Source organism: Alkalihalobacillus bogoriensis ATCC BAA-922, assembly GCF_000621445.1.
Lineage (GTDB): Bacteria > Bacillota > Bacilli > Bacillales > Bacillaceae_F > Bacillus_AO > Bacillus_AO bogoriense.
This window is the reverse complement of the sequence record NZ_JHYI01000032.1, coordinates 1-54,979: the sequence shown is the minus strand read 5'-3', so window position 1 is coordinate 54,979 and position 54,979 is coordinate 1. Positions and strand designations below refer to the sequence as shown.

Here is a 54,979-nt window from a genome sequence, read left to right as displayed (position 1 = left end):
GACCTAACTCCTTATCTCTACTATGTGACCCACTAATTCTCTCTTCCGAAAAATAATAAACATTTCCGATTTTCGTTAAAAAGGAAGAGGGAAGTTTTCGTAAAAAATCAGGGCAATCCCTTGTGGGACTTGCCTTTTTACGTTTTCCCTTTCGGAAAACTTTATTTTAACTTGAGAAAAAGAGTGAAAAAATGAGTGAAAAGTGCGGAAAAAAACGCTTGTTTTTGAGTGAGAAATGAGTGGAAATCGGTGATTTTCGGAAAACTTTATTATGACAGCGAACGGTGGAATGCGGGTTTTGGGAAGGATTTTCGGAAGAGTTTATTTTAAATGCACAGAAATAGCTTGGTATCAATAGGTTTAGTGGTTTTTAAATGAAAATGTAAGTTTGTTTTATGTTCCCTCGGACTAATTGGTTTGGGGGTTTTTTAGACCCAGGGGGCTAACTTTTACGCGGAATAAAGGGGTATTGGGAAATGTTCATCCTGCGGAAAGATTGAAGGTGCAGATTTAAATGCAGCAGGGTGGAAAGCAGTATTGATATCGAGGGTAAAAAAATAAGTGGAAGAAATACTCATAAATAAGGGTTTCCAAACAAGAGGTTTTTATCTTGGCCGATTTGCCTGAGGTACCACTGTTCGGAAACCCTAATTTATAATGTTCAAATATTAACTGCCTTAAAGGTGATAGGGGCAAATCTACATCTTAGATAACGGCAATTCTTATAGTCTTGGAGAGACATAACAGATGTATAAACTAGTCTTCTCTAACGGCATCTGTATCAAAAATTCTATCAAGTTCCTCGTTTGATGTTATTCCACGAACTTTATTCATAACTGTTGTTTTTTCCATATCCAGTCGATAGAAATGCTCACGACCATCTACACCTTTTTTCAGTCGGATAAGCTGAATCCGTCCGAATTTATCCCAGTGTTTTTCTGCAAACTTTGCTAGACCCACTGCTTTTGGATAATTGTCCTTGCGACTAGGATCATGTGGTTCCAGAATATCAAAGATATAACCTTGCGCATCAGATCTCACAACCACCAAATCCGGAAACATCGAAGTGGCAACACCACTGACTTCATATGGGATTTCAAGTGACCACTTTTTACGATCGAGATTACGTAACCAGCAGACTGCACCATTTTTAAGTTCTTCAGCAATAACTCCTCTTTCCCATGGATTTAGTGATGTTTGGAATGTCCCATCTTCATAACAGTAGAGATGCTGTTCAAACTTAATACTATCATCTGGTACAGAAAAATCGATTGAATCTGGTAATACCCATGGTACAGAAATTGGTTGGGCTGAAGCATTGGTTAATCTCTCATAAACATTTTTTCGCGCTTCGGTCAGTTTAGCAATGGCTCGCTTGTTGTTCCCATAGAGTTCAATAAATTCTTCCTCTGCATAGGCGTTTATCCGCTCCATTGCATCCGTATCACTTGTGAGAACGATGATTTCTTTTTTTATATCGATATGGTCCCGGGTACTGTGCCGAATCCAATATTCCTTATGCAAGCCCTCTCCTAACAGTTTTCCAGCCTGTTCAAAATGCCTGGAGATATCAAATTCGGATACCGTCATTGTCTGTGTTGTCTCGTCAAAGGAATAAGCATTGTCTCCGTATTCAAATATCAGTGTACCAAGAGTAAATCCGGTAATTTTAGCCGCAAGGGAGTCAAAGTATCCACTTTCTTTTATTTGTGCAATTTCCTTATCAATTTTTAATAAAACTGCATTTTTTGTCGCCTTCTGTGCCCCTAGGTCGATGCCGTCCATCGTCAGCGCGCGGGAAAGCTGTATTAACAACTTGAGCGGTGCCTGTTTTCGCGATGAATCTATTCGATACGTGATAAGTTTACTCATAGCATCAAACACATCAGAATACTCTAAGTTTCGCCCAAGTGTAACAAGCTCTTTGTTAGTTCCTGTTTCTGTAGGTATAATAGCTTCACTATCACGTAGGGCATTAACGACATTCTTTACTGTTTCTTCATCAAAGTATGGAAGGAATAGACTTACATTGTTAAGTTCAGCATTGGAAGAAATCCTTCTAGCCAAAGGTGTACGAATAACGCGCCCCAAAAGCTGAGCAATATAAGTGTAATCCTGAGCACTACGAAATGACATCATTGTTTCAGCACGTGGGCAATCCCAGCCTGTGGAAAGATTCATTTTGAAGAATACGACCATTACATTTTCTTCTTCATTAATCCGCGAAGCTTCAATTTGTTGAATTTCAACGTCACGAACTTTCAGTGTGCTGCGGTCATTGAATGTGTGTACTGCTTCACCGGGTTGTAATTTGCGGCCTAGTGTTTCTTCAAGTAAATCAATGCAAGCCCCTAAATCAGTATGGGTTGCCTCCCGTTCATTACCATCCTCAACTTGAACAACAAGAATAGGATTTACCATTTTTTCATCTTCACGATCACAGTAGGATTTCCATTGAAAGGATTTTTTGAGCCAATTATCTACCGCGCCTTTGAACATGGTCATATCGGCGCCCAGATGAATATCTGGATAATGAATGATAATTCTATCTTTCAGAAGACCGGACTCACGTACCTGCTCGGGTGGAACGATGACTTTTTGAACTGTTGAAGTGGTTCCAGCAATCAAGTTATCAAATCTCTGAGGAGTCGCGGTCACACCTATAATCAAAGGCATGACACATAGCCCATCTTCTTTACTGCCCTTGATGAACTTTTGCATTATAGACTGTGCTTTGTTTTCTGCTTGAACGGATGTATATGTTCCTCTATGTGCCTCATCAATAACTACATAAAACTGCTTTGGGTTTCGTTTGGCAGTGTTAGTGAGTGTTTCCCAGATGGAATACTGACGCGTATCAGACGTTCCTGTAAGTAGTTTATCAGAGCCAAGTTTTTGTGTGTTTAAAAAGTAAATGCAACCATCTTCAAAGTACTCAGAATTGAAGGTGGAATCTATTGTCACTAGTTCACGGACACGGATTTTATCAGACTTACTTTCGATTTTGAGCCTTGTTTGTTCGTTAAGCTCTGGTGAATCGGATAGCCATATGAAAACAGAGTCTGGTTCCCCAATGTTGACCGGACTGCCATAAAGTATTTCCTCAAAAAGTGTTGTCATAATAATGGTTTTACCCGAACCTGTAGGTGCGGAAAACGAAATTATCTGTGGATCGCGTTCACTCCACATCAAGTGAGCTTTATTAATTTTCTCATGAAGTTCGGCAAGAGCCGTTTCCTGAAAAGGAAATAGTATATCTCTCATTTATGAATCCCTCCTGCTTCCCAACACAAAGTTATCAATATAATCGCGATATAGTTGATATGTGTTATTTACTTTTACCCCAGAAGTCATTTCACGGAAAGCTTCCTCGGAGTTGGTTACGAAGTAGACAACCTGGATATTATCATCTTCGGAAATAGCTACGGAAAATTCAGCGAATCTCGTTTCATCAATTAGAATAGCAAATCCATTTTGTGGGAGAATTAACATCCCAGGTTCTTCATTAATAATTACTTCAGGTCGCTCTCCAATGGCACCGGATTTGAGCCAAAGCAATGGCAGTGTTTCCCGGAATTGTTTCCCTAATGACACACTATTTTTATCTAAAAATTCTAGTTTAAAATACTCTGCATTTGCAGGAAATCCCATGCTCATGGAACGCTTAACTTGTGATGATAAATTGATTGGTCCAAGCAGTTCTGTTATCTTTGCTTTGATTGATTTAAATATAGCAGATGATTTTGTGACTATATAAAAGTCCGTAACATGTTCGTTATTTTCCAGTGTAGCAAGCCATTCATTAGTGGCATCTATATCAAAAATAATCGACGCTGAATGTTCATCCGAAACAATAAATTTGCTGTCCGCTTTTACCAACGTTTGCGTTAGTTGTGGTTTACCTTCCTTATCACGAAGCAATGAAACAAGTTGTTTTTTTGAACTGCTTGTTAAACCCGTTGGGTTTTCCACAAAGCCCAACTGATAGAAAGAGCGTTCTACTTCTTTTGTGGTAGTTTGGTTGGTAAAGTATTCCCCATTTAGTGGAGTACCATCTTTGCGTTTCCCCGTTATGCTATATTTTGTCCTCGGCCAAGTTACAGCGCGGCAAATCCCACGTTCTTCCCATTCAGGGTCACCAGGCTGATGACCAACCCTCTGTAGATCCCGTGCCTCTTCAAGTGATACCTCATTGTTAGTAACCAGTATGCACCTTCTGTGGCCTCCATCCTCGACATTTAATAGATTTACAGCGTGGAGAGTTGTACCACTGCCAGCGAAGAAATCAACAATAAGGGCATCTTTATTATTTCGTACTACCGACGCAATTGCATCCTTAGTAGAGTAAAGGGATTTTGGAAAAGAAAATGCTCTGGACTGACCAATAATACCCGATACCAAATTGGATCCATAGGCTCCAGCGTCATGAAGACTCCTGTGCCATATAGTTTTTATTGCTCTATTGTTACTGTCAGCATATTCAATAGATACAACCCCGGTTTTGGGATCTCGATCAACTATTTTTATACGTCCATCATCTATCATTTCCTGATTTGGCAGGCTTATATAAGAAATTCCCCATGTTTTACGTTTTGAATCATACTTTCCAAGGGAAACATATCCCTTATCAATTAATGTACGAAGAGTTTCATATCCTACGCCCCAATTTCCTAACGAGCCATCTGTTCTGACTGGCCATGCAACGTCAAAGCCATCAATTTTTAAATCGAAATTCGGATATTCTTCAAAAGGTAAAGCTTCACCAGTGCCAACAACTTTTCCTAGTTTGGTATCAATTAATACTGGGTAAAACATCTTTTTTCTATCTTCACGCCTTGCGTTTGTTCCAGAACGTAAAAGTCCTTTCCAACGCGGTTTTCTATTTGAAACAGGTGGGTTAAGTAGATTATCGTCACTTGCACCAACAAATGCGTTGGGAGCGAAGCAAAATATTATATATTCCTCTACCCGTGAAAAACGACCTTGGGTCACTCCTTTTGGGTTTATTACAGCAGTTACCATTTGGATGTAAAACTCAGGAAATAACTCTTTCAATAACACTCTCAGATGATGAACCTCGTGTTCATCTATAGTAACTATTAATACACCTGTATCTGGATTCAAAATCCGCTTAGCTATCCGCAATCTTTTTTGTATCATCGACAGCCATTTGCTGTGCCGCCAGCTATCGGATAAATCCACATAGTCGTTGTTGTATTTCCAATCTTTTGCACCTGTATTGTAGGGTGGGTCAATATAGATACAATCCACTTGCTTAGGATAGAGATATTCTAGCAACTGGAGAGCGTGGTAGTTGTCTGCTTCAATGAGAGTGTGCCATAGGCTACTATCGGGATCATTCTTAACAAAATCAACCGGCTGAAGTGTGGGAAATATCGGTTCGCCAAATTGTGCAACCGAAACTAACTCCTCTAGTGGGATATTTATGGTATCCCCAGTCGATCTGTTAAGGCAAAGGGCAGAGTCGCCATCTAATTTCAACACACTATAAACATCATTAACGTTACTAGTTTTAAGTGCGACAGTCGAGCCGCGTTTGACAGCAACCTCGTAAAGTGGAGTACATTCCGGAATGTGCTCCTCAAACATAAGTCCAAATTTTTTGTTTTTTGATATACGGGCAAACTCCTGTTCCAAGCGACTACGCAAAGATGTATCAGGGATTTGACGTAATAAATCATTAATTGCAGCCATATTTTAATCCTCCATTGTTTATTCATTCGACTCAAATTTACTCCATGAATGACCAAATAGTTCATTTCCGTCCGATAAGCGTAAAACCGCTGTGTCTTCTAAAGCCTTTTGTGCATTCTGTGTCGTAGAATCAGCCTTATCAAATGCAATAAATACTTGTCGTTTACTTGATTGATATCGTTCTAATATATGTTCTAGATGTACATCCCCAATACGTTTAAGTATATTGGAATCATGAATGAGCGCAGGAATTGGACATAATTCAAGTAAACTCAAATCGTAAACGACAAGGCTCTTGAACGCAGTACCTTCACTAGTGTTGCCTGGAGTTTCAAAGATGATCTCCTTTTCTGGTGTGATTTGTAGAAAAGGAGCAGTTTCCTGTTGTTCGGTTACTACGCCATTGATTATTTTCATTCGTAGATTGATGTCCTCTTGTATTTTTTCCAGCTTTTCAGTTTGTTGTTGTAACAATTTTTCTATTGTTTGCTCAGCAACGAAGCGGGAATCCTGTAGTTCTTTTTGATGAATCAGTTCATCTGTTTCTTCTTGAAGTTTATCAATACTTTTGGATACGTTGACACATTGGGAGAGCACTCTCTCTGACATTTCTTTTGCCAACCCTGTTTCTTGGATCTTTTGACTAAGTCGATTAATTTCTTTATCGTACTGATCAATAATTTGTTGTAAGCGTTCGACCTCCTGATTCATTTCTTCACCAAGGATTTCCCTAATTCTATTATGAAAATGTTCAATCTCTTCAAATGCTTTTATGTTAGTATTTGGAAAGAAGTGTACTAATGAATTAAATTCACTAGTAGTTTCAAAGTCAGTCACAGCAATATTGCTTTTAACAGCATTAACCTGAGACTGTAAACGATTACGCTTGCGAATGAAACTGTTCAGCTCTTTTTGTACAGTAGCTATACGCTCAAATGTCTGTGTATCAAACCCAAATATCGCCAATTGGGCTTCTTCACTGTTTTTCATCAGGTTTTGAAGTCTTTTCTTCAATGACTTTATAGTCTTTTGGTTCATTTCAATTTTCTCGGTGTCCACCTTTTGCCGCTGGCGTGATTTAAACTGCGAGGATTTGATACCAAATTCTTCTTCCATTCTTTTGATAGCAGCGAGGATTTTATATTGACCGAATAGTTTCATGAGAAAATCGACAGCCCTTTCATCGTGTTCACGAGGTCTAACTAGCTGCGGATATTTTTCAAGTGTGTTTTCACGACCATAAATGCGAAAGAAACGCTCAGTAATTTCATGAAATTTAAGTGATGGAAGATCAACTATATATTCCTGAAAAAGGAAACTTCGATATTCGTCCACCGTCAATTTCGTAATGAAATGATGATCTTTATCACATCGATATACAATTTTGGGATTATCGGTACTTCTATAGAAATAATGTGGTTGTCCTTTGAACACGAAAGTGAAATAAATTGTATGCGGTCCTATTTCTTTTTTTATATCATCCGTTAGGGAGTAGTAGCTTTCGCCGCCGTACGCATAATCTATAATCCAAAGAAATGTTGATTTTCCGATAGCGTTGCTACCACCTGTACTTCCCAAAACTGTATTTAGGCCAGGGTTAAACTGGATAGTTCGATGTTTTAAAGCAAATTTATCACATTGAATTTCTGCCAACATAGCGTAGCATCCTCCCTTCCTCAGTAAGTTCGATTTTACCAAGTGCAAACAGGCAATCTAAAGCACTTAGAAAATCACCCATATCCTTTTTTCCAGACGTGGTTAATTCAAACAGCTCTTTTGGGGATATATCCCGTCGCTTCAATGTTCCTAAAATATCTGGGAAAAGGGCAATGATGCTGTTTGTATAGGGTGTAACTTTATTTGGTAATCTCATCGAACACCTCACACCTTTGCACAAAGTAGGAAATTATTATCTCACAGGCTTCTCTATGTTTGCGGCCAGTTTTATTAAATAGTGTTTCAACCAGCAAATTATAAATATCACTTTGGGATGTAATTGCTTCGCTTGCGTCTTCATACATACGCTTAACACTTTTAGCGAACTTATCTACGTTTAGTTTATTTTCCCCTGCTAGTTGATCTAATGCATTATTGACGCCATCATACAATTGCATAACATCAAAGAGTATTCGTTCCTTTAAACGTCTTTCAGTAATTTTGTTCTCAACTTTGATGGGTTCAATTTTTAGTTGTGTATCGACACTAACATCCATCAAATCAACTTCTTGAAGTACTTGTTCAATTTGCTTTTCTATCGTATATCGCGAGGTTGCATCCCTTGCAACCATAAGATTTTCCAAGTAATACTTGTCCGAAAGTAAATTCATATTATCTTCCTCTGAAGCATTTGGTATTTCGCGTTCACAGTCAACACATAGTATAACGTCATCAGTATCTGAAAGGTGAACGACTTTAGCGTAGTTAACGTCGTTGCCTTCTTTTTTTATGCCTAGAGGTCTACCGCACTTTTGACATTTACCACCCGTTTCTGCTAGTAGTACCAGATAGCGAGTGTCAATTGCAATATCATTAGTGGTCTCCATTGTGAACTTACTGTATTCCGTAAGGAAGTTAATGTTCATTTTTTGACTGTGAAAGGAATTTATGTAATCCTCAGATATTTGTTTTACACTGTCTTTGCAATTTCGGTTTTCAACATTAAGCACTGTGTAAAGAAAGATTCCGGCGAGAAAGTCTTCCAAAACAAATGAATCACGCCTTATTATAGTTTCCTTTGTCATACCATTTACTTTTTCGACGAGTGTGTCAGGCTCAATTGAGGCATCAGAAGCAATAATGTCCTTTAATGCAAGAACGATGAGGCTCCTTTTGTTGCTATCCAGCATGGGAAGGATATTTTGCTTAAAGTAATCTGAGGTTGCACGAGCGTCTGCTGTTGGAGCAACATCAGTTACTATAGGCGATAGATTTTTTTTACAGAGTATCAAATCTGAAACTGCGCCGTCATCGCTGCGAATATCATAAGTAGGCGCAATAGAAAGCAATATGGTACCACACAATCGCTTTTGTGTAACTCTTTTTGTCATACAAACCTTTAATACTGTTGTAAAAGTACCAAAACAAAGCTTTTTCATGCATTACGCCCCCTTTCGAGGAGTTTAGTTAGTTGGAGTATCGTCGTCAACATAGTCAACAATATCGCCTATGTTGACATCAAGAGCCTTACAAATTCTAGCTAAAACATCCATGCTTACCGGTAGATCTTTACTCATCTTAGCCATCGTTGTTGATGTCAAGTTCGTCATTGCCATTAAGTCTTTTTTCATCATCTTGTTATCAATTAAAAGTTTCCATAGTTTGTTATAACTAAATGCCATTTCTTATCGCCTCCAAGTACTACTGGATGGTGACCAAAGACGTGTCATTAATATTATAGAGATTAACTAAGTGAGTTACAATCAAAAATTTAAATATGCTGATTTTAACTTTGCGAACGCTTAGTTTGATTTTATAAGAAGAAAGGCTGGAAACTGGCTGAGTCTTAGCGGAGTGACGGCGGATTTCTGGCTGAGGATTTAATGTGATTAAATTAATAAAATTTAGGTAGGCAGTGACACAACTGTTTGGCCCTACTAAGTCTAGAAGAGAAAGGAGAAGGAACATGAGTAAAATGAAGCGTGCTCTTGATGTTGTAAATGATTTAAGAAACCTTGCGGATAGTCTTGAAGGATTAACGTTTGTATTCAAGGTGAATGAACCTGAAGTAACAGCTACTGCAGAAGCTAGGGGAACTGCTAAAGAGGAACTTCAACCTGAAAAACAACCTACATTAGAAGAAGTGAGAGCTAAATTAGCTAGTTTATCCCAAGATGGAAAACAAGTAGAGGTAAAAGAGCTTATTACTAGTTTTGGAGCGAAGAAGTTAAGTGATGTTCCAGCACAAAAGTATTCTGAACTGCTAGAGAAAGCTGAGGAACTGTGATGGGAGAACATGCATTATTGTCTGCTTCTGGTGCGCACCGTTGGATGAATTGCACGAGGGCACCTAGACTAGAAGAGTCCATGGAGGATGGAACATCTGTCTATGCAGAGGAAGGGAGTCTGGCCCACCTGCTAGCAGAGATTAAAATTTGCAAAGAGATAGGAAGTATTTCGCAGCAGTCGTATAACAAAAGATTACAAGAAATACGCTCTAACCCTCTTTATTCAGAAGAAATGGACAAGGCTACCGAAGTTCATAAAGATTTTTGTATCGAGCGTTTTAATGAAGCGAAAACAATGACCAAAGATGCTGTGATTTTGTTAGAACAAAAACTGGACTACAGTCCATGGGTTCAAGAAGGATTTGGAACCTCAGATACGACCATCATTAGTGATAGTGTTTTAGAAATCATTGATTATAAGCATGGTAAGGGTATTGCTGTGAGTGCACATGAAAACCCTCAGATGAAACTATATGCACTCGGAGCTATCAACCATTTTGGCTTCCTTTATAATCTCGAAACGATCCAAATGACGATTAGCCAACCAAGGCTAGATAGTATATCTTCATTTGAAATGTCGGTTGATGATCTTCTGAAATGGGGAGATGAAGTAGTTAGGCCAAAAGCAGAAATGGCATTTGCCGGTATTGGAAATTTCATGGTTGGCGTTCATTGCAGGTTTTGCAAAGTGAAAGCAATTTGCAGAGCGAGGGCAGATGAAAACATGAAACTTGCTTGTTTAGATTTTCAGAGCCCCCCGCTTCTGACTGATGAAGAAGTGGTTGAAGTACTTCATTCCCTTGAAGAATTAATGAGCTGGGGGAAAAGTGTTCAGGAGTATGCTTTATCAATGGCAATGAATGAAAACAAGCAATGGCCAGGTATGAAACTAGTTCAAGGAAGAGGCAGTCGAAAGTACACAGACGAAGATGCGATTGTAAAAGCACTTACTGCTGCTGGATGTGCAAGTGATGTCATATATAAGAAATCACTTAACACGATTACTACGTTAGAAAAAGAGCTAGGGAAGAAAACATTTGATGAATTACTAGGTTCATTTATTACAAAGGCACCTGGCAAGATTAAGCTCGTTCCTGAAGAAGATAAACGACCTGAAATAAAAACTTCTCCGGAAGTAGATTTTCAATAATAGGGAGGAAGAAAGCATGAAAATTACAATTGGAACAAAAGAAAACCCAGTGAGATTTAGTTATGCCAATGTGCATCAGGCAGTAAGTGTGAATGGTAGTGATCTTAAATATTCGGTAAGCATTATTATTCCAAAATCGGACAAAAAGACAATTAAGAAGATTCAAGATGCTATTCAACAAACGATTCAAGAAAATAAGGACAAGTTTGGTGGTAAGGTAACGGCAAAAAATATTAAAACACCTTTACGTGATGGAGATGTTGATCGAGAGGATGATGAAGCTTATGCAAATTCATACTTCATTAATGCGAATTCAAAGCTGAAGCCAGGGATTGTTGATGCTGATTTAAACCCAATTATGGACCCAAGTGAGTTTTATTCTGGCTGCTATGGAAGGGTAAGCTTGAACAGCTTTGTGTACAACGTGAATGGGAATAAAGGAGTTAGTTTTGGGCTTCAGAATCTGATGAAAACAGATGAAGGTGAGCCGTTAGGCGGACGAAGCAGTGCAGAGGCTGATTTTGCAGATGACAGTAATGACGATGGTGACATCTTAGGTTAATGCTTATGAAAATCTTGTCCATCGACATAGAAACGTATAGTAGTGTGGACCTCGTGAAACACGGGGTTTACCACTATTGTGAGTCTGAAGATTTTGAAATATTACTTCTTGCATTTGCAGTTGATGAAGAAGAAATACAAATCGTTGACTTAGCTTCTGGTGAGGAAATGCCTGATGAAGTATTGCATACACTAGTCGATCCAGCAGTTATAAAGACAGCGTACAATGCTAATTTCGAACGTACTTGTTTGTCAAAATACTTTCAATTATCCATGTCACCTGAGCAGTGGCGTTGTTCTTTCGTTCATGCGTTAATGCTAGGTTTACCGGGGCATCTAGATGGTGTGGCTAAGTGCCTTAAGTTAAATGAACAGAAAATGAAAGAAGGTAAAGCTTTAATTCGTTATTTTTCAATCCCGTGCAAAGCTACCAAAGTAAATGGTGGAAGAACTCGTAACCTACCAGAACATGATGTTGAAAAATGGACTAGTTTCAAAGAGTACTGCAAACAAGACGTCGAAGTGGAAAGGCAAATACGAAAGAAACTAGAAGCATTTCCAATTCCACCGGCAGAACAAAAGCTCTGGGAACTGGACCAAAACATCAATGATCAGGGCGTTCAAGTGGATGCAGAACTAGTTATACATGCCATTCAAGCAGATATAACATTTCAGGAAAATTTGTTTAATGAAGCTGTGGGTTTAACTGGGCTAGATAATCCCAATAGTCCAGCACAATTAAAAAGCTGGTTATTAAAGCAGGGTGTGGAAGTGTGGAGCCTTGCTAAGAAAAACGTCGAGACATTAATGGGCGAGGTAGAACATTCAGACGTGAGAAGGTTGCTTGAACTAAGGCAAGCCATGTCCAAAACATCGGTGAAGAAGTATGAGGCAATGGAGCGTTCGATGTGCCATGACCAAAGAATAAGGGGACTGTTACAGTTTTACGGTGCGAATAGGACAGGGCGATGGGCAGGTAGGCTTGTACAAATTCATAACCTACCAAGAAACAGCATGACTGATTTGGACATAGCTAGAGACCTTTTAAAGTCAGGAAACTATGAAGCTTTGGAAATTCTTTTTGATAGTGTGTCTGACGTATTATCGCAGTTAATTCGAACAGCTTTTATTCCATCAAAGGGTCACCGTTTTATTGTAGCAGACTTCTCGGCAATTGAAGCGAGAGTAATTGCATGGTTGGCAGGCGAACGGTGGCGAATGGAAGTGTTCCAGTCACATGGGAAGATTTACGAAGCTTCTGCAGCACAAATGTTCAAAGTACCCATTGAAACGATCGATAAAGGAAGTCCTTTAAGACAAAAAGGAAAAATTGCTGAATTGGCCCTTGGTTATGGTGGTTCAAAGGGTGCCTTAACTCAAATGGGAGCTCTAGAGATGGGACTCACTGAAGAAGAACTTCCAGAATTAGTTTCTGCATGGCGTGAGGCCAATCCTAATATAGTAAAGCTTTGGTGGAATGTCGAAGCTACAGCTATTAAAGCGGTGAAAGAAAAAGCGGTCATAAAAATGCAATACGGTCTGACCTTCCATTACAAAAAAGGGATTTTATTTATCAATTTGCCATCAGGGCGTTCACTAGCCTATGTAAGACCGAAAATTGGTATTGATGAACGTTTTGGTAAAGAGCAATTGACCTATGAAGGTACGGAACAAGGCTCTAAACAGTGGGGAAGGATTCCGACTTATGGTGGGAAGTTGACGGAGAATATCATTCAAGCCATTGCTAGAGATTGTCTTGCTGAAGCGATGGTGAAGTTAAATGATGCTGGTTACCGGATAAACTTTCATGTTCATGATGAAGTGGTATTGGACGTACCAGTTGGAACAGGGTCAAAGGAAGAGGTAGAAAAAGTAATGGGTCAATCGATTAAATGGGCTCCGGGTTTACCGTTAGGAGCGGATAGCTTTGAAACGGAATATTACATGAAAGATTAAATCGAACAGGAGGAAATAAAAGATGAATAGTTTACGAGTGTTTAGTTCCAAAGAATTTGGTCAGTTAGAAATTATGGTGATTGACGGAAAAGAATATTTTCCAGCAACAGATGTCGCAAAAATGCTTTGTTACGCTAACCCTCATCAGGCGATCAACAAGAGCTGCCGGTACCTAACAAAAAGAGAGGTACCTCATCCACAGAGTGAAGGGAAGACGATTGAAAAGAATTTTATTCCTGAAGGTGACGTTTACCGACTAATTATTGGAGCTGCTTCTCAAAGCAAGAATAAGCAGGTAAAGAAAAAGGCTGAGCAATTTGAACATTGGATTTTTGACGAAGTGCTACCTGATATCCGAAAGCATGGATTGTATGCATCGGAATCGCTTTTAAATAACATTCTTAAGAATCCAGAGTTGGGGATTAAAATTTTCACGGAGTATAAAGAAGCGAAAGATAAAGCTAAGAAATTAGAGCTTGAAAATGCCCAACACAAGCAAATCATTGGCGAATTAAAGCCGAAAGCATCCTATTACGACTTGGTTCTTCAGAATAAATCGATTGTACCAATCAGTCTGATTGCGAAAGATTATGGACTGTCTGCAAGAAAGTTAAATGCTCTACTTCATGAGCTAGGAATTCAATACAAGATGGGCAAAACTTGGCTTCTATATCAAAAATATGCGGATATGGGCTATACCCAATCGAAAACACATGCCATTGATGCAGAAAGAAGTATCATGCACACCTACTGGACACAAAAGGGGCGGTTATTCCTTTATGAGTTACTAAAGAGAGAAAAGGGGTTAGTACCGTTAATCGAACGTTCAACTAAAACAGCATAGTGGGGAAGTGTCGAGTATGACTGACATTGACACTATGAAATTTGTAATGGAACTAAAACGGTACAAGGATGTACTGCCAAAACAGACAATTAAAACAATAAAAGGTCAGGCTCTTTCCGGTAATCTGGAGGGAGCCAAAAAGGGCCTAGGTACTGTGTTACGTAGGAGGGTTGAATCGAAGTGAAAGAGCCCAGTGAAAAAAGAAAGCGAAGTTTAAAACATGATGGAAACCTCACGATTTCAATCGGAAGAAATCGTAAAGAACTAAACTGGAAAAATCGTGAAATGCTTTGGTCTGAAGTTGTTCAGAAATTAAGCAATACTGTTAGAACCCATGAAACATATGAAGAGTACAAAAAGCTCTCCAAATCAAAGCAAGACGAGATTAAAGATGTAGGTGGTTTTGTCGGTGGAACATTAAAGGGGGGCAGAAGAAAGCATGATAGCGTTGTATGGCGTCAGCTCGTCACCCTTGATGCTGACTATGTGAAAGGAGATTTATGGGCATCTGTGGAGACAATGTTTGGCCACGGATGTGCCATCTACTCCACACATAAACATCATTCCAAAAGTCCGAGGCTACGATTAGTGATTCCCCTATCAAGACCGGTTACCGCAGATGAATATGTGCCTATTGCTAGAAGAATTGCTGCTGACCTTGGCATTGATTTTTTCGATGATACGACTTATCAAGTCCATCGATTAATGTACTGGCCTTCAACACCATCAGATGGTGAGTTTGTTTTTAAAGTGTTGGACGAGCCTTGGATTGACCCAGATGCTGTGTTGGCGAGGTATCCGAATTGGCAGGATTCATCCTACTGGCCGGAAAGCTCAAGAACCGTTCAAGATCGAAAGAAGCTGGCAGATAAGCAAGGGGATCCTAAAGCAAAAGACGGAGTTGTAGGTGCTTTCTGTCGGACATACTCTGTTACCGATGTGATAGAGAAGTACTTAAGTGATGTATATAGCACTTGTGATGGCCCCAATCGTTACACGTATTCAGCTGGTTCGACTGCTGGTGGGTTAGTGGTTTATGAGTATGGTGACTTTGCTTATTCTCATCATTCAACAGATCCAATTGGCGGGAAGCTTTGTAATGCCTTTGACTTGGTTCGTATACATCTATTTGGTGACCTAGATGAAACAGTCAAGGAAGGGACGCCTATCAATCGACTACCATCTTATAAAGCAATGGTTGAAGAAGCGTTGAAGGACAAGCAGGTGAAATTGACACTTGGGAAAGAACAGTTAAACCTTGCAGCTGCAGATTTTGAAGAAGAAGAGATGGATTGGTTAACAGATTTAACAAGAGATCAAAAAGGCAACATCGTCTCGAGTGCACCTAATGTCATCCTTATTCTTGAAAATGACCCAGCATTGAAAATCCGACTTGCTTTAAATGACTTTGTGCATCGAGTGGTTATCAAAGATGACTTACCTTGGCGGAGTATAGATAGAGGAGAATATTGGTCGGACACCGATGATGCCAGCTTAAGAAATTATCTTTACTCTGTTTATGGAATTAAGGGAGCTGGAATTATTGGGGATGCGTGGAGTGAAGTAGCGGTGAAATATGCGTTTCACCCAATCAAAGAGTATTTAGATGGTCTGGAATGGGACGGAAAAGAGCGAATAGAAACAATCATGATCGATTACCTTGGAGCGGAAGATAACGACTGTGTAAGAGCATTTACCCGAATTATCTTAGTGGCAGCTGTTACAAGAATTTATCGTCCAGGTGCAAAGTTTGATTACTGTGTTGTTCTTGTTGGTCCTCAAGGCGTTGGAAAAAGTTACATTATTAAGCTCCTAGGCAAGGAATGGCACTCGGACTCCTTGATTACCGTCAAGGGCAAAGAAGCCTATGAGCAGCTTCAAGGGGCTTGGATTTTGGAGATGGCAGAACTAACGGCAACAAAGAAAGTAGATGTAGAAGCAGTTAAGCATTTTATATCAAAATCTGAGGATACCTTTCGAGTTGCTTATGGTAGACATAATGAAACATTTAAGCGGCAGTGCGTGTTTTTTGGAACGACAAATGATTACGACTTCTTAAATGACCCAACAGGAAATCGACGTTTCTTACCAATCGTAGTAAACGGTGGAGGAACTAAAAACATGTGGGACGATTTAACGGAAGAGGAAGTGGATCAAATATGGGCGGAGGCAAAGGTCCTGTATGAAAAGGGAGAGACCTTGGCTTTAAGCAAAGAAATCGAAGAGAAAGCAGGAGAACTTCAAGCAGCCCATACGCAGGAAAATCCAATTACGGAGAGCATTAGAAGTTACCTTGAAACTCCGGTGCCTATCAACTGGTATGAGCTAGATATTGGTACCAGACGAACATATTTGCATATGGACCAACCAAATGACGAAACCGAGAAGACTATGAAGCTCAACAAAGTGTGTGCTCAAATGGTGTGGGAGGAACTTTTCCAAAAAGATGTGTCGATGATGACGAGATATGATGCTAAAGAAATTAATATGATCATCCAGAACACCACCGGCTGGAAAAGAGTGAGTTCGGTGAGGTTCGATAAAACGTATGGCATGCAAAAAGGTTTTAGACGTGAACATGTATACTTGTAAACTTTAAAAGTGGTTGACCAAACCCTTGTGACTATTAGTCTTTATACTATATATACTTTGTATACCTTCTTCTATATAAAAAAGAAAATAGGAGTAATAGAGAGTAATATATACACCCTATACCCTCTAATACACATATAAGTATAAGTCCACTTAAAAAAAGTATACAGAGCATACAAATTGCTAGGGACCGCATGAACACTGGGATTGAAGTGTATACCTTTATTTTCAGGGGTGACTGATCATGAATGAAGCTAGGATCGAGCAAAGGCTAAATAAGAAAGTAAAGGAACATGGCGGGCTGGCAATAAAGTTTGTTTCTCTTGGGTTCGCTGGTGTGCCTGACAGGTTGGTACTTTTTAATGGTTCAAAGATTGCCTTTGCTGAATTAAAGGCACCAGCAAAAAAGCTACGATTGTTACAACAGAAACGGAAAAAACAATTGGAGAAACTAGGATTTAAAGTTTATAAGATTGATAGTTATGAAGCTGTCGATCGAATGCTAGAGGAGATGGTCACTTGATTTATAAACCACATCATTATCAAGCGTATGCCACACAGTGGATTATCGATAAAGAAAAGTCAGCTCTTTTTCTTGAAATGGGAATGGGGAAGTCGGTGGCAACTCTGACTGCGATTTTAGAATTAATGTACGATTACTTCGATGTTGCAAAAGTATTAGTAATTGCCCCATTGCGAGTAGCGAGTACCACTTGGGAAGAAGAAGTTGAAAAATGGGACCATCTGAAGCACCTGCGAATTTCAAAAGTGCTTGGAAGTGAAAAACAACGAGTAACAGCTTTATACAAAAGAGCTGATATCTACATCATTAACAGGGAAAATGTCACATGGCTTGTTGATTGGTGTCAGTCAGATTGGCCTTTTGACATGGTGGTCATTGATGAGTTATCAAGCTTTAAATCATCAAAGGCTCAGCGATTTAAATCATTAAAAAAAGTGAGGCCTTTTATAAAGAGGTTGGTCGGACTAACAGGAACTCCAGCACCAAACGGTCTGATTGATTTGTGGCCACAGATTTATTTACTTGATGGTGGAGAACGGTTGTGTAAAACAGTCACTGGATACAGAGAAAAGTACTTTTTACCAGATAAACGAAATCAAATGATTGTCTACACTTGGAAGCTAAAAGAAGGAGCAGAAGACAGTATTCATGAAAAGCTCTCTGATATCTGCGTAAGTATGAAGGCCAAAGATTACCTCGAGTTACCTGAACGAATGGACAATGTTATACCTATAGAATTGCCTAAAAAGGCAAGAGAGCAATATGACCGATTAGAAAAAGAATTGATCTTGTCGATTGAAGAAGCCGATGTCATGGCAGGTTCAGCAGCAGTGCTTGCTAACAAGCTATTACAAGTGGCCAACGGTGCTGTTTACGATGAAGATGGAGAAGTGAAACACATTCACGATGAAAAATTAAAAGCCTTGGATGAGTTGGTTGAAGCAGCTAATGGAAAACCGGTACTTGTGTTTTATGGTTATCAGCATGATAAGGACAGGCTCCTACATCACTTGAAAAAGCTAAATCCAAGGATCCTTCAATCAGACAAAGACATCAAGGAATGGAATCAAGGGAAGGTTCAAGTTCTATTAGCACACCCTGCTTCTGTTGGTCATGGCCTGAATCTTCAAACGGGTGGAAATATCATTGTCTGGTTTGGCCTTACTTGGAGTCTTGAACTTTACCAGCAAGCAAATGCTAGACTTTGGCGACAGGGACAAAAGCAAACGGTCGTGATTCATCACATTGTTGCTAAAGATACGATTGACGAACGAGTGATGAAAGCATTAGAGGATAAAGACACGAGCCAAGCTGCTCTCATTGAAGCAGTAAAGGCCAGAATAATTAAATACAGGGAGGTTACTCCTCATGGACAATATGATTGAAGTGAAGGAACAGGACTGTTTCGCATACAAGAATGGCAAGTGCAAGGTTCTAAGGGTGAAACAGTGTGAAGGAGTTGGTTGCATCTTCTTTAAAACGAAACCCCAATTGCAAATGGACAGGCTAAAAGCTTTTGAGCATATACAATCTCTGGATGCTAATATTCTGAATGAAATTATTGATATGTACAATTTAGATAACGAAAAACAGTTGAATGGAGTGGGGGAGCTTTGATCATGACTAGTTTGGCTACAAGACAGGGGGAAATTACCGTGAACGCAAAAGAATACTTATCTCAGGCTTTTACCCTTGACCAGTTAATTAATTGTAAATTAGAGCAAGTAGCAGTGCTAAGAAATCAGGCTCTAAAAGTAACATCGGTTATTCAGTCTGACCCAGTTCAAGGATCTAAGCAGCGCTCTCCAATGGAAAATACACTTGTTAAGTTGATGAATCTGGAACAAGAAATTGATGCTGATATCGATAGGTTAGTAGCTTTAAAGCAGGAATTAAAAGAGTTTGTTGCTGAAATTGAAAATCCTTCCTACAAATTACTACTTGAACTCCGTTACCTTGGAGGTAGCACATGGGAAGAGGTTGCCGCAAGTATGGGATATGATTTACGTTGGATTTATCGATTGCACAGTAAAGCTTTGAAAGAGGCAAATTCACTATTAGCAAATACCATAGCCGATTTCACATGATGCTTTGGTATATAGGAACAGAATATTAGAGTTTATAACTTTGGAAGTTGATTGCCTGAAGTGAAATGTCAATTTGATTTTATCATAAAAAAAGCCAAAACCTACAAGGAGATTAATAAGAGCTTGTAGGTTTGGGCTTTTAAGTCTTACTAGAGAAACGCGACTGTTGATTTAGGATTAATATTTAATATGTTCGAAGATGTTTATTAGAATAACGAATTAATCACCAAATAAATTCTAGTCATTAAGTGATCTCTCCCTTAGGGTATAGAAAAAGACCAGTATAAATACTGATCTCTCTCGTTTGTCGGCGATCTGACAATTCAGTTCCCCGTATGTAGCTATAGATATCAATGTGAGCGATCTGCCAATGCAGTTCCCTACAATAAAACATTATCATAATTTAATAATGTTATCAATAAAAAAATCAGTAATGCGAGCTACTAATGTAATTCCCACTACAAATAAGGTTTTTAGCGAGCTACCAATGTAGTTCCCTTTAATCTAGCTATAGAAACTATCATATCGTTTGCAGTAATCGATGTCAAGTAAAATATTGAGGAACAGTTTTGGCGAGCTGCCGATGCAATTCCCCACTGTCCCTCATAGGTATATACCCTACAGCTAGTATACATAAACGGAAACAAAAATATTCCTAATTTGCTAAATTATCTTGCCAAGGCCGTACTTTTTTTACTATTGGAACCTTTTTAAAACCCCAGTTTCTAAAGTCATGAGATGGATTACCGTTAAAAATCTTTTCCTTAATAGCAACGAAGATTGGGTTATCGTCACCATACTCAACATGTCTAGGGCTTACCTCTTTTAATCCCCTACGTACTCTACTTAATGGATTACAAACTAAATCAGCAATTTCAAGTCCAGTTTGGTATTTAGGGTCTTTTTTATCTGCAAAAACAAACCCTTTAATTTTATCACTATTATCCATTACATTTAGATGAACTGTGCCTGAATTAAAGATATCAAAAAATGCTTTTTGTACTAATAGGTTTTGATAATCATCTCTTGATTCAAGTACAATTCTGGCCGATGTAGCATTATGCAAACTAATAAGTGAATAAAAAGCCTCTAATATATGAGCAAAGGCTACTTCATACGGATCTTTAGGTGTAAGGTAATACTGATTTAATTTGTCTTTATCTACTGTCACGGAAATTATTGTGAACTCAAGAGATGATAAAAAATTTGGTAACTTACTCCAAAAATTACGAAGTTGCCTTACTGAGACACCATCTTCTCTACTAAAAGGAGACTCAGCGGTTAGAATTTGTTTTAGATGTAAATGAATATCTGTTTTTCCAAAGCAATCATTCTTAAAAGCATTCAATTTCCTTTTCAGTGCTGAATTATTTCCTTGCCCATCTATAGAGTATTTGTATTCCATTACTACTCCCGTAACTGTAAATGGACTATTTCCACTCGGTTTTCCTGTTTCATCTATAAACATTATGAATTTCTTATCGTCTCTCCTACTTTGACTCAAAACATAACCCCCATGACCACATTAACTATTATTTACAAATTATATCATAATTTAAAAAAGTCAGGGAGAAAATTACTAATCATATTCTCAAGTTAGTCATCAGGCTTACCAAATCTTATCCTCTTATTGACATACAATACAATAAAGGTTTTAAGAAAATAGAAAATACGCCATGAAAAGCCATTAAAAGCCATGTAGTAGATATGATAATGTATAAAATGTAGGAATATCTTAAATGAGCTTTATCTTGATTGGTATAGTGGACGACCATCTAAGTATGAAGACACGAAAATCGACCGGTCTAATTTTTGGGTACCTTTTGGTGCCTTTTTTGTTTTCTTCTTTTTTACTAGTTTGGGAGCTGTAATTGAAAGAAATTTTTTAAGGGAATCAATAGCGAAGTAAAGGGCCGGGATATACTTAGGTTTAGGATTTTTAAAATAATCATCAAGTGTTGGAAGTGTGTGAAATTCTATGTCTGTATGTGGTAAAAAGAAGTAGAAAATTTCGTCTGTTTGAGGAATTTCGAGACTGTATAGAACGACAATATCAGGAAGTTGAGGAGTCGAGTAAAGACCTAGCTTTTTTGCATATTGTTTTTCGTGAAGTCTTGTTATCGTTCTGGTTTTTAGATCGTCAAGTTCTTCCTTTTGAGTTAAGTATTCCTCACGATTTGATAGCAAGGAAACGACGTATAAAGAACAAGCCACGTACATGATGTCAATAGATTGGTCCATAACATATCACCCTTTTTGCATTATACTGTTGTACTTTTATCATAGGAGGAAATTTATGGATTGTCTATATTTTTTTTGGGATTTCAATAAATAAAGTCGAAGTTTGTTATAAATAATTAATTACCTAAATAATGGAGTTGAGAGCAATGCCAATGAAACCAAAGAAACCATGCAAGCATCCGGGTTGCCCGTTGTTAACGGACCATTCGTACTGTGAGTTTCATAAGAAGCTTTATGCAGACGATCGAGCTGGGGCAAGTGAGCGTGGTTATGATAGTAGATGGAGGAAAGCACGAAAACAATTTTTAAACGTTCATCCTCTTTGCAAACACTGTGAACAGAAAGGAAAGCTTACTCAAGCAATGGTGGTGGACCACATCAAACCTCATAGAGGAGACCAAAGACTGTTCTGGGATGAAAGTAATTGGCAGTCTTTATGTAAGAAGTGTCATGACCGAAAGACGAGAACGGAAGACCAGCACCCGGTTTACACCTTTTAGTGGACCCCCTAGGGGAGGTTAAATCTCTACAACCCTTTGGCTGGGGACCGCGCGCCCCCTTCACGTGAATTTTCGCGTAATTAAATAAGGGGGGTATCCATAGCCGACAGTGAAAGGTGAAAATCTTTAGTGTGAATAAGGGTTTGAGCTATTTTCTAATTTGCGAAATAGTACAATTGGAAAAGTTATAAAAATACTGATAAAGCTTTGGTGCTATTGGTTTTGAGGAACATTTAACACTTAAATAAGAAATGGCGATGAAACGTCCGTATTAGTTTAGTAAATGGCTAATTCAGGCGTTTTTTTATTGCTGTTTTTAATACTGTTTACGCAGAAAGGAGCATGAGAGATGACGGAAGCAGAAAAGCAACTTATTTACGACCTTCGGTTAAAAGGGGTTGGCTATAAAGCAATCGCAGCAGTGTTGGGAAAATCACGAGACAGTATACGTGGCTTTTGTAGAAGGAATGGCCTAACCGGTGATTCGAGTGTGGTTGCTTTAAATGTGAAAGAACAGATCAATAATAATCTTCTCTGCACTTGCTGTGGTAAACCTATCAAACAAAAAGGGCGTGGCCGAGCTAGGAAATTTTGTTCTGAAGAATGTCGCCGGAAATGGTGGAAAGAAAATCCGCAAGCGAGAAACAAAAGTGAAACTGCGATCTACCACTATACATGTCCACATTGTGGAAAAGAGTTTAGCACTTACGGGAACAAGAAACGAAAGTTCTGCAGCCATGACTGTTACATAAAATCAAGATTTTGGAGTGAAGAAGATGAACTTTAAAAAATTAAGAATAGACGACTTGGTTCCAGCTAGTTATAACCCAAGGAAGAAGCTCAAACCGGGAGACAGTGAATTTGAAAAAATAAAAAATAGTATCAGTGAATTCGGATATGTAGACCCAATTATCGTTAATAAGGATTTGACGGTTATCGGTGGGCATCAAAGAGCGTCAGTCTTAAAGACATTAGGCTATGCCGAGATTGATTGTGTAGTTATCGATATTGATAAGACAAAGGAAAAAGCCTTAAATATTGCTCTTAATAAAATCAGTGGTGAATGGAACAAAGAGTTATTAGCAGATTTGATTCAGGACTTGCAATCAATGGACTACGATATTGGATTTACAGGTTTTGATCCACCTGAAATTGATCAACTATTTAACGAAGTCCATGACAAAGATATTAAGGAAGATGATTTTGATGTAGAAAAGGAGCTGGCTGAACCAACTATTACACATAAGGGCGATGTGTGGTTGCTTGGAAGGCACCGCTTAATTTGTGGAGATAGTACAGACCCTGATGTATACCAGGAACTCATGAATGGGCAAAAGGCTAATCTAGTGGTGACAGACCCGCCTTATAATGTAAATTACTCTTCTCAAGCAGGTAGTATCAAAAACGATAATATGAAAGACCAAGAGTTTTATAGCTTTTTGTTCAAAGCGTTTAGTAACATGGCTGCAAGCATGGAAAAGGACGCATCCATCTATGTATTCCACGCAGATACGGAAGGATACAACTTCAGAAAGGCATTTAAAGATTCAGGTTTTTACTTATCTGGTGTTTGTATTTGGGCAAAGCAAAGCCTGGTTCTTGGCCGTAGTCCTTACCAGTGGAAGCACGAACCCGTTTTATTTGGTTGGTTAAAGGATGGAAAGCACAACTGGTATGGAGACCGAAAACAAAGTACCATCTGGAACTTTGATAGACCTTCAAAGAATGCTCTTCATCCAACAATGAAGCCGGTTGGACTGTGTGCTTATCCAATTCAAAACAGCAGCATGAGCAATTGCATCGTGCTCGATCCGTTTGGTGGGAGTGGCTCTACGCTTATTGCCTGTGAACAGACCAATCGCATTTGCTACACGATTGAACTGGATGAAAAGTATTCTGATGTGATTGTGAAAAGGTACATTGAACAGGCTGGAACCGAAAAAGATGTGTTCTTACTGAGAAATGGCGAAAAGATTGCCTTTGCTGATGTACCAAAACCGGAGTCGGTAGAAGGAGAGGAATTATTACAGTAATAGCTCTTAATCTAGTTGCTATGCCCCAACGTGTATGGCAATATGCTACTACCTTAATAGAATTGGAGGTGTAGCAATGGAAGAAATAGTTAAACCAACTTGCAAACTTGTCGGTGAAGATGGAAATATCTTTTCTATCCTCGGTCGGGTCAGTCGAACCTTAAAGGAAAACGGAAAAGCCAATGAAGCGAAGGAAGTAAGTGAGCGAGTGATGTTATCAGGTTCCTATGATGAGGCCCTGCAAATTATGATGGAATACGTTGAAGTGGAGTGATTAGTACATGAGAGCGATCTTCGGTAGGAAAATAGGCGACCTGACCGAGTTGGAGGAATTGACTGAACAAGCGATAAAGAGCGGGCAGCAGGGTCAAAGTTACTGTGTGATAAAAGAGGTGTTATTGGGGGACGACGAATTTCATTCCTTTGCAAATGACTTTTTCGATGACCAGCCTTGGATCACAGAGGAAGATGGTGGAGTGAGTGAAAGCAGAGAGGTTCGTTGCATTCGAGTGATTAACCAAGATACCGGTGAAAAGATTCTTGTTAATAACGAGGGATACACTTATGCAAGGTATGTTGGGATTGAAAATGATTAAAGGGCAGGCCTTGAGGGGCTTGCTTTTTACATTAAAAATAAATGCGAATGTCTGGCCGGAATGACTTGCTATTACCTGTGTTTAGAGTGATATATGTACTACACCAAAACACAGGAGGGAATTAAAATGAACCGAAAAGAAATGGTAAAGAAACTAGGCGAGTTTTTCGGAGTAAAGCCGAAGTATTTGAATGCTCCAACCTTTGCCTACGAAATTGAAATACCTGAAGAAACCTACACAATCGACAGACAAGGAACAATCACAACATCAGCAGGCGAAGTAAAGACTTTTGAAGAGATTACTAACCCGCTAGAGCCAAAAGAAGAGCTAGAGCAGCCAGCCGAAGAAGAGCATGAGCCCTTAGAGATTGACGGTTTAGAAGTTACGCTTCCGCTAGAAGGACACTCAGGAACCACGCTACGCAATCTAGTAAACATGCTTTTTAGCAAACAACACTTGATCATGAAAGCCTTCAAGCTAACCGAACCGCTGATGGATGGCACTTTTGCAGAGGACTTAAGCTTCAAAGAGATAAGTACCTTTGAAGAGTTTCAGAAAGCGCTCGATGAACTTGGAACAGAAAGGATCCCAGGCATAGCCTTTGATTTTGAAGAAGAAACTTTCACGATCAAATTAAAAGCAACCAACCTAAACCCGGATCAGATTGCAGCCTTTCAAGATTTAATTGCATTTATCAACAAAAGTGCCTTGAAGCAAAAGCGAGCATCGTTTAAGCAAGCACAGGATGACAATCCGAAATATGCCTTGCGAACTTGGCTCATTCGCCTTGGGATGAACGGGAGCGAGTATAAAACAACAAGGAAGGTGCTACTTGCCAACCTCGAAGGAAGCGGGGCCTTTAGAAAAGCAGGTGAGCCAAATGAATAGAGAAACCTATCGGGCAATGATACGAGGGTTGATTGCTACCATCATTGAAAAAGAGGTAGTGCTTGGTGAAGCTGATGCAAAGGAAAGTGTACTAACCATTCTGGGTTTGATTGAGGACTTGGACCTTTTCTGGAACAGCAACATGGAATTCGAAGAAAATGCCGAACACCTTCAGCATTTCATCAACAAGACTCGAGAGAAGTACACTTTGGGAGGTAGCTGATGGATACATTTTTTACACAAAAACTTTGTGACCGGTGTGGTGGAAGTTTAAAGGGTGGAAGAATTATGTCCATGTACAACACCGAGTGTATTTGCCTGACTTGTAAGGACAAAGAGTCGAAGCGGGATGACTATGATGAAGCGGTAAAAGCTGATCATGAGGAAATAAAGAAGGAGAATTACAATTATAAAGGGATAAAAGGCCAATAACAAAAAAGTAAGATTCGAATTTTGGAGTCTATCAAAAGATAGGCTCTTTGCTTTTGAGCAAAGGAAAGGAGGTGGAGCTTGTGGCCCAACGTGGAAGGAAACCAAAACCTACAGCAATCAAAGCATTAGAAGGTAATCCTGGAAAGAGAGACCTTAATCAAAATGAGCCTAAACCTGACAAGAAAGCACCGAGATGTCCAGCTTGGTTAGAGCCTGAAGCCAAGAAAGAGTGGCGGCGAATGGTGAAACAATTGGAACAGCTAGGTATATTAACAGAAGTAGATATGGCAGCCTTTGCGGGATACTGCCAAGCCTATGCAAGGTGGAAAGAGGCAGAAGAATTTATTACGAAACACGGAACGATTGTAAAAACCCCTTCAGGGTACTGGCAACAGGTGCCACAGGTATCCATTGCTCAGAGCTACCTCAAAATCATGAATCGTTTCTGTGAGCAGTTTGGGTTAACTCCTTCATCGCGAAGTAGAATTGTTGCCGACAAACCAACGGATGCTAATGATCCAATGGAGTTTATGCTCTTTCAAGGTGGTGGTAAGGGTGTATGATGCGAAAAAAGCACAGCATGCCGTCAACTTTATTAACTGCTTAAAGCATACGAAAGGCCAGTGGCGAGGGGTTCCTTTCGACCTTTTACCTTGGCAAGATCAAATTGTCAGGGATATTTTCGGAACGGTAAAAGATAATGGGTATCGGCAATATAATACAGCTTATGTTGAAATTCCTAAGAAGAATGGGAAAAGTGAACTCGCAGCTGCACTCGCACTTCTTATGACCTGTGGCGATGGGGAGTGGGGAGCTGAAGTTTATGGTTGTGCCTCTGATAGACAACAGGCTTCGATTGTGTTTGATGTTGCAGTAGAAATGGTAGAGCAGTCACCAGCACTGAAGAAACGATTTAAACCTGTTATGTCGATAAAGAGATTAGTCTATAAACCAACGAATAGTTTTTATCAGGTTCTTTCCGCAGAAGCATATACCAAGCATGGTTTAAATGTTCATGCTGTTGTGTTTGATGAGCTACATGCTCAACCGAACCGAGATTTATTTGATGTCATGACAAAGGGGTCTGGTGATGCTCGTTTGCAACCTTTGTTCTTTTTAATTACTACGGCTGGTACAGACCGAAATTCGATTTGTTATGAAGTGCACCAAAAGGCAGTAGATATTTTGGAAGGAAGAAAAATTGATCCTACTTTCTATCCTGCTATTTATGGAATTGATGATGACGATGACTGGACTGACGAAAAAAACTGGTATAAAGCCAACCCATCTCTTGGTCATACCATTGACATAGAGAAAGTTAGAAATGCGTATCTAAGTGCAAAAGAAAATCCCGCAGAAGAGAACATCTTCAGACAACTACGCTTAAATCAATGGGTGAAGCAATCGACACGTTGGATGCAAATGGAGAAATGGGACGCTTGCGATGAACCGGTTGATTTGGACTTGCTTCGTGGTAGAGAGTGTTTTGGTGGCTTAGACCTTTCGAGTACAACGGATATTACAGCTTTTGTACTTGTCTTTCCACCAAGGACTGCTGATGAGAAATTTATTGTCCTTCCTTATTTCTGGATCCCTGATGATAACCTGAAATTAAGGGTTCGACGAGACCATGTTCCATATGACGTCTGGGAGAAACAAGGCTTTATCAAAACCACTGAAGGAAACGTAGTTCATTATGGATATATTGAGAAATTTATCGAAGAGCTAGGAATGAAGTATAACATTAAAGAAATAGCCTTCGACCGATGGGGCGCGGTACAAATGGTTCAGAACCTAGAAGGAATGGGCTTTTCAGTGGTTCCTTTTGGACAAGGATATAAAGATATGTCTCCAGCTTCAAAAGAATTGATGAAAATAACCCTTGAGAAAAGGATTGTTCATGGTGGGAATCCAGTTCTCAGATGGATGATGGACAATATTTTCGTCAAAACTGACCCAGCAGGTAATATAAAGCCTGATAAAGAAAAAAGTACTGAACGTATTGATGGTGCTGTTGCAATGATTATGGCGTTGGATCGTGCGATTCGAAATGAAAACAGAGAAAGTGTTTATGATGGTAGAGGAATATTAATACTATAAAAATATCAATCTTTATAATATTATTAAATGTAGTATTGGTTAGTTATGGAAAAATATAAAGGTTGGTGTTGAATATGGAATATACAATTGATAACACCTTTGAACTTCTAACTCAGGAAGAATGGGATAAATATTTGAACTTAGATCTGTTTGAAAATATAAAAATAGATCCAAATACATTTTCAGTTGAAGGTGATCACATATCCCAACTTATGTTTAGCGAGGGATTGCTTAACTATATTAGACAGCATAATAATAAAGTAGGCACATTAAAAGTATCATATGCGTTGTGCAGACATTATTTTGATAAAGGAATACCAGATGATCCTTGGTATATTTCACCTGGCAAGAACGGAGAGTCAATACAATATATGCCTGAATTTGAGCCGAAAGATTGGCTTATCCGATTTTGGTTTTCTTATTTTGCTGAGGCAACTTATTATAAATTATTTTCTATTTGGGATTCAGTTGTTGGATTTATTAATGAATACTATCAAATGGGTCATGTTGAAGATATGAGATTTAGAAATAATGTAATGAAATCCCTTAAATCTCAGCGTGAAGACATTGGAGATTTTATGTTTAACATTTTACAAGAACAGATTTATAAAGATGCCAATATGTATAGAACTAAAATTGTTCATGGGGCTACTCCTATGGATGTCAGTTTTGGAATAAATATAAACAGAAATACTGAGGCGGAGGTTATTGATAGAAATGATGATGGTACATTAAAGCTAACTAGTGATGGAAAAGTTGTTATGAAAAAAGTAAACGCATCAGTTCAAGTTTCCTTTGGTATTGGAGATTATACAACTACGAAAACTCTAATGGATAACATTGATGCATTTAGTGATTTTTCGGGACAAAAGATTAAACAAATAGTAGATTTGATAAAAGTTGATCCATTCAAAGTATAGGAGGGGCAAATGGGAAAAGAGAGGATATATAAGTATAATACTGAATATGTTGATGTAGAAAACATTGATATTGATGATGAACCGGGATACAGATATTCTATGTTCGTTCCTTTTAAGGATTCAATAACTGATAAACTTGCTCTCGTAATTATGCGAAATCCAAGTAAAGCGGATAAAACCAAATCTGATAAAACAATTAATAATGTTCTTCGTTTCTGTAGTAAATATTATAGTGGTGTTTACATTGCAAACTTATATCCAAATTATGAAACTGATTCTACGAAAGTAAAAGATTTTATAGAGTCTGACTCATACGGGGAAAAAATGATTAAGAATTATGAAGCTATTGATAAAATTCTTGATAACATTGAAGAAGTAATTGTAGCTTGGGGGACTAGTAATACTAGTAGTAAATATGACGAAGATTATGAAACTAATATAGAAAAAGTCTTAGAGAATCTAAATAATGCAAATAAGAGTGTATTTGCAATGAGATTTGCATCCAGTAATAATCCTTGGCACCCCCGGAACTGGGAGGAAAGCTTTGACTTAGAGTTATATCGATGGACATAAGATAAAATGAACTATGAGCATCTGCTAAAGTCAGGTGCTTTTTTTATGCTATTTATTAGGAGGTGAAGGTCATGAAGATACCACTTATATCAAAGTTATTTCAACCAAGGGCTAGTCCAAAGAACAGTTTTTTAGGAAGTACCTACAGTTTCTTCTTTGGTAGCACTACTAGTGGGAAATCGGTCAATGAAAGAACGGCCATGCAAACAACCGCAGTATATGCTTGTGTTCGCATTTTAGCTGAGACCATCGCCAGTCTTCCACTGCATCTATACAAATACACTGATAATGGAAAAGAAAAAGCACTGGAACACAGTTTATATAATATGCTCCATGATGAGCCAAATACCGAGATGACTTCGTTTGTGTTTAGGGAAACACTGATGAGTCATCTTTTATTATGGGGAAATGCTTATGTTCAAATCATCAGGGATGGTAAAGGGATTGTACTTTCTCTTTATCCCTTACTTCCTGACAAGATGACAGTGGACCGAACTTCAACAGGTGAGCTTTATTATAAATACCTAAAGGACAGCGGAACAGTCATTCTTCGGAGCGAAGAGGTTCTTCATATCCCAGGACTAGGATTTGATGGTCTTGTGGGCTACTCACCAATTGCTATGGCCAAGAATGCGATTGGAATGGCACTAGCCACTGAAGAATACGGTGCTAAGTTTTTCGCTAACGGGGCCAATCCCGGTGGGGTGTTAGAACATCCGGGCGTTGTAAAAGACCCTGCAAAAATTAGAGAAAGCTGGAATGCTGTTTATCAAGGAAGTGGCAATGCCCATCGGATAGCAGTTCTTGAAGAGGGAATGAAGTTTCAGAGTATTGGCATTCCACCAGAACAGGCTCAGTTCCTTGAAACGAGAAAGTTCCAAACGGAAGAGATCTGTCGGATTTTTAGAGTTCCACCTCATCTGGTGGCCAATCTTGATAAGGCAACCTTTAGCAACATTGAACATAAGTCCATTAGCTTTATTGATAATACGATCATGCCATGGGTGACGCGGATTGAACAATCGATGAAGAAAGCTTTGTTGAATCCAATGGAAAAAAAGGAGTATTTCATCAAGTTCAATCTTAATGGCCGACTTCGAGGGGATGCCGGTTCAAGAGCTCAATTTTATCAAATCATGCGACAAAACGGTGTTATGTCTGCTAATGACATCCGTGAACTAGAAGAAATGAACTTAATTCCAGATGAACAGGGCGGAGGCAAATACTTGGTGAACGGGAACTTTGTTGATATGTCAAAGGCTGGTGCTTGGACAGAAAAATATGAGGAGGGGTAAACCTTGAAGAAATTTTGGAACTGGGTCAAGAACGAGAGTGGTCGAACGCTCCATCTTGACGGAGTGATTGCAGAAGAATCATGGTTTGGTGACGAAGTAACGCCCAAGCAATTTAAGACTGAACTGACCAATGAAAGTGGAGATATTACCATTTGGATTAATTCACCAGGTGGCGACGTTTTTGCTGCTAGTCAAATTTACAATATGCTGATGGATTATAAAGGCAAGGTCACTGTGAAAATTGATGGTGTTGCTGCAAGTGCTGCATCGGTGATTGCCATGGCTGGTGGAGAGGTGCATATGTCTCCTGTCTCCATGATGATGATTCATAATCCGATGACCATTGCCTTTGGGGATACTGCTGAAATGGAAAAAGCCATCAATATGCTGAGTGAGGTAAAAGAGAGCATCATTAATGCTTATGAATTGAAGACAGGTCTTTCAAGGACCGAGCTCTCAGATTTAATGGATGCAGAAAGCTGGTTCAATTCGAAAAAGGCAGTGGAAATGGGGTTTGCTGACGAAGTCATGTTTGTAAATAAAAGTGAATCAGACTCACCAGAGGAAGGGATCATCTACAGCAAAATGGCAGTCGTGAATTCGTTCTTACACAAACTGCCACAAAAAGAAGAGAAAAAAGGTACCGATATCACAATCTTAGACAAGAGATTAGAACTCTTGAAATATTAAGGAGGAGATTTGAATGAGTAAAGTATTAGAGCTACGTGAAAAAAGAGCAAAAGCATGGGAAGGGGCTAAGGCTTTTCTTGATTCCAAAAGAGGAAAAGATGGGCTACTCTCAGCTGAAGATACATCCACTTATGAAAAGATGGAAGAAGAGGTCGTCAATCTTGGGAAGGAAATCGACCGATTGGAATGGCAACAAGCGATTGATTTTGAGTTATCCAAGCCAATTAACCAGCCGATTACATCAAAACCTACGGGAACTGGGGAACATAAAACTGGACGAGCCACTGATGAATACAAAGATGCGTTCTGGAAGTCGATGAGAAACAAAAGCAATTTTGATGTTCAAAATGCCTTAAAGGTTGGTACGGATTCTGAGGGAGGTTATTTAGCTCCAGATGAATTTGAACGTACATTGATTGAAGCATTAGAAGAAGAAAATATCTTTCGCTCGTTAGCTAAAGTCATTACGACTTCTTCAGGGGATCGTAAAATTCCGGTTGTTGCTTCAAAAGGAACCGCTTCTTGGGTGGATGAAGAGGGATTAATTCCAGAGTCGGATGACAGCTTTGGTCAAGTATCCATTGGGGCCTATAAGCTAGCAACGATGATTAAAATATCAGAGGAACTATTAAACGATAGTGTTTTTAACTTACAAGCGTATATTGCAAAAGAATTTGCCAGACGGATTGGTGCCAAAGAAGAGGAAGCGTTCTTCGTAGGAGATGGTACCGGAAAGCCGACTGGTATTTTTAATGCCACAGGTGGTGCAGAACTTGGCATTACAGCATCATCTGCAACGGCTGTTTCTGTTGATGAAATTATGGACTTATTCTATTCTCTACGCTCGCCATATCGTAAAAATGCAGTCTTTGTCATGAACGATGCGACCGTGAAACTGATTCGTAAGCTAAAAGACGGAAATGGGCAATATTTATGGCAACCTTCCATTCAAGCTGGACAACCAGATACCATTTTAAATCGTCCAGTAAAAACATCAGCATATGTACCAACAGTTGCTACTGGTGCAAAGACGATCGCTTTTGGTGACTTTGGTTACTACTGGGTTGCAGATCGACAAGGTCGTTCGTTCCAACGCTTAAACGAATTGTACGCTGCAACTGGACAAGTCGGCTTTAAGGCCACTCAGCGGGTGGACGGAAAGTTAATTCTTACTGAAGCTATTAAAGTTTTACAACAGAAAGGCTAGGTGAAATTAGATGAGTAATGTGAAAAACTATACCGAACAAGGTGGGGAACGCACCATAATAGAAGGTACGTTAGAAGTTACCTCAGATGGGAAGTTGATATTTGAAGGGACTGAGTTTTATCCAACTGAAGTCCAGACCGCAAGCGTAGCTACAACTATTGAAGAACTGAAGGACGATTTTAATGCCTTATTACAAAAGTTGAAACAAGCTGGGATTATGCTGAGTGAATAGTACGTCCAAAGGAGGTGAGGGTATGCTTCTTTCACTTGAAGAAGTAAAAGATTATTTGCGAATAGACGGTGATGAGGAAGATGCCCTTATCACTTTTTTAATAGGTACCGCTCAAGAGATTTGTGAGGACATATTAAGATACCCAATTACGGAATTAGAAAAAGAACCTTTTATCGTTAAGCAAGCCATGTTTTATTGTATTGCAAATATGTACGAAAAAAGAGAAGGTACCCATTACTATTTGAAAAACGAGAGTGGTGGTATTAAGGAAACGATCGGCCTAATGAAAGTCCTCCTTAACGCTTATCGGAAAGAAAGTTGGTGATGAAGTGGAGATTGGTCGTCTAAGACATCGAATTACCCTTCAAAAACTGAGAATTGCAACAAACTCGAATGGTTTTGAAGTAGAAAATTGGGAAGAGTTCAAAACGGTTTGGGCCGCAGTTTCCAATCTTCAAGGCAGAGAATATTTTGCCGCAGCAGCTATTCAAGCAGAAAACATGGTGAAGTTCACTATTCGCTACCTTTCAGGAGTAGACACATCCATACAAATACTTTTTCGAGATAAAGTTTATAACATAAGCTCCATTGATAATATCCAATACAAAAATAGGTATATGGAGATTAAGGCACAGGAGGTGAGTGCCAATGGCGAAAATAGAGATTGAGGGGATTGAAAATGTCCTACAAGAACTTGAGAAGTTAGGGAATATGGGGCGGAGGGTTGAAAATACAGCATTGAAAAAAGCAGGTGAAACAGTACAAAGCGCTATTCAAGCTGAAACACCAACAAGAACAGGTCAACTAAAGGAAAGTATCACTGTGTCAAATGTGAAAACAAAAAGCGGAGCGAAGCACGTTGAAGTTGGCCCTGGCAATAAAGGCTGGTATGGTAAGTTCGTGGAATTTGGGACAGTAAAAATGAAAGCTAACCCGTTTATGTCTAGAGGATATGAAAAATCCAAAGGTGAAGCCATGGAGACAATTAAATCTGAATTAAAGAAGGGTCTGGGATTATGAGTATCAATCTAGACGTACTAACAGCTCTTTCGGATTTGAATATTCCAGTAACGTTTCAAACTTACAGTGGGAAAGCGGATACTTACATTACTTTTTTTACTTATTTAGATAAACCAGAACTACATGGTGATGATAAAGAATTTACCACCGGTCAATACATTCAAATTGATGTTTGGTCGAAAGGGGATTATAACCAACTGGTCATTGATGTTCATAATCGTTTGAAGGAAGTAGGCTTTAGAAAGCTCAACTTTTATGACCTTTATGAAAAGGATATAAAAGTTTATCACAAAGTAATGAGGTATGTAATAGAGAAGGAGGCGCAACGATGGCGCAAATAGGATTAAGAGACTTACATTTTGCAATTCTGTTAGAAGATAGTAAAAGTGTTTTAGAATACGAAGCACCGGAGATATTGATAGGAGCAATTAATGCCACAATCAACCCAACGGTCAATACTCAGGAATTGTATGCTGATGATCAACTGTGGGAGTCAGTTTCTGCTCTAGGGAAGATAGATGTCGAAATAGAAACAGCAGATTTACCTTTAAAACTTCGAGCGAAACTGGGAGGGCATACAATGGAAAATGGTGTCCTTATTGAGAAGTCGACAGATGTGGCTCCTCATATTGCTCTAGGATTTAAAAGTTTGAAATCTAGTGGAAAGTACAGGTATGTGTGGCTTTTAAAAGGTATAGCTGAACCAATGGCAGAGGATTATTCAACAAAGGGAGACAACGTTGAACATAAAACACCAAAACTAAAACTAACCTTTATGCCAAGGGCACATGATGGAGAATGGAAACATACTGCAGATGAAGATACAGAAAATTTCACAGGTGCTGATGGCTGGTTTGATCATGTACCGGGAGTTACAACCATAGAAGACGGTGGTTTCTAAGAGGAGGATTTAAGCTATGAAAATAAATCTTAAAATAGGTGGGGAAGACAAAACTTTTGTCACAGACTTCATCAGTGCAAGGATGATGCGAAAGACAATTGAAATTTCAAAGAGTATGAACTTTGAAGAAATGAGTGTAGATGACCTAGATATTATGGTCGCATATCTTGTCCAGCTATTTGGAAAGCAATTTACGATTGATGATGTATATGACGGGCTTCCATCAAAAGAACTCGTATCAACTCTAATTAAATGTATCAATGAAGTGGTAGGAGATATGGGAGCTGTAACCCAAGGTGATGAAAAAAACGGGTAGAGGGGGATCTGATGGCTCCCCAAGATTTTATAGATGAGATTTACTTAGCCCTTTTAGAGCAGGGGTGGTCGTTAAATGATATTGATACGATGGACATACTCTATTATCTTCGACTATTAAAACGAAAAATGACTTCCAAACAAATTTATATAGATGAAATCTTCTAGCACCTTTTAAAAGGTGTATTTTTTATGCCTGAAAGGAGGTGGGGGAGTTGGCAGACATTGGACAGTTGAATGTCAGGGTAGGACTTGATAGTACTGGTTTTCAGAATGGTATCGGTAAGTTAAACCAAGAAATGAGAAAAGTGCAGTCAGAGTTTAAACTGGCCACAGCTCAATTAGGTAATCATGGTACCGAGCTTGATAAACTTAAAACGAAATCTGACTCTTTAACTAAACAAAAAGAAATCCAACGACAAAGAGTGGCGGCCCTTGAAGCTGCTCATAAGAACGCAGTTGAAACAAAAGGTAAAGATGCCAAAGCTACTGCAGACTTAGAAGTAAAGCTTAATCAAGCTCGAGCAAGTCTCGCTAAAATGGAGCAGGATTTAGCAAGTATAAATCGAGAAATTGAAATCCAATCATCTGGATGGTACAAACTGGGCAAAAGTTTAGAGCCGATTGGTCAATCAATGCAGGATATCGGTAAAAAGATGGAAAGCGTCGGGCAAGATTTAACTAAAAAAGTTACATTGCCACTAGCCGGGATTGGTGCAGCAGCAGTAAAAATAGGTTCAGATTTTCAAGCAGAAATGAGTAAAGTGCAAGCAATTTCAGGAGCAACTGGTAATGAATTGCAGAAGCTAACAGATAAAGCAAAGGAAATGGGATCAAAGACAAAATTCAGTGCGAGTGAATCGGCTCAAGCTCTTAATTATATGGCGATGGCTGGATGGGATACCAATCAGATGTTAGATGGTCTGGCTGGAGTTATGATGCTTGCTGCTGCAAGTGGTGAAAATCTAGCTACAGTATCAGACATTGTAACCGATGCCCTCACCGCCTTTGGGATGAAAGCAAGTGAAGCGGGTAATTTTGCAGACTTACTTGCTAGTACGGCTAGTAACGCAAATACCAATGTGGGAATGTTAGGGGAGTCATTTAAGTACGTTGCCCCTGTATTCGGCTCTTTAGGTTATTCAGCAGATGACGCTGCTTTAGCTTTAGGGTTAATGGCTAATGCAGGGATAAAGGGAAGTCAAGCTGGTACAACTTTACGAGGCGCGATTACAAGGTTAACTAAGCCAACAGGAGCTGCTTCTGAAATATTGGAGAAGCTTGGATTGACCATGACGGATGCACAAGGGAACATGCTTCCCTTTAAAGATGTTATGGATCAATTGCGAACATCATTTGGAGGGTTAACACAAGAACAACAAGCACAATATGCAGCAACCCTATTTGGCCAAGAAGCGATGAGTGGAATGTTGGCCATTGTGAATGCTTCAGATGAAGATTATAAGAAACTCACCCAAGCAACAAGAGAATATAATGGCGTTGCTGGTGAAATGGCTGATATCATGCAAGATAATCTTCAAGGACAATTAACGATCTTGAAGTCACAATTAGAAGGAGTAGCCATTCAAATCTTTGAAATTTTACTGCCTCAACTCATGAAGTTAGTTGAATTTCTACAAAAAGTGGTGGAATGGTTTTCCAACTTAAGCCCAGCTACGCAAGAAACCATTGTAAAACTGGCAGCACTCGCAGCAGCATTAGGACCTGTTTTAATAATTAGTGGGAAAATCGTTGCTGGAGCTGGGGCTGTTGTCAGTGCTTTTTCTAAAATTTCATTAGCCCTTGCAGGTAAAACAGCGGTCGTAGGTACAGCTACAACAGCAGCAGGGGGATTAGTTGCTATAAAAGGAGCATTAGCTACAGCTTTTACAGCTCTAACAGGTCCGATTGGAATTGCGGTAGCTGCTATTATAGGAATTATAGCTATCGGTATAACTCTTTGGAAAAATTGGGATACGATCAAAGAAAAAGCCAGTGAATTAAAAGATTCTATTTCTAATAGATGGAATTCAATAAAAGAAAAAACGACTGAATCATGGAACAGTGTAAAGAGCTTTTTAAATGAAAGCTGGAACGATATAAGGTCTAACACAAATGAAACATTATCAAATATTAAGGATCGAGTACAGAATAATTGGGAAGATGTAAAGTCTAGAACGTCCATGACGTGGGAAAACATGAAATTCTCTACTTCTAATGCATGGCAGTTTGTTAGAAACAAAATTAACGAACATGGTGGCGGGATACGTGGCATTATTGGTACTTATACAGAGGTGTATAAGAATCTTTGGAGTAGTTCTTTAAACACGATGGATAGTATTACTGGAGGAAAATTTACAAATATGGTAGGTAAAATTTCGAATGCTTTTACACAGATTACTAGCTCTATTCAAAAGGGTATTGACCGAATTAGAGAGTGGAATGCTACATCGGTTAAGGAAAAGGTTTTTAGTATCACTGAAAGCATAAAAAAAGTCTTTACTGGTGGTTCTTCTGGTGTAGCTTCTAACTTTCGAGGTACAAGCTTCTTTCAAGGAGGGCTTACAATGGTAGGGGAGTTAGGTCCAGAGTTAGTTCAGCTACCAAAGGGAACTAAGATTTATAATGACCATCAAACGAAGCAAATCTTGAACCAAACGCAGGGTGCAGAAAAGGGGAATTTTACTCTATACATTGATAAATTCGTTAATCAAACTGATAAGGATATAGAGCAACTTGCTTATGAATTAGAATTTTATCGTCAGAGGATTGCTTTAGGGAGGGGAGGGACTTAATGCTTAGTTTTACCTTCGGTGGAAAAGATAGTTTTATAGATTATGGCTTTGTTATCGAGAAGAGACCTACCATATCTTCTCCTAAAAGGAGAGTCACTTATATTGATATACCAGGAAAAAATTCAAGTATAAGGTACGATGAAAGGACATACGAAGACATTACTATTCTAGTCGAGTGTGGTTTAAACCTAAGAGGAAATCTGATAGAAAAATTAGATGAAATAAAATCATGGCTCTTTAATACTGGCGAGAGCAATTTAGTGTTTAGCTTTCAACCAGATAAGAAATATATTGCTCAGGTCGTGAATGCTATTGATTTTACACAAGTGTTTAAGTATACATCCAAGTTTCCCATCTTGTTTAAATGCAGACCCTTTAAATATGCAGTGCAAAATGAGGAAATAGTAATTGAAACAAATGGCACAACCGTTCATAATCCCGGTTCCATTGAAAGTTTGCCAGTTATAGAGTTGACTGGTAGCGGAGATATAGAGCTAGATATTAACGCAGGCGTCATTCATTTAAAGGAAGTACAAAACAAAATCATCCTCAATTCAGAATTAGAAGATTGTTATGATGAAGAGTATAACAATCTAAATTCAAAAATGTTAGGGAGGTTTCCTTTATTTAATATAGGAGCAAATTCCATCCACTGGACAGGAAATGTTCTAAAACTTGAGGTGCGACCTAACTGGCGGTGGTTGTAATGCTAGTAGTTTATGATAAGAAGACAGGAAAAAACGGATTTAACAACAATGGTTTATCTGTATTAGATAAGTGTATGAAAGCAGAAATTACAGAAGAGCTAAATGGAGAATACAGCTTATTTGTAGAATATCCAGCAGATTCAGAAAAAGCAAATCATCTTGTAGAGTTCAATATTATCAAAGTTGATTCAAAGCTTTTTAGAATATATAAGGTGGAAAGGCAACAGGATACGATTAGAACGGTAAAGGTTTGGGCGAGGCATATTTTTTATGACCTTGCTTTTTATTTTATAGAAGCAGTTAATCTAGTTAATGCCAACATGAAAGAAGCAGTAGAAGGTACCATTCCTCCAGAAGCACAAGTCTCATTTCAGTTCTCAGCACCAGAAAAAAATATATACCCAGTCAAAATGCGAAATGTTAATGCCTTAGAAGGCCTATTTAAGTTAATTGATATTTATGGCGGTGAGCTATTAAGGAATAATTATCACGTAGAAATTGTAGAAAAACGGGGAAGAGATGTTGGACTAGCAGTAAGTTATGGAAAGAACATTAAGGGGTTAAAAGCAATTATCGATACCACCGAATTTGCTACTAGAATTTATCCAATAGGTGATAACAATCTTGTGCTTCCAGAAAGGTATGTGGAAACGGACAGCAGCATTATCAATCTACTGCCTTATCCAATTACACGAAAAGTAGAATTTTCAGGTATTAAAGACGTGGATAAATTAAGGGAACTGGCAGTTGAATACGTAAAGAAGATTTCAAATCCCTTTATCCATATTAAAGTAGATTTCTTAGAACTGAGCAAGACGAAGGAATACGAACAGTACTCTAAATTATTCGATGTAAATTTGGGCGACTTCGTAAAAGTACGCCATGAAAAGCTTGGGATTTACTCTGAGTTAAGAGTGATTAAAATTGTAAAAGACATTTTAGAACCGATCAATACAAAGATTGAACTTGGTCAATCATTAAATACTATTATTAATCAATTAGATTTTAATAGTATTGTTGAACGATTAGAAGGGAAAATTGAAGGGACACAAAATGCAGTCATTATTAAGAAAAACAACGATTTGTTAACTATTTCTTCTTCTAGTTATTTTCAGGCAATGGTTGTGGGAATCTCAGTATTAGCTGATACAAATTTGACTTGTAACTTAATCATTCATTGTTCAGCTTCTGAAGATCTTGTCTTAAATATGAGATTCGCTTTAGATGGAAATTATTATGACTTTCAACCAAGTCAGCAATTGGCACGCGGAGAGAATGTGGTCAGTTTAACCATACCTATCCTACAAGTCTCTGCTGGACAACATGCTTATGTAATTGAACTTAGGACATCAAGTGGTCAATTAGTCATCGATAAGAATAACCTGCAAATCATGATTGAGGGACGCCACCTAGAGGGAGGTTTAAGTCCAACTCTACCAAGAGCAGAAGTAGTACAGTTTGTACTATACCTTTTGTTTATGGAAAAAATACGAGGTTACAAGGAACAGATAAAAGAAGAGATAAGTATTAATCATATTCACCCAACACAAATCGCTGCTTCTGAAGTGATTACCTATGCCGAAATGGCAAACCGACAGGTAACAAATATGAATACATTTTTAGACATTATGATGAGAGTAACAGGTATTAGTCAAATAGCTGATGCAAAATTCTATTCAAATTTATTGGTAGATGAATGGGTACAACAATTTACTGAACTTCAACCTTTAGGAGGAGGGAGCTGGAGAGTATCTAAATTTGTTACCATCAATGAGTTACAGCCTATAACAATAGGTGGACCAGGAGTAGCTATGGGTTCCGGGGTTGTTTTTCAAGTAGCATTTTCCAATCCGAACTTATATAGAGAATTAACTAGCTTCGAAGTTACGCTAGTGGATACTTAATGGTCCAAAGGAGTTGAGTTTCGTCATGTCAGGAACAGAAACATTTGAACAGGATCCTTTTAGATTTTCTTTTACCGGTGATTGGCTAAGGACTAATCAAAGAGCTTATGAAGGGGAATATTCATATGGGAGTAGAATCATTTCTCATAATCAGCAAAGCAATGCGTATCTAACGATTGTTACAGATTACATTGAGTTTTATTGGTTCGTCAGCTCCGAAAATAATTACGATTGGTTTGAGTTTTATATTGACGGAGTTAGAGAATTTAGAGCTTCGGGAACAAGTAATTATTGGACTAAGTTTTCAAAGCAATTACCTAGTGGAGAACATACTTTTCGTTGGAGATATATGAAGGATGGGTCAGTAACCCATGGTGATGACCGGGCATATATAGACAACCTAGTTTTGTCTATCGTTTCAAATCGTTATTTTATTGAAGATGAAGGAATTATGAAAGCATGGAATAACAATTCCAAAATGTATGAAGCCATTCAAATTATAGATGGCCAAACCCAGCAACCAGTCAATGTAACTCCAAATAAATTAACCGACCAAATTTTTATGGCCTACGGAATGGAAGAAATCCAGCCTAGCAAACAAGGGCTTTTTGATTTGCAATCAAAAATACATTACTTCACGAATCAAGATGAAATCGTTAATCAACCACAAAATTATTGCCTTAAATTAACTGAAACGGTGACCAGTCTACCTAAGGTAGTAGTTGAAAAAACAGCCAGAAAGTTAGGTAATTTAATTGATACCATTATCATTGATGATTTTGTCACTGGTTCGGGAGATTTGCAATATGCGTTAAGTAAAGATAGCGTTACTTGGTTTACCTTTAATGTAAATACTATGGAATGGCAGCAGGTAAATATCGCTAATGATCTCGATTTTACAACAAAAGGAATGAGAAAAATAGATTTTCAAATCATTCAAAAGCAACACTATGAAGGGCTATTTCAGGCACAAGATGACCTGTATCTAGCCTTTCGTTTTTATAAAGAAGGATTAACAGATGATTGTCAATTTAAAGGGGTAAAGATTAACTATACTTCTCCTTTAGATATTACGATGTAAGGAGGTGACCATTGTGGCAATTAGGGAAGTGATAAGCTACAACAAGGATTTATTAACCGGTGATTTGTTTACCCTATTAAAAAACAAAGAAAATACGGGGATAAAAGGGAAAGTTCTCATTGAAGTCTTTGATGCTCAAACACATGAAAAGGTAAAGGAAGCTTATACAGAAAACATCATTCCCGACCTAATCTTTAAAGATATGTTCTTGCGATATTTTGCAGGAGAAGTCATGGGGATTGGAAATACCAACCATAACCACACCAAGAATTTATTCAACAATATTTTTCTTACAGATTCTACGAAAGCAGAAATGGCAGGTACTGAAAAAGTGTTCGGTAATGTGGTAGGTTACGCCCATCGGAACTCTACCTATTCAGGTCAAGATCCATTACGGGGGACTATCAACTTAGCTGAATCCAAGTTAGAGATAAGAAACAATAAAATTAGGGTCAACTTTGTATTTGATTTTCCAACTCATGCTGCTAACGGTGAATTTGAGAGTATTTTTTGGAGTGACGCATTTAGTGCATTAAATGAATGTTATATTGGTCCGCCAATTTTCGGGAAGGGAACAGATAGTGGTGATGGGTATGTAAATGCGATTACAACTGGAACGGGTACACAAAGGGCAATTTTTTGGACTGTGTCACATGCTATGAGCATTTACTCACCTTCTAAATTCAGATTATTTACAGATTTTCATAAAGGATTTGTTTGTTTTGATGGAACTAATTCTACATCAGTAAACTCGACTCTTATTCAATTTCCAGAACATCTAAAGGGGCACCAACTATTATTGCCTTTTGATTTAAATCGTTTTGAAACAGGATTTATTGATTGGAACAATGCCGTGATCCTATTAAGTGAGTCTGGTCAAAGTTTTACAGCTAATCAACTAACAGCTGCCTTTCCAATTCTTAAAGATGATGGAGACATTGATTATATTTTTGGATACCATCAATCTGGAAATCTATTAAGGTTATACCGTTGGAGTAGGGTAGGCGTATTACAAAGTAGTGTTACCATCGATAATATGGCAACTGAGTTTCAAGATGAATATGGAGCTAACTTCACCTACCGAGATATTGCAATCACTCCTCTTTTTTGGGGTAATCCTATAGAAGTTTATGGTCACAACAATAGAACAGATCCATCATTCAATGAAACGGTCTACTCTAGTAGAGTCATAAGACTAAATGTAAATGGTACCAAGCATAGTGAACTTCATTTAAAGCCTAGAATTGGTGGATCTACATGGTTTGCTTCAAGAGGAATGAACAGCGGTAATATAGATCGTAGGTGTTATCTATCATCTATAAATAGAACTAGGAATCGAGTTTATCTCTATTACGTTGGAGTCAATGGGGGAAGTAGTTTCTACCAAGTAATAACCCCTGAGGGAAATGTGTTAGAAGCCTATCGTACAACAGGAATTACATCGGAATTTTATAATATTAGAGGAACAGATAAATGGCTGTACATGTATAGAGATTACAATACAGGTACTGGGTGGCAACGATATCACTTTGGAATTCATTACGCAGGAACATCTCGACCCAGCGGTGCTCATACAAAACTAGCGAATCCAGTCCAAAAAACAGATGCGAACACCATGAAAGTTCAATATATGTTTGAAATTGACTTAGTTACTTATACGAACGACATATATTAAAAAAGGAGACAGAGAAATGAAATTGATAATAAGTTCATTACAGCTTAGTTTTTCTGCTGTTGGAGGTTATCTCGGTTGGTTTCTGGGGGGCTATGACGGCTTTTTGTATGCCCTTATCATCTTTGTGATAATTGACTACTTAACTGGGTTCATGGCTGCAATTTTGGAGAGGAAACTTGCAAGTAATGTAGGGTTCCGAGGGATTTTTAAGAAGGTAATGATTTTTACCCTTGTAGGTGTTGCACATATTATTGACAGCCAGATTATCGGTGACGGCAGTGCCATTCGCACAGCGGTCATCTTTTTTTATCTTACGAATGAAGGAATTAGCATTGTTGAGAATGGAAGCAGGATCGGATTACCGATACCTCAGAAACTTAAAGATGTACTAGCCCACTTGAACGGAAATGCAAAGGAGGAAGGTAAGAATGAAACTAAACACTAGGTATATGACTAGGAATGACTGCTATAAAGCAGGGAGAAAAATTACACCTAAAGGCATTATGATCCATTCGACTGCTACGCCTGGAGTAATGGCTGCAGACTGGTTTAGTCGTTGGAACAAGTCGTATCAGGCTGGGGAGATCAATCGGCAAGTTTGCGTTCATGCCTTTGTCGATGATAACGAAGTGTGGCAGTACCTGCCTTGGGATCACCGTGGCTGGCATGCAGGAGGGACAGCTAACAACACTCATATTGGCATTGAAATCTGTGAGCCAGCTGGATTTTCCTACTCAGGTGGTTCGAACATGATTGGCTATGATATATCAAAGAATGAAGCTTATTTTAGAAAGGCTTGGCAGAATATAGTGGAAGTTTGTGTGATGCTCTGCCAAAGGTATGGCTTAACTGAGCGGGATATCATTTGCCACTCTGAAGGTAATAGAAGAGGGATTGCCAGTAATCATGGGGATGTTATGCACTGGTTCCCTAAACACCGTGAAAGTACAGAAAGCTTCCGAGCTGCAGTGAGGGCCGCATTAAAGAATTCAAGTGAACCGCCAGAAACATCTGCCACTCTTAAAGTAGGGGATGTGGTGGAAGTTAAAGCCACATCGAATGCATATTATCCCGGTGGAGCAGCTATTCCAGATTGGGTCAAAACAGACTGTTATCACAAAGTAACTCAAGTTATTTCAAACGGAAAACCTGTTGTTAAAGGTGGGAAGACTTGCGTGCTGCTAGGCAAAAAGGTAGATAAGAAGAATGGGAACGAATCTGCGGGGATTTTGACTTGGGTTGAAAAGGATGTTCTTAAGGTAATTAAAACGTCATCAAGTAAAATAGAAAACTTTTCAGACAGCCAGAAGTATTACCGAGTCCAGGTGGGAGTCTTTTCTAAAAAGGCTAATGCAGAGGTAATACTTAAGAAGCTTAAAGCAGCGGGGTTCGAAGGCTATATTAAATTCGAATAATGGTTCTATCAACTTGATTATTTAGACCTTTAGAGTGATATATAGTAGTACCAAATTGATAGGAAGGAGTGCTTCCATTGCGAGTTAGAATCATTGAACCAACAGTTGTACAAGAAACAAAGAAAAGAGCATGTGCTTATGCGCGCGTTTCAACAGATCACGACAAGCAATGTGAATCTTTAGAAAATCAAATTAGTTACTACGAAAGGTTGATAGCTGCTAACTCTGAATTTGAATTTGTTGGTGTTTTTGCAGACAGAGGAATTAGTGGTACAACTGATAATCGACCAGAGTTTCAAAGGATGCTAGAGTTAGCAAAGCAAGGAAACATTGACATAATAATTACAAAATCAATCTCTAGATTTGCACGAAACACGACGGTTATGCTGCAAATTGTAAGAGAACTAAAAGAGATTGGGGTAGAAGTACGATTTGAAAAAGAAAACATCAATACTTTATCAGGGGACGGGGAGTTAATGCTAACCGTCCTCTCTTCTTTTGCTCAGGAAGAAAGTAAAAATATAAGTGAGAATACCAAATGGGCGATAAAGAAGAAGTTTGAACGAGGGGAACTAATGATAAACACGAAGCGGTTCCTCGGATACGATAAAGACAAAAATGGAAACTTGGTTATAAATGAAGCAGAGGCCAAAGTTATTCAATACATTTTTAATAGCTGCATAGAGGGAAAAGGTGCATTTACGATAGCTAAGGATTTAAATATTGCTCGAGTACCTACGGTAACAGGTGGCGAATGGCAAGAAAGTACAATCTTAAACATCCTAAAGAATGAAAAATACAAAGGAGATGCCATTCTTCAAAAATATTATACCCCAGACCATTTAAGGCAAGGTACAAAACCGAATAATGGTGTGTTAGACAGTTACTACATTAAAAACAACCATCCAGCAATAGTCTGTGAAGAAGTATGGAAAGCAGCCCAAAGAGAAATGCGATCTAGAGCAGAGGCAAAAGGGAATGTTGAAGGGGAAACAAATAAATACCAAACTCGATATAAACTAACCGGAATGCTTTATTGCAGCAAGTGTGGAGCAACATTAAAACGAAGGATTTGGAACAGTAAACACCCATGTAGAAAAGTAGTATGGCAGTGCAGCACTTACATTAAAAGCGGAAAAAATGCTTGTCCAGGAACTAGAATTGACGATGAGTTGATTGGCAAGCTCAACATAATAGAAGAAACCATTGTGGAGGAGGTTCTAAAAGATGGCAAGAAACATTACCGTTATACCAGCAAAAGGGAATGGGCAGACCAATGCAATACAGTTAGAGCCGATAAAGAAAATGGCAGCTTACTGCAGGGTATCAACAGACCAATTAGAACAGTTGTCAAGCTATGAAGCACAAGTTGAATATTATACAAAATACATTACCAACCATCCAGATTATGAGTTTGCAGGGATTTACGCAGATGAGGGTATATCAGGAACGAATACGAAAAAGCGTGAGCAATTCTTAAAAATGATTGAGGATTGTAAAGTTGGGAAGATCGACATGATCATAACCAAATCAATATCAAGGTTTACTCGGAATACATTGGATTGTTTGAATTATGTAAGACAACTAAAGGACCTCGGAATTGGTGTGATTTTTGAAAAGGAGAATATCAATACGTTAGATGGAAAAGGAGAGGTTTTGCTAAGTATCCTTTCAAGCTTGGCCCAAGATGAGAGTCGATCCATCTCGGAGAATTCAACCTGGGGGATCAGGCGACGGTTTGAACAAGGGAAAGTATCAGTTAATCACACAAAATTTCTCGGCTATGATAAAGATGACGAAGGTAACCTTGTAATCAATGAAAAGCAGGCTAAAATTGTAAAAAGAATTTATACAGATTATTTAAATGGTAAAGGGCCAAATCGAATTGCTAGGGAACTCGAGGCAGAAGGCATTCCGAACTGGAACGGGAAAGCTAAATGGTACGAAAGCAGCATCAGGAAAATGCTTAGTAATGAAAAATACAAAGGAGATGCCCTTCTACAAAAGACTTACACAGTAGACTTTTTATCAAAGAAAAGAGTTGAGAACACAGGGCAAGTTCCCAGGTATTATGTTGAAGAAAGCCATCCAGCTATTATTGATAAGGAGATGTGGGAAGCAGTTCAGTTAGAAATCGAAAGAAGAAAAGCATTTGCTGAAAAGCATGGGATAGTAAAAGTTGATTATGCTACGGTAGATAATCCTTTTGCAGGAAAAGTAATTTGCGGACAGTGTGGTAGCCCATTTGGGAGAAAGGTTTGGAATTCAACGGATGAGAATTTTAGAAGAGTTGTCTGGAGATGTAATGAGAAGTATAAGGTCAAAGGCGAAGTAAAGTGTCAAAATAAACATATTGATGATAAGGCATTATATCAAGCGTTTATTAACACTTTTAATGGCATTCTAGAAAATAAAGATTACTTTATGCAGAAATGGCAGCAAAAGAATTCCAGCGGCAACTTCCTTGAAAAATATAGAGCACAACAATTTTATATTCTTTTTACAAAGGGAACTCCAGTATCAGAGTTTGATATAGATTTGTACTTTAAACTTATTGAAAAAATGGTGGTGTTTGAAGGGGGAAAAATAATAGTAAGTTTACTTGTTGGGGTAGAGATTGAATGTCAAATTGAATAGGTATTAATATGTCGGTTGGGGTGTATTCACCTTGGCCGGCTTTTTTATTTTTGTGAAAAAAATAATTCCATAGGGTTTTCACCCACATTATAAGTATACACAGGTTCATTCGAGGAAATATTTCATAAAAAAGGTAAATAGGAGTGATCCCTAAGTGGAATTTATTTTAAACAAAACAACTATTTTTGATGAGAACATTGATGAAAAATTTAGTGAGGTACTGAAGTCTTCCAGTGATAGCTTTGCTGCAGGAAATGTCTATAAATTTACGGTGAGCTTTCATGTGAACTTATTAAATGATACAAGGTTTGAGGAGTTTATACTTCCAGTTTCGAGAAAACGTAGTAACGATACTAGAAAAGATAAAATTTATGATGTGATGAGCTTTCAGTTGAAGAAGTTAGAAAAAGTATTAGAAGAAAATGATATTGAAGTCTATTCTACAACTATTCAAGGAGATCAATTAGCTGAAGAAAATATAGTGAAAATAGCTATTGATGAAGACTTGACAGCTAACCAAAACACTTCAGGAAAAGGGAAAAATACCAAGAGAGGTAAAGTAAGTTCTGTTATTCCAAGTTTGCCATTTACGCAACAAAATATTACTAACCTTGCTTCAGAAAGAATAAGTAAGTTATTTAATGAACTGATGAATATTATCAAAAATAAAAAAATAATGTCCGATATATTAGAAATTGATGAAACTGATGATGAAAAAAAGTTGTTTAAGGCATTTGCCAGCCGTTACGGTGGATTGTGGCTCACTACAAGTGAAAAAGAAAAGGAATTATTAGATCAATTAAGAAACAGATGTGAATATGTTCTTAAGAAATATACCGAAGAAAAGGAGAGAGATAAATAGGTGTAATAGATACCTAAGTATTTTTCTTTGCATTTTTACCAAATATTATAAATTATTGGTACAATGGTCTTGATGACGGCAAACCTTTATGCTCGCGAGGTGATAGAGTTGCTTACAATTGAAGAATATATTGCTAGGAGAAAAAAAGAAGACAAAATTGATGAATTTACCATAGATGAAAGAAATGAAAACATGAGGCTATGTGTCAATTATGTCTTTGAATATTTTAATAATTACTTAAACATTACTGAAGCTGAAGAAAAAACGGCTTTAAAAGATGAGAAGCTGGATAAATACAGAAAACAACTAAAAGATTACGATCAGGCAATTATAGAGTGGTTGATTGGTATTTACTCGGAGTATGGTAAGCAAATAAACAAAAACATGGGTAATATTTTAAAGGAAGACGAATTCTTTTTTCTATATAGCTCCGATAAGGAATTTAGATCGTTATCTTATGACTGCTATTCCAGATTAATAAAAAAGTTTCCTTTTTTAAAGGCCCAGACAGAAATGTTATTTCTATTTATTAAGGACTATCACCGGGTAATGAGCCAAATTGGAAAAACAAATGACAATGTTTTCATTTCTGATGAAGTAAATGAGTGGATACACAAAACGTGGGAAAAGTACCAAGTTAATTTACATGAATTTGCATTCCAGTGGGTTAACTATTTTTGGGATAATGAGAATTTGTGGCCAGCTTCTCATAGAAGAAAGAGCAATACTAACTATAGAAAATATGATTACGACATTAAACAAAAAAGCAATTTATTTAACTTAGATTCTCTTTATAGGAAGATGCCGAAGAAACCATTTACCAAAGGAAGAAAGCAAGAATTTGAGATACTAATGATGTATTACTGGCTGCATGAGCTACAAGGTGATGAAGGTTACTGGCAGGAATACCTAGAGAAAACATTGCCTTTCCTACAATCAAAATAAATAGTGAATTTATTTAAGGAGGTACTTTTAAATTATTCTCTTTAATATTCTATTCTAATAAAAAGAGGGGAAGAGGAAATTTGCTTAAATATTTTATAGAAAAAGAGTTGGCTAAAATTGAAAGGAGCTATTTAGATTCACCAGAAAAAATTGTATCGGAATATAATAATGAAATAAGGAATATTGAAGACTATCGAGGTAGACAATTACTGGAGCTTCTCCAAAATGCTGATGATGCATCAGTAACTGATAAAGAACGTAGTGTTCTTGTAAAGTTTGAAGGAAATAAATTAATTGTAGCAAACAATGGTGAACCATTCTCTAAAGAAGGTATTCTTTCATTAATGTATGCCAATTTAAGCCCTAAGTTTAGAGAACAGAATAAAATTGGAAATAAAGGGCTTGGGTTTAGATCCCTGCTTAGTTGGGCCAATTCTATTTATATAAAGAGTGAGGGTCTTTCAATAAAATTCTCTAAGGATAGTGCTAAGGACTTTCTGAGTAAAATATTAGAGAAAAAGAGTGACCATATACACAGATTAAAAGAATTGTCAGACGAAGAATTTCCAATAGCAACATTGTTAGCACCGAAATGGGTTGATGAAGTTCCGCAAGATTATATTGATTATGATACATATATTGTTATTGACTGTATCGACGAAGTTAAAGAGGATATTGAGAATCAATTAAAAGAAATAGATAAAGAAATTATGCTCTTTTTAAATAATGTTAATACTATAAATATTCAGAGTGAGGTAAAGATCGAAAAATTTACACGGGAGTTTATAGATGAAAATCAAGTTAAAATTTATATATTTAAAGGTGACGATCTAATAAATCAAAAGACTTGGTATTTAAATAGAGTAACAGATAAATTTCGAGGGAAGGATTATGAACTAATTGTAGCTTACAATGAGGATTTGAGCGATTCAAAAAATGTACTTTATAGCTATTTTAGAACTGATGTTGCTTTTCCTTTTCCCGCTATAGTTCACGGAACTTTTGATTTGAGTGGCAATAGGAACCAATTGATAAAGAATAAAGAAAATGATTTTTTGATTGAGAAATTAGTTGAACTATTAATAGACACAGCAATAAAGATTACAAATAGTACCGATGAAGTAGATTACGGCGCTTTAAAACTTTTAGCTTTTGAAGAACGATTCGATCCGATAATGAATGACTATTTTAAGTTTAAAGAAAAGTTAATTGAAAAAATTAAACAGAGCCCTGTATTCCCTACAATAGCAGGAACATATATAACACACCAAGAAAGACCGGTGTTTTATAGTTCTCCATATGCCGATATCTTACCAAGTAATACTTTTGGAAATTTACTTTTGTATACTGAAGATGAAAAAATAATAGATCTTTTGAAAAGGGTAGGGAATTTTACTTATAAGTACGATTATTTTATAAAATCTATAAATAAAATTGTGAATAAACTTACTGTAACACAAAAGGTTTTGTGTATTAAATACCTTTTAAATGATTATAAAAAAGAATTGAGCGATGAAAATAACATAAAACCATTACTCTTAATTGACAATGATGGTAATCCTATAAAAGAAGATATAGAGGTCTTTCTACCGGCAGAAAATGAACTTTTTAATAATATGCCGGAATTTGTAAAATTAAAGTTTTTAAATAAAGAAATGTTTAATATTTTAAGGAGAGAATACGGAAATACAAATGCAAGAGGGATTGCTGATAAATTAAAGGATTTAAATGTTTTTGAATATAGCTTTGATCCGGTTCTCAGGAGGATTTCCAATCTCACATGGAAGCTATTTGAAGAACAGGGTAATCAGGAATCGTATATAATCGATTTTTTATCCTGGCTCTTTACCGTTTTTGTGACCAGTAAAGAAAAAGAAAATTTGCCACAAATTCAAACGACTCTAAATGTACCGGTGTTAAGTAGGGATGGTACTGTTGAGAAGGCTGATGAACTATATTTTGGATATGAATATAAAAATATTATTTGTGAAAAAATTCTACAGAATATTAGTGGGGTTCACTTTATCTGTGATTACAAAAAAATTCAATTTGAAAGTAATGACCTTAATTTAATTATTGATTTCTTTAAGTGGCTAGGTGTTGCTACTTTCCCTAGAGATGCTGTTTCTCGATTAAAGACTAACGAGCAAAAAGAATATTGCGATTATGTGTTTAAAGATTTAGATCCTATTAAAATTCAAGATTATAATTTTAATAATATACAAGAGCTTAAAAACAAAATATATTCAATTAATTCAGTTAATGTGCTGCAAATAAAATTATTGGATGAAATACTTGATACGGCTGACTTTGAAGATATTTTAGTTTGGCTAATTTATGATAGTAGAATGAAAAATATTATCGAATCAAAAACGGAATTGATAAACACAGCTAAAATAGAAATTCAATTCAAACCTTCAAATAGTAATGTAAGGAAAATGTATAATCATCAAATGGAATCATATTTTTTATGGAAATTGAGAAAAACCCCATGGATAAAGACTCATAGTGGAACCAAGGTGGTACCTAGTAAGTGTTGTTTAGCCAAAAATATCAGTAAAGAATTTTCTCCACTGATCGAAATTCCAGATATTGATTATTCTAAAGCTATTTTCAAGTCATACAAAATAAATCGTGAAGATGTAGAATATTGGTTAAGCAAAATAGGTGTTCCTAAAGACTTTAGTGATTTCAACACTTCAACTGTATACTCAATATTACTCAAATTACCTCGGGTTGATAAAAATGGAAAAAATGCTAAAACATTATACAGACAAATTATTCAAAATTCCTCTGAGGATAAGTGGGATAAAAATAATAGCTTCTATAAGCAGTACATGAATGAAGGAAAAGTTTATGCGGATCTTAATGGTACAATAGATTATTTTCCAATTAAAGATGTTTATTATCTCGATAATAGAATGCTATGCGAGGATGTTATCAAGCAATTTCCTATACTTGAATTAGAAAAGAGACAAAATATAAAAAACGTTAATGCGATTTTAGGAGTTAGGCCCTTGAAAAATGTACATTTCAACATTATAGAAGAGCCGACACTTCATAAATTAAATAAGAAATTTCAGTTAGATCTGCAAGTTTTTTTACCCTATGTCTATTGTTTTAGAATTGATAAAGATTCAAACCATCAAGAGAGAAATGCCTTGAAAGAAACAAAAGTTTATTTATGCACAGATGTTAAAGCAGTCTATAAAATAGATGATATAGAAAATACATTTGAAGTAAATCCATATGAATATATTTATCTTGAAAATGATAAAAGTATATTTTTAAAAGTAGAAGCAAACAACCACAAAGACTTAAACGATTTGAAAAGTGATTTTAAATTTTGTGAAGCAATTGCAGAGGTATTTGCAGGGGTTATTAAGGTTGAAGAAAATCGTAAAGATTTTAGGGAGCTCTACGCGAAGAATATTTCAAAGAGAGATGCAACATTACGTAGTGATCTAGATGATGAAAAGCTTTTAAAACTTAATGAATCAAAAAAGTGGTTAGAAATAGTTACTGATAATAAAATAGATTTTTGGAACACGATAGTTAGTATAGTCAGTCCAGGTGCTTCCTTACCAGAAGATGAAGATAAGTTAGTGGAGTTTTTAAAATCTAAACTTGCAATTAACTCAACACTAATCGACAGGCTGTTTTATGATTTCAATTATGATGATTTAGATGGAAAAGATAAAAATATTGAGATTTTAATAGCTCTTTTTAAAATACTAAGTTTAGACGTTTCGGCATTTAATAACTATAACGCCAGAGAAATTAATTTGATAGATTTTTATAAAAACAAGATAGAAAGTCTTAAAAGTAATTACATGAAGAAATATTATTGCTATCTATATAATGAGCTTTTTAGTAAAGAATTAGCTGAGAAAAAATTGTTTGAAAAAAGAAAATCTGAGTACATTAATCTTCATATTGAACCTAAAAATTCCGTGAAATTTGAAGCGGAAAATGAATTTTTTATAAAGTTGAAATTGACGAAAAAAGAATTAATTAATATTCACTCATTTGATTTGAGTAAACTCTTTTATGATAACAGAATAGAATTCCTAACAAAATTAAAAACGATTATTTCAATAGGTGTAAATGAAAGTGACTTTGAAAGTTTTTGTGACACCCCAGAAAATAAAAGTTTAATATATTTTAAGGAATATAATGAGTTAATTAAAAAATATCAAAAAATAATGATAAATAATCCTAGCAATAATACAGATGGAAATAGACAAACTGAGAAACCAGTAGAAGAAACGCTAGCTGATATATTATCAAATATTCTTAAAGGTGCTGGTACAGAAATAGTTCCGGGAAATCCGAAAAAACCAGAAATATTAAAAAATAAAGAAGGTAGTACTGGTGGAGGGCATTCTGGCGGCCATGGAAGATTATCTGAAAAACAAAAACAACGAATAGGTTTTACTGGAGAGGGACATGTATACAACAATTTAATTAAAAAGTATGGAAAAGAAAATGTTATTTGGTCTTCGGAGTACGGAAAAATAGCAAATAAAAATGAAGATGGTAAAGATGGACTAGGATACGACTTTAAGTATATAGATGATGAAGGTAATCATAAATTTGTTGAAGTTAAATCAACAACAGGTAATGAAATAGTCTTTTATATAACTAAAGATGAGGTTAATTTTGCCGAAAAACACAGGGATTCTTATGAATTATATATTGTAGTAAACGTGTTTGACGAAGAAACCAGAAAGATTATAAATCTCGAAAATATCTTTACTTATTCAGACGAAGAAACGTTTACGAATAATGGTAAATTTATTGTTGAAAATAAAGATTACAAAATTAAAGCGGAACTTTAATAAGATTTTATGCCCTCTGAAAAAAAGCATCTTTATAGGGGGAACATCTTTACGCAAAATCAATTATTTGCGTTTTTGTATCATGATTACGCACACAACACACGTTGAATGTGTGTCGCAGATAGTTTGGAGAGAAAGTTAATCGTTCATAAATGAAAAGTTGAAAATGATTGTTGGTACGCCGTCTTTATTTACATTAATCCTTTTTACCAGATAATGTAACATCTCACTAGTCAACTCTGTATGATTAGCAAAACGGCTTAAAGTGGATTTGAACAATTTAATATCCTCTTGAATATTCTCTTTGTGGAGTGTAGCTTGAAGCTCGCTCCTTTTCACTTTTAGTTACATAATCCGCAAAGAGACGTGGTATCAGTAATGAACAAATATGTGTGTTGGTTGCCAGAGACCGTGACAAACTAACCTATTCTCGTACATTAGGAATGGGTCGATTAACTAATGAACTGTTTTTGACACTCTAAAATTACCGAATGTTGCCGGTATTGCCTGTCCAGAATTAGTCGAATATAATGTCCTTATGTAGTTCGGAATATTTCGACATTTATCATTCTGGAGAAAGGAAAAAGACATCTCCCAAAACGTGTAACTGCGCCAACAGTTATACAGGAGATGTCCCACAAAAAAGTATATGATTATTGTATCAGAATATCAGCTGATTGAAAACATACTTACTGGAGTTTTTAGTTAGGGGTGCAGAGAAAATCCCCTCTCCTTGTTGTGGAAAAAACATGTTGGTTAGAGGAACGACGAATCGAAAAGCCAAAAATCATACGGGACAAAG

Annotated in this window: 54 protein-coding genes and 1 pseudogene; 46 read left to right on the top strand and 9 right to left on the bottom strand. The window is 37.4% G+C overall.

The genetic code is table 11. The annotated features are described in order from the left end of the window. Window positions 1–756: 756 nt before the first annotated feature. The 6 genes from T323_RS0112820 to T323_RS0112795 are packed head-to-tail and all read right to left on the bottom strand — an operon-like array spanning window position 757 to window position 9,053. The gene (locus tag T323_RS0112820) at window positions 757–3,264 is read right to left on the bottom strand and encodes a DEAD/DEAH box helicase (protein ID WP_026673649.1); all 2,508 of its coding nucleotides are present in this window, start codon (window positions 3,262–3,264) and stop codon (window positions 757–759) included. Continuing rightward, window positions 3,265–5,715: a site-specific DNA-methyltransferase gene (locus T323_RS0112815; protein ID WP_026673648.1), complete on the bottom strand. Its 2,451-nt coding sequence runs from the start codon at window positions 5,713–5,715 to the stop codon at window positions 3,265–3,267. Between the two features lie 18 nt (window positions 5,716–5,733). Then, window positions 5,734–7,371 (bottom strand): DUF2326 domain-containing protein, encoded by a 1,638-nt coding sequence (locus T323_RS0112810; RefSeq protein ID WP_026673647.1) that lies wholly within the window; start codon window positions 7,369–7,371, stop codon window positions 5,734–5,736. After that, window positions 7,349–7,588 carry an ABC-three component system middle component 7 gene (locus tag T323_RS0112805; RefSeq protein WP_026673646.1) on the bottom strand — a complete coding sequence of 80 codons (240 nt, stop codon included), beginning with the start codon at window positions 7,586–7,588 and terminating at the stop codon, window positions 7,349–7,351. The genes T323_RS0112810 and T323_RS0112805 overlap by 23 nt, the downstream gene beginning before the upstream one ends. Further along, window positions 7,572–8,810 (bottom strand): ABC-three component system protein, encoded by a 1,239-nt coding sequence (locus T323_RS0112800; RefSeq protein ID WP_218971038.1) that lies wholly within the window; start codon window positions 8,808–8,810, stop codon window positions 7,572–7,574. Before T323_RS0112800 ends, T323_RS0112805 begins: the two co-directional genes overlap by 17 nt. A 24-nt stretch (window positions 8,811–8,834) precedes the next feature. Beyond that, a complete protein-coding gene (locus T323_RS0112795; protein ID WP_026673644.1) occupies window positions 8,835–9,053 on the bottom strand; it encodes a helix-turn-helix domain-containing protein in 219 nt (72 codons plus the stop codon). A gap of 284 nt (window positions 9,054–9,337) precedes the next feature. Between T323_RS0112795 and T323_RS0112790 the strand changes: the two genes are divergently transcribed. The 10 genes from T323_RS0112790 to T323_RS0112735 all read left to right on the top strand — a co-directional run bounded on the left by T323_RS0112790 (window position 9,338) and on the right by T323_RS0112735 (window position 19,372). Further along, window positions 9,338–9,658, top strand: coding sequence for a hypothetical protein (locus T323_RS0112790; protein WP_026673643.1), 321 nt, complete (start codon window positions 9,338–9,340; stop codon window positions 9,656–9,658). Further along, a complete protein-coding gene (locus T323_RS0112785; RefSeq protein WP_026673642.1) occupies window positions 9,658–10,809 on the top strand; it encodes a DUF2800 domain-containing protein in 1,152 nt (383 codons plus the stop codon). Before T323_RS0112790 ends, T323_RS0112785 begins: the two co-directional genes overlap by 1 nt. Before the next feature lie 16 nt (window positions 10,810–10,825). Further along, window positions 10,826–11,371: a DUF2815 family protein gene (locus T323_RS0112780; RefSeq protein ID WP_035178606.1), complete on the top strand. Its 546-nt coding sequence runs from the start codon at window positions 10,826–10,828 to the stop codon at window positions 11,369–11,371. A 5-nt stretch (window positions 11,372–11,376) separates the two neighbouring features. Continuing rightward, a complete protein-coding gene (locus tag T323_RS0112775; RefSeq protein WP_026673640.1) occupies window positions 11,377–13,326 on the top strand; it encodes a DNA polymerase in 1,950 nt (649 codons plus the stop codon). Between the two features lie 22 nt (window positions 13,327–13,348). Beyond that, window positions 13,349–14,170 (top strand): phage antirepressor, encoded by an 822-nt coding sequence (locus T323_RS0112770; protein WP_026673639.1) that lies wholly within the window; start codon window positions 13,349–13,351, stop codon window positions 14,168–14,170. Window positions 14,171–14,350: 180 nt separating this feature from the next. Beyond that, window positions 14,351–16,762: a virulence-associated E family protein gene (locus T323_RS26665; protein WP_035178604.1), complete on the top strand. Its 2,412-nt coding sequence runs from the start codon at window positions 14,351–14,353 to the stop codon at window positions 16,760–16,762. Between the two features lie 244 nt (window positions 16,763–17,006). Further along, entirely contained in the window at window positions 17,007–17,285 is a 279-nt protein-coding gene (locus T323_RS0112750) for a PDDEXK family nuclease (protein WP_026673638.1), read from the top strand. After that, window positions 17,282–18,670, top strand: coding sequence for an SNF2-related protein (locus T323_RS0112745; protein ID WP_026673637.1), 1,389 nt, complete (start codon window positions 17,282–17,284; stop codon window positions 18,668–18,670). The genes T323_RS0112750 and T323_RS0112745 overlap by 4 nt, the downstream gene beginning before the upstream one ends. After that, window positions 18,654–18,902, top strand: coding sequence for a hypothetical protein (locus tag T323_RS26660; protein ID WP_035178602.1), 249 nt, complete (start codon window positions 18,654–18,656; stop codon window positions 18,900–18,902). Before T323_RS0112745 ends, T323_RS26660 begins: the two co-directional genes overlap by 17 nt. 38 nt (window positions 18,903–18,940) lie before the next feature. Continuing rightward, a complete protein-coding gene (locus tag T323_RS0112735) occupies window positions 18,941–19,372 on the top strand; it encodes a DUF1492 domain-containing protein (protein ID WP_026673636.1) in 432 nt (143 codons plus the stop codon). 655 nt (window positions 19,373–20,027) lie between these two features. On the opposite strand, the gene T323_RS0112730 is transcribed toward T323_RS0112735, so the two are convergent. Both T323_RS0112730 and T323_RS0112725 read right to left on the bottom strand, forming a co-directional pair. Beyond that, complete coding sequence (locus tag T323_RS0112730) at window positions 20,028–20,876, bottom strand: DUF3800 domain-containing protein (RefSeq protein WP_245613724.1); 849 nt, start codon at window positions 20,874–20,876, stop codon at window positions 20,028–20,030. 242 nt (window positions 20,877–21,118) lie between these two features. Beyond that, window positions 21,119–21,613 carry a YkyB family protein gene (locus tag T323_RS0112725; RefSeq protein WP_026673634.1) on the bottom strand — a complete coding sequence of 165 codons (495 nt, stop codon included), beginning with the start codon at window positions 21,611–21,613 and terminating at the stop codon, window positions 21,119–21,121. Between the two features lie 146 nt (window positions 21,614–21,759). Here T323_RS0112725 and T323_RS0112720 point away from each other — a divergent pair, with 146 nt between their 5' ends. The 35 genes from T323_RS0112720 (at window position 21,760) to T323_RS0112550 (ending at window position 54,177) form a co-directional block, all read left to right on the top strand. Further along, window positions 21,760–22,113 carry an HNH endonuclease gene (locus tag T323_RS0112720; RefSeq protein WP_026673633.1) on the top strand — a complete coding sequence of 118 codons (354 nt, stop codon included), beginning with the start codon at window positions 21,760–21,762 and terminating at the stop codon, window positions 22,111–22,113. 349 nt (window positions 22,114–22,462) lie between these two features. Continuing rightward, window positions 22,463–22,900 (top strand): helix-turn-helix domain-containing protein, encoded by a 438-nt coding sequence (locus T323_RS0112715; protein WP_026673632.1) that lies wholly within the window; start codon window positions 22,463–22,465, stop codon window positions 22,898–22,900. Further along, window positions 22,890–24,146: a site-specific DNA-methyltransferase gene (locus T323_RS0112710; protein WP_026673631.1), complete on the top strand. Its 1,257-nt coding sequence runs from the start codon at window positions 22,890–22,892 to the stop codon at window positions 24,144–24,146. The genes T323_RS0112715 and T323_RS0112710 overlap by 11 nt, the downstream gene beginning before the upstream one ends. Window positions 24,147–24,222: 76 nt before the next feature. Next, the gene (locus tag T323_RS0112705) at window positions 24,223–24,420 is read left to right on the top strand and encodes a hypothetical protein (protein ID WP_035178599.1); all 198 of its coding nucleotides are present in this window, start codon (window positions 24,223–24,225) and stop codon (window positions 24,418–24,420) included. 7 nt (window positions 24,421–24,427) lie between these two features. Then, a complete protein-coding gene (locus tag T323_RS0112700; RefSeq protein ID WP_026673629.1) occupies window positions 24,428–24,742 on the top strand; it encodes a hypothetical protein in 315 nt (104 codons plus the stop codon). Between the two features lie 126 nt (window positions 24,743–24,868). Further along, window positions 24,869–25,630, top strand: a complete 762-nt coding sequence (locus T323_RS0112695) for a hypothetical protein (protein ID WP_026673628.1) — start codon at window positions 24,869–24,871, stop codon at window positions 25,628–25,630. Next, window positions 25,623–25,853 carry a hypothetical protein gene (locus tag T323_RS0112690; RefSeq protein ID WP_026673627.1) on the top strand — a complete coding sequence of 77 codons (231 nt, stop codon included), beginning with the start codon at window positions 25,623–25,625 and terminating at the stop codon, window positions 25,851–25,853. The genes T323_RS0112695 and T323_RS0112690 overlap by 8 nt, the downstream gene beginning before the upstream one ends. After that, window positions 25,853–26,062 carry a hypothetical protein gene (locus T323_RS0112685; protein ID WP_026673626.1) on the top strand — a complete coding sequence of 70 codons (210 nt, stop codon included), beginning with the start codon at window positions 25,853–25,855 and terminating at the stop codon, window positions 26,060–26,062. The genes T323_RS0112690 and T323_RS0112685 overlap by 1 nt, the downstream gene beginning before the upstream one ends. Before the next feature lie 80 nt (window positions 26,063–26,142). Beyond that, entirely contained in the window at window positions 26,143–26,625 is a 483-nt protein-coding gene (locus tag T323_RS0112680; protein ID WP_026673625.1) for a phage terminase small subunit P27 family, read from the top strand. Beyond that, complete coding sequence (locus T323_RS0112675; protein WP_026673624.1) at window positions 26,618–28,162, top strand: terminase large subunit; 1,545 nt, start codon at window positions 26,618–26,620, stop codon at window positions 28,160–28,162. Before T323_RS0112680 ends, T323_RS0112675 begins: the two co-directional genes overlap by 8 nt. Window positions 28,163–28,236: 74 nt before the next feature. Further along, window positions 28,237–29,082 carry a Cthe_2314 family HEPN domain-containing protein gene (locus T323_RS0112670; protein ID WP_026673623.1) on the top strand — a complete coding sequence of 282 codons (846 nt, stop codon included), beginning with the start codon at window positions 28,237–28,239 and terminating at the stop codon, window positions 29,080–29,082. A gap of 9 nt (window positions 29,083–29,091) precedes the next feature. Next, window positions 29,092–29,655: a DUF1643 domain-containing protein gene (locus T323_RS27985; RefSeq protein ID WP_051556516.1), complete on the top strand. Its 564-nt coding sequence runs from the start codon at window positions 29,092–29,094 to the stop codon at window positions 29,653–29,655. Window positions 29,656–29,726: 71 nt separating this feature from the next. Beyond that, window positions 29,727–30,950, top strand: coding sequence for a phage portal protein (locus tag T323_RS0112660; protein WP_026673622.1), 1,224 nt, complete (start codon window positions 29,727–29,729; stop codon window positions 30,948–30,950). A 3-nt stretch (window positions 30,951–30,953) separates the two neighbouring features. Beyond that, entirely contained in the window at window positions 30,954–31,640 is a 687-nt protein-coding gene (locus tag T323_RS0112655) for a head maturation protease, ClpP-related (RefSeq protein ID WP_026673621.1), read from the top strand. 13 nt (window positions 31,641–31,653) lie between these two features. Next, on the top strand, window positions 31,654–32,847 hold the full coding sequence (locus tag T323_RS0112650) for a phage major capsid protein (RefSeq protein ID WP_026673620.1): 1,194 nt from the start codon (window positions 31,654–31,656) through the stop codon (window positions 32,845–32,847). A gap of 10 nt (window positions 32,848–32,857) precedes the next feature. Then, window positions 32,858–33,079 (top strand): hypothetical protein, encoded by a 222-nt coding sequence (locus T323_RS0112645; RefSeq protein ID WP_026673619.1) that lies wholly within the window; start codon window positions 32,858–32,860, stop codon window positions 33,077–33,079. Window positions 33,080–33,101: 22 nt separating this feature from the next. Next, complete coding sequence (locus tag T323_RS0112640; RefSeq protein ID WP_026673618.1) at window positions 33,102–33,404, top strand: head-tail connector protein; 303 nt, start codon at window positions 33,102–33,104, stop codon at window positions 33,402–33,404. Window positions 33,405–33,408: 4 nt separating this feature from the next. Then, window positions 33,409–33,747, top strand: a complete 339-nt coding sequence (locus tag T323_RS0112635; RefSeq protein ID WP_026673617.1) for a phage head closure protein — start codon at window positions 33,409–33,411, stop codon at window positions 33,745–33,747. Continuing rightward, on the top strand, window positions 33,728–34,099 hold the full coding sequence (locus tag T323_RS0112630) for an HK97-gp10 family putative phage morphogenesis protein (protein WP_026673616.1): 372 nt from the start codon (window positions 33,728–33,730) through the stop codon (window positions 34,097–34,099). The genes T323_RS0112635 and T323_RS0112630 overlap by 20 nt, the downstream gene beginning before the upstream one ends. Further along, entirely contained in the window at window positions 34,096–34,440 is a 345-nt protein-coding gene (locus T323_RS0112625; protein WP_026673615.1) for a hypothetical protein, read from the top strand. Before T323_RS0112630 ends, T323_RS0112625 begins: the two co-directional genes overlap by 4 nt. Continuing rightward, complete coding sequence (locus T323_RS0112620) at window positions 34,428–35,000, top strand: major tail protein (protein WP_026673614.1); 573 nt, start codon at window positions 34,428–34,430, stop codon at window positions 34,998–35,000. The genes T323_RS0112625 and T323_RS0112620 overlap by 13 nt, the downstream gene beginning before the upstream one ends. Window positions 35,001–35,016: 16 nt before the next feature. After that, complete coding sequence (gene gpG / locus T323_RS0112615; protein ID WP_026673613.1) at window positions 35,017–35,316, top strand: phage tail assembly chaperone G; 300 nt, start codon at window positions 35,017–35,019, stop codon at window positions 35,314–35,316. A gap of 11 nt (window positions 35,317–35,327) precedes the next feature. Further along, window positions 35,328–35,483, top strand: a complete 156-nt coding sequence (locus T323_RS29185; RefSeq protein WP_169737900.1) for a hypothetical protein — start codon at window positions 35,328–35,330, stop codon at window positions 35,481–35,483. 38 nt (window positions 35,484–35,521) lie between these two features. Further along, complete coding sequence (locus T323_RS28420) at window positions 35,522–38,110, top strand: phage tail tape measure protein (protein WP_444541712.1); 2,589 nt, start codon at window positions 35,522–35,524, stop codon at window positions 38,108–38,110. Then, window positions 38,110–38,817: a distal tail protein Dit gene (locus T323_RS0112600; RefSeq protein WP_026673612.1), complete on the top strand. Its 708-nt coding sequence runs from the start codon at window positions 38,110–38,112 to the stop codon at window positions 38,815–38,817. The genes T323_RS28420 and T323_RS0112600 overlap by 1 nt, the downstream gene beginning before the upstream one ends. Then, complete coding sequence (locus T323_RS26645; protein WP_051556515.1) at window positions 38,817–40,721, top strand: phage tail spike protein; 1,905 nt, start codon at window positions 38,817–38,819, stop codon at window positions 40,719–40,721. Before T323_RS0112600 ends, T323_RS26645 begins: the two co-directional genes overlap by 1 nt. Before the next feature lie 25 nt (window positions 40,722–40,746). Then, complete coding sequence (locus tag T323_RS0112590) at window positions 40,747–41,802, top strand: hypothetical protein (protein ID WP_026673611.1); 1,056 nt, start codon at window positions 40,747–40,749, stop codon at window positions 41,800–41,802. A gap of 13 nt (window positions 41,803–41,815) precedes the next feature. Beyond that, entirely contained in the window at window positions 41,816–43,477 is a 1,662-nt protein-coding gene (locus T323_RS0112585; protein WP_051556514.1) for a hypothetical protein, read from the top strand. A gap of 16 nt (window positions 43,478–43,493) precedes the next feature. Continuing rightward, window positions 43,494–43,922 carry a phage holin family protein gene (locus T323_RS0112580; protein ID WP_026673609.1) on the top strand — a complete coding sequence of 143 codons (429 nt, stop codon included), beginning with the start codon at window positions 43,494–43,496 and terminating at the stop codon, window positions 43,920–43,922. After that, complete coding sequence (locus T323_RS29570) at window positions 43,906–44,892, top strand: N-acetylmuramoyl-L-alanine amidase (RefSeq protein WP_026673608.1); 987 nt, start codon at window positions 43,906–43,908, stop codon at window positions 44,890–44,892. Before T323_RS0112580 ends, T323_RS29570 begins: the two co-directional genes overlap by 17 nt. A gap of 77 nt (window positions 44,893–44,969) precedes the next feature. Further along, window positions 44,970–46,253 (top strand): recombinase family protein, encoded by a 1,284-nt coding sequence (locus tag T323_RS0112570; protein WP_026673607.1) that lies wholly within the window; start codon window positions 44,970–44,972, stop codon window positions 46,251–46,253. Further along, window positions 46,198–47,529: a recombinase family protein gene (locus T323_RS0112565; RefSeq protein WP_026673606.1), complete on the top strand. Its 1,332-nt coding sequence runs from the start codon at window positions 46,198–46,200 to the stop codon at window positions 47,527–47,529. The genes T323_RS0112570 and T323_RS0112565 overlap by 56 nt, the downstream gene beginning before the upstream one ends. Window positions 47,530–47,683: 154 nt before the next feature. After that, window positions 47,684–48,391, top strand: coding sequence for a hypothetical protein (locus T323_RS0112560; protein WP_026673605.1), 708 nt, complete (start codon window positions 47,684–47,686; stop codon window positions 48,389–48,391). A 99-nt stretch (window positions 48,392–48,490) separates the two neighbouring features. Beyond that, window positions 48,491–49,336 (top strand): hypothetical protein, encoded by an 846-nt coding sequence (locus T323_RS0112555; protein WP_444541713.1) that lies wholly within the window; start codon window positions 48,491–48,493, stop codon window positions 49,334–49,336. Window positions 49,337–49,416: 80 nt separating this feature from the next. Beyond that, window positions 49,417–54,177 carry a protein NO VEIN domain-containing protein gene (locus T323_RS0112550; RefSeq protein ID WP_026673603.1) on the top strand — a complete coding sequence of 1,587 codons (4,761 nt, stop codon included), beginning with the start codon at window positions 49,417–49,419 and terminating at the stop codon, window positions 54,175–54,177. Between the two features lie 138 nt (window positions 54,178–54,315). Here the strand turns inward: T323_RS0112550 and T323_RS29760 are convergent, their stop codons facing one another. Further along, window positions 54,316–54,516 carry a DUF4368 domain-containing protein gene (locus tag T323_RS29760; protein ID WP_084309267.1) on the bottom strand — a complete coding sequence of 67 codons (201 nt, stop codon included), beginning with the start codon at window positions 54,514–54,516 and terminating at the stop codon, window positions 54,316–54,318. A gap of 14 nt (window positions 54,517–54,530) precedes the next feature. On the opposite strand from T323_RS29760, the pseudogene T323_RS28860 reads away from it, so the two are divergent. Continuing rightward, a pseudogene (locus T323_RS28860) lies at window positions 54,531–54,635 on the top strand (IS1595 family transposase); the annotation flags it as partial. Between the last annotated feature and the right edge of the window lie 344 nt (window positions 54,636–54,979).

Coding starts and splice junctions, on each gene's coding strand:
- T323_RS0112670 (WP_026673623.1), top strand. CDS start 28,237: ATGGAATATACAATTGATAACACCTTTGAACTTCTAACTCAGGAAGAA.
- T323_RS0112710 (WP_026673631.1), top strand. CDS start 22,890: ATGAACTTTAAAAAATTAAGAATAGACGACTTGGTTCCAGCTAGTTAT.
- T323_RS0112600 (WP_026673612.1), top strand. CDS start 38,110: ATGCTTAGTTTTACCTTCGGTGGAAAAGATAGTTTTATAGATTATGGC.
- T323_RS0112715 (WP_026673632.1), top strand. CDS start 22,463: ATGACGGAAGCAGAAAAGCAACTTATTTACGACCTTCGGTTAAAAGGG.
- T323_RS0112770 (WP_026673639.1), top strand. CDS start 13,349: ATGAATAGTTTACGAGTGTTTAGTTCCAAAGAATTTGGTCAGTTAGAA.
- T323_RS0112625 (WP_026673615.1), top strand. CDS start 34,096: ATGAGTATCAATCTAGACGTACTAACAGCTCTTTCGGATTTGAATATT.
- T323_RS0112785 (WP_026673642.1), top strand. CDS start 9,658: ATGGGAGAACATGCATTATTGTCTGCTTCTGGTGCGCACCGTTGGATG.
- T323_RS26645 (WP_051556515.1), top strand. CDS start 38,817: ATGCTAGTAGTTTATGATAAGAAGACAGGAAAAAACGGATTTAACAAC.
- T323_RS0112795 (WP_026673644.1), bottom strand. CDS start 9,053: ATGGCATTTAGTTATAACAAACTATGGAAACTTTTAATTGATAACAAG.
- T323_RS0112565 (WP_026673606.1), top strand. CDS start 46,198: ATGGCAGCTTACTGCAGGGTATCAACAGACCAATTAGAACAGTTGTCA.
- T323_RS0112660 (WP_026673622.1), top strand. CDS start 29,727: ATGAAGATACCACTTATATCAAAGTTATTTCAACCAAGGGCTAGTCCA.
- T323_RS0112695 (WP_026673628.1), top strand. CDS start 24,869: ATGAACCGAAAAGAAATGGTAAAGAAACTAGGCGAGTTTTTCGGAGTA.
- T323_RS0112640 (WP_026673618.1), top strand. CDS start 33,102: ATGCTTCTTTCACTTGAAGAAGTAAAAGATTATTTGCGAATAGACGGT.
- T323_RS0112725 (WP_026673634.1), bottom strand. CDS start 21,613: ATGGACCAATCTATTGACATCATGTACGTGGCTTGTTCTTTATACGTC.
- T323_RS0112620 (WP_026673614.1), top strand. CDS start 34,428: ATGGCGCAAATAGGATTAAGAGACTTACATTTTGCAATTCTGTTAGAA.
- T323_RS26660 (WP_035178602.1), top strand. CDS start 18,654: ATGGACAATATGATTGAAGTGAAGGAACAGGACTGTTTCGCATACAAG.
- T323_RS0112800 (WP_218971038.1), bottom strand. CDS start 8,810: ATGAAAAAGCTTTGTTTTGGTACTTTTACAACAGTATTAAAGGTTTGT.
- T323_RS0112820 (WP_026673649.1), bottom strand. CDS start 3,264: ATGAGAGATATACTATTTCCTTTTCAGGAAACGGCTCTTGCCGAACTT.
- T323_RS0112630 (WP_026673616.1), top strand. CDS start 33,728: ATGGCGAAAATAGAGATTGAGGGGATTGAAAATGTCCTACAAGAACTT.
- T323_RS29185 (WP_169737900.1), top strand. CDS start 35,328: ATGGCTCCCCAAGATTTTATAGATGAGATTTACTTAGCCCTTTTAGAG.
- T323_RS0112650 (WP_026673620.1), top strand. CDS start 31,654: ATGAGTAAAGTATTAGAGCTACGTGAAAAAAGAGCAAAAGCATGGGAA.
- T323_RS0112810 (WP_026673647.1), bottom strand. CDS start 7,371: ATGTTGGCAGAAATTCAATGTGATAAATTTGCTTTAAAACATCGAACT.
- T323_RS0112590 (WP_026673611.1), top strand. CDS start 40,747: ATGTCAGGAACAGAAACATTTGAACAGGATCCTTTTAGATTTTCTTTT.
- T323_RS0112750 (WP_026673638.1), top strand. CDS start 17,007: ATGAATGAAGCTAGGATCGAGCAAAGGCTAAATAAGAAAGTAAAGGAA.
- T323_RS0112790 (WP_026673643.1), top strand. CDS start 9,338: ATGAGTAAAATGAAGCGTGCTCTTGATGTTGTAAATGATTTAAGAAAC.
- T323_RS0112690 (WP_026673627.1), top strand. CDS start 25,623: ATGAATAGAGAAACCTATCGGGCAATGATACGAGGGTTGATTGCTACC.
- gpG (WP_026673613.1), top strand. CDS start 35,017: ATGAAAATAAATCTTAAAATAGGTGGGGAAGACAAAACTTTTGTCACA.
- T323_RS29570 (WP_026673608.1), top strand. CDS start 43,906: ATGAAACTAAACACTAGGTATATGACTAGGAATGACTGCTATAAAGCA.
- T323_RS0112685 (WP_026673626.1), top strand. CDS start 25,853: ATGGATACATTTTTTACACAAAAACTTTGTGACCGGTGTGGTGGAAGT.
- T323_RS0112705 (WP_035178599.1), top strand. CDS start 24,223: ATGGAAGAAATAGTTAAACCAACTTGCAAACTTGTCGGTGAAGATGGA.
- T323_RS0112805 (WP_026673646.1), bottom strand. CDS start 7,588: ATGAGATTACCAAATAAAGTTACACCCTATACAAACAGCATCATTGCC.
- T323_RS0112645 (WP_026673619.1), top strand. CDS start 32,858: ATGAGTAATGTGAAAAACTATACCGAACAAGGTGGGGAACGCACCATA.
- T323_RS0112775 (WP_026673640.1), top strand. CDS start 11,377: ATGAAAATCTTGTCCATCGACATAGAAACGTATAGTAGTGTGGACCTC.
- T323_RS0112700 (WP_026673629.1), top strand. CDS start 24,428: ATGAGAGCGATCTTCGGTAGGAAAATAGGCGACCTGACCGAGTTGGAG.
- T323_RS0112815 (WP_026673648.1), bottom strand. CDS start 5,715: ATGGCTGCAATTAATGATTTATTACGTCAAATCCCTGATACATCTTTG.
- T323_RS0112580 (WP_026673609.1), top strand. CDS start 43,494: ATGAAATTGATAATAAGTTCATTACAGCTTAGTTTTTCTGCTGTTGGA.
- T323_RS0112780 (WP_035178606.1), top strand. CDS start 10,826: ATGAAAATTACAATTGGAACAAAAGAAAACCCAGTGAGATTTAGTTAT.
- T323_RS27985 (WP_051556516.1), top strand. CDS start 29,092: ATGGGAAAAGAGAGGATATATAAGTATAATACTGAATATGTTGATGTA.
- T323_RS0112720 (WP_026673633.1), top strand. CDS start 21,760: ATGCCAATGAAACCAAAGAAACCATGCAAGCATCCGGGTTGCCCGTTG.